A 57,671-nucleotide genomic window follows, 5' to 3' on the forward strand; every position below is an offset into this window, starting at 1 on the left:
GCCATGCCGATTGCGATTGGTATATAAGGATAAATCGGGGTGATTGCATTGGTACAGGAATCACCAATCCTGTAGATTACCTGGGCGAATGCAGGGCTATACCCAAGCATCATCATCATCGGCACCAGGATAGGGGCAAATATGTACCACTTGGCTGAACCGCTTGTCATGAACAGATTGACAACGCAGCACAACAGGATGAAGAACAGCATCAGTGGGATACCGGTGAAGCCCGCCGCCCGAAGGGCATCCGCGCTTTTAACAGCAATGATCATTCCCAGATTCGTATAGCTGAACATATTGATGAACTGGGCAATGACAAATACCAGCACAATGTATCCTGTCATCCCCTCCAGGGCCTGGGCCATGAATAAAGGCACATCGGAACTGCTTTTCAGGGTTCCGGCCACAACACCGTAAACAACGCCAACCAGGATAAAATAGATAATCAGGATAGGGACCAGTCCCGCGATTAAAGGCCCATTTAGAATAGAACCATCCTCCGCCCGCAGGATTCCTCCCTGCGGTATGACCATCAGGGCAAAGGCAAGAATGAAAAGGATGCTGAATATCCCCGCTGCCCGCAGCGCCTTCCCCTGTCTATCCGTCACCTTATCCTCGCCCGCACTGTTTCCTGAACCGCGATAGGTTCCCAGACGGGGGACGATGAACTTTTTGTTGACAAATACTCCCACAGCAGTCAGTGTAAACACGGATACAATCATAAAATACCAGTTACAGGCAGCATTCACCGTCATGGACGGGTCAATGAGCCTGGCAGCTGTCTCGGTAACACCGCAGAGCAGCACATCCGTGCCGGCTACAATGATACAGGCCGTAAAACCTGCGTTAGTAGCAGCATAACCAGCCAAAAGCCCTGCCACAGGATGCATCCCCACTGATTCAAACGCAGCCGCAGCCAGAGCCGGGACAACAATGATGGAGGCTTCTGAGGCAATGCTCCCGTTGATGCCCAGGAAAAGCACGGTTGCCGTAAGGCACCAGAGAGGCACCCCTAATATGGCCCGGCGCATGGCAGTGGTCAGAAGCCCCACCTTTTCAGCAAAGCCAATGGCAATCTGCATGGCAAGTACAAGGCCCAGCGGTGAGAAACCCTGGAAATTGGACAGCAGGTTCTCTAAGAGCCAGATAAACCCGTTCTTGCTGATCAGGCTGTTGGACACCACCACATCCCCTGTCGTAGGGTTGATTACACTCACTCCGGCCAGGCTGCATGCCCAGCTGACCATGGCCAGGATCAGGCACAGCCATAAAAAGAGTATATAAGGATGGGGAAGCTGATTTCCCACCCTCTCAATGCAATCCAGCACCTTTCCCCCTTTTTTCTTTCCCAACGCTTTTTCACTCATATGCGCTTTCCTCCTTCGGTATCTTCATTTTCTTTTTTAGACCGTGGTCTTATTATAGTAAAAAAATAAGAATGGCGCAATTGAATTCTTGCCATTCTTAATTTTTCTACAGAATTTCCCTGTTTTTTTAATATTTTTGCCTGCTTTACTTTCTTTATTTAACATAACCCAGGTAAAAACGCTCCAATTTCGGCATGCTGACTTCCGTCAGGCCATAACTTCCCTTTGACAGGCACCAGGAAATCAGCAGGCTCCTCTCCTCCTCAATGATGTGCGTCACAATCTGTTCATGATCCAGGGCATCGGTCAGCTCCCCCTTTTCCTGCCCCCGGATCACGATAGCGGAAAAAATCCTTCTTACCGCTCGCTCCTCCCCCCAGAAGGAGATTCCCGTTGTTCCGGAAAGCTGGCTTATATACAGGCTGGTCAAAAGCTCCGCGCCAATCTCATCAGACAGGAATCCGAACATATACCGGTTGATCTGTAATAGCTGCTCCATGGTACTGGCTTCCCTGTCAATCCTGTCGTATAATTCGATGTATTTCTGGTCAAAGATCTCATAGAGGGAGTCCAGAAGCTCTGCCTTTGCATGGAAATAATAATAAAAACGTCCTTTGGAACACCTGGCCTCCTTCAATATATCCCCCATGGTGGTGTTCTGGTAACCCTTTTTATAAAAAAGCCGCCAGGCCGTGTTCAGAATCAGCTGGCGCTGTCTGTGTTCATTTTCCTCATCCTTCGTCCTCATGGAAAGCCCTCCCAATCTGCCAGAACATAACCGCGCTTGCCGCTGCAACATTTAAGGAATCCACGCCGTGGGACATGGGGATACGGACCGTGTAATCGCAGTCCGCAATGGTTTCTTTTGACAGCCCGTCCCCTTCTGTCCCCAGGATGACTGCCAGTTTATCTTCCGCCATCAGCCCCGCATCGTCAATGCAGATGGAATCATCGCCAAGAGCCATTGCCGCCGTCTTGAAACCCATCCCGCGCAGCCGGCTGATTCCCGGCTGGGGCCAGGAACACCGGCTGTCCAGGATGGTCCACGGAATCTGGAAGACAGTCCCCATGCTCACCCGGATGGCACGCCGGTACAGCGGGTTGCTGCAGGCGGCCGTCAGCAGGACGGCGTCCATGCCCAGGGCAGCTGCAGAGCGGAAAACAGCCCCTATATTGGTGGGATTCATCACATTTTCCAGCACTGCAATCCGGCGGGCGCCCCCGCAGATATCCTCTAAACCCGGCAGCGGCGGGCGGTACATGGCGCACAGCATCCCCCGGGTCAGGTGGAATCCAGTCAGCTGCGTAAGCACGTGAAATTCAGCGGTATAAACAGGTATCTCCCCGCAGCGCTGTATGATATCCCTGGCCTGTGTCCCCACGTGCCTGGTTTCCATCAGCAGGGATATGGGGACACATCCCGCGTCCAGGGCGCGCTCTATGACCTTGGGACTTTCCGCGATGAAAATCCCTTTTTCCGGCTCATGGCGGTTTAAAAGCTGTCCTTCCGTGAGCCGGGCGTAGATATCCAGTTCCGGGGCGGAAAAATCCGTTATTTCAATGATATTCGGCATAAACCTCCTCCTAATCCATAATCTGTCAGATATCCGGGCATATCTGCGCTAATCCGGCCGTCTATCCCAGAAGTCTACGCACCATCCCCGCGTCAAAGGTAACAGACGGGACATGGTTGACCTCTATCTGGTAAAGCGCATTGGCAGCCATGTGTTCCGCCGCCTGCTCCAAATCACGGATTCCCGTGGTGTTGGAATACTTTTCAATCACCGCGTCAACGGCATCCGGGGGCACCACACATTCCTGTTCAGCCAGCCCCATGCGCCTGAGGACCTTGGGCAGTGAATAGTTTGAGAATATGATTTTCTTTTCCTCCGGCGTATAATCAGGGATGTCTATCACTGCAAAGCGGGACATCAGGGGCGCGCTGATCTGGCTCTTATCATTGGCAGTGGCAATGGGGTAGACGCCTCCGGTGGGTATCATGCACTCAATATAGTTGTCGGTAAACCCAAGATTGTCCAGAAGGGTCAGCAGGACATCCGCCGGATTGCTGCTGCCCTTGCCCGAGGACGCCTTATCCAGCTCATTGATGATAAAAACAAGGTTGGATTCCCCTGCCATGGAAAATGCCTCCATGATGATGCCCGGCTTTGCATTCGTATAGATACGGGAACTGCCGGTGAGCTGTTCCGAATCATTGATGGAACTCATATCAAGGGTCGTCCACGGAAGCTTCAGGATACGGGCCACCGCATAGGCAATCTGCGACTTGCCGGTTCCGGCAGGCCCCACCAGCAGCATACCGTACGCGGGAAGGGTGTGGGTACGGTTAATCTGTATGATGGTTTCAATGATCCGCTGTTTCACCCGCTCCATGCCGTAAAGCTCCTCATCCAGGATACGGCGGGCCTCCTGGGGATCAATGGACTCAAAATAATTATTTTTCCACTGGATGTTCATCATGATGGAGAGGGCACGCTGGGCATGGCGCCTCTCTTCCGGGGTGACTTCATGGGAACGTGCAACGGCAAGGTTCCTCCTGGCCCAGAGCCGGATATTGTCAGGAAGGGTCCTGCCGGCACAGTTCATGAAATCCGATATGCTCTGCAGGCTGGTCAGCTTCATATTGTCGCCGCCCACCTCCTGCTCTTCCTCTTCCAGCTCATCCGCCGGGGCGCTGCTTGCCAGCAGCCTGTCTATCATGAACTGGAGGAAACCATCCTCGGCAGAAAGTTTGGTCCCGCCCCCAAAGGCCACTTCGCGTATCTTATAAACCGCATACCCATCTTCCCGGTTCTGGCCGGACAGACGCACGCTGATGTGGTTTTCCCCCAGCCACTTGAGAAGGCTGATGAAACGGGCGTCAACCTGCAGGATATCCGCCGGAAATGTCCCGTCCTTCTCATTGAATTCAAAGGCCGTCTGCCTGGCCTGGTTGGCAAACACACCGCAGGAATGATGCTTCCATGCCCGCCTGCTGTTATCCAGGACCACCATGGGCCTTTCCGGGGTTGCGGTTGTTTCATTGGAACGTAGCACCGTGTAGGTGCATACGCACTCCTGTTTCTTATCTGGTGTATGATTGAAATCAAATACCGGCATTGTATGAATCCTCCCTTGCTTATTACCCATATATTTTAAAGCTTATCCGGCTTCAGACGGAACTGCCCTGTCAGTGATTTCAGGAACTGTGCCTGGGCCGACAGCTCCTCACTGGCAGCCGCGCTTTCTTCCGCTGTTGCGGAATTGGTCTGCACCACATCGGATATCTGGTCAATCCCCTTCTCAATCTGGCGGATGGACAGCGCCTGCTGCCTGGAGGCGGCGGCAATCCGTCCCACGCTCTCCGTCACAAGCCGTACGCTATCAAGTACCGTTTCGAGGGAACGGGCAGTCTCATCCGCTATATCCGTACCGGCCCGTATGCTGTCCAGGGAAGCCATGATCAGTGATGCTGTATTCTTAGATGCCTCTGACGATCTGATTGCCAGGTTGCGTATTTCCTCCGCGACCACGGAAAATCCTTTTCCGGCCTCGCCCGCCCTTGCAGCTTCCACAGCCGCATTCAGCGCCAGGATATTGGTCTGGAACGCTATGTCATCAATTGTCTTGATGATTTTACCGATTTCACGGGAACTGCTGCTTATGTCCGCCATGGCTGCCATCATGTCCTGCATCCTGCGGTTACTTTCTTCCGTCTCATCCCCGGCTGCACCGGCCCTCTGGCTTGCCTCCCCGGCATGATCCGCATTCTCTTTCACCTGGCCGGAAATACTCATGATGTTTGCTGCCAGTTCTTCAATGGATGCCGCCTGTTCCGCCGCCCCCTGCGAAAGGAGCTGGGCGCCGGATGACACCTGGCTGGCTTCAGATGCCACCTGGTCGGAAGACAGGTTAATCTGTGACAGCGTATTGCTCAAAGAGTCTTCTATCTGCCTTATGGAGTCAAGCACCTTGATAAAATCACCCTCATACTGCTCCGGTACCCTGCTCTGTACGGCAAAATCCCCTTCTGCCATCCTGCCCAAAAGATACCCTTCGTCGTGCAAAATTGACTTAAGGGTGCCGGATGCCCTGCGCATGCTTTCGGCCAGGGAACCCAGTTCATCCCTGGAGGTATACTGGATAGCGGCGGCATTCAGGTTGCCGTGGGCCAGATTCTCTGCCGCCTGCTCCAGCTCGGCAACCGGCACAGTGATGGATCTGGTAATATAGGTGCTGAACATAAGGCTGGCCAGGACACTGCCAATGCCCAGGACACCCAACATGAATATGGCCTTTATCTGGCTTTGGCGCAAACCGGATATCAGCTCTTCGCCTTTTAAATTGCTGTTTTCTATCAGCAGGTCCAGCTCTGCCTGGGCGGCTTTTATGGTGGGGATGTTATTGGCCTCCATATATGCAACGGCTTCCTTATTCCTGTTCTGGCTGGCCAGGGACATTACTGTCTCCCTCATGGGCGCCAGCCGGTCAAGCTGGTCCTCAAGCCGGTCAACAATCTGCTGGTCACTCTTAAAATGCTCCCGCACAAAGGGAATCTGATTCTCTATTTCCTGGGCAGAGGCCTTGGCATTTTCCATTGCCTCAGATATGAGGGCTTCATCCTCATTGACGATGGTCCGGTATACTGCCTTCTGCATCCGTTCAAAATTGGAATTGATGATATTGGCGCTGCCCTTCACAAGGAACGGGCCATCGTAAAACACCTCAATCTGGCGGCTTAAACTTACCAGGTTGATGATGCTCACAGCGGTTCCTGCAACAAGTAAGATAAGCAATACCGCATATGATATAACCAGTTTTTTTCCAAGCTTCATATTCTTCATCCGTGACATCTCCTGCTGCCTTATAAAGGCCATACTAATCAGTCTGTTTTCCTTAAACCATATTAACACCGCCCTAAGTATAGCAAAGCATTGGAGAAATATCAACCGCAGGAGGAAATGACACATAAAATCATAAAAAATAAGCAGGGCACCCTATCCTGATGCCCTGCACAGATGCTTATTAAATCCTGTGAAGCCGGTAAAATCTTGTAAAGCTGGTAAAATCACAGAAGTAAAAACCAAGCCTGTCCGCCGCTTTTCCGGTGTGATTCACGGTGCGATGATATACTTTCCCTTCGCCCTCAGTTCCTGTTCGGACAGGATGTCTTTAAGCTTATCAAGGCCGCATACTTCTGCCACCATGCTGCTGACGTCTATCCTTCCTGAGTCAATCAGGTCCAGCGCCCTTTGCTGTGTGTATGGATTGATATAGGAGGATTTCAGTTCCAGTTCTTTACGGAATATCTCAAAGGGTTTTACCGCAATCTGCTCATCCGGCCCGGTAAGGCCGAACATCATCACGGTTCCTTTTGGTCCTGCTATCTCTATGGCCTGGCTGATGGTAGACGGCCGTCCCACACACTCGATGACGGCCTGGACCCAGCAAAGGCCATTGGCCTTCAGGGCGGCCTTTACATCCTCATGGACCGGATCAATGCACACATCCGCCCCCAGGGCCTTTCCCGTCATCCGCTTGGATTCCACCGGTTCCACCAGGGCAATCCTGGCTGCGCCGGCCAGCCTGGCCAGCTGCACCATCAAAAGCCCTATCATGCCGCCCCCGATCACGACCACCTGGTGTCCCGGCTGAATCCCACACATATCAATCCCGTGCAGGCAGCATGCCACAGGTTCCGCCATGGCTCCCTGCTGGAAGGTGGTGCGCTCCCCCAGAAGATAGACCTGGCCCTCATCCACCGCGCAGAACTCCGCAAAGCCCCCATTTACAGTTGTCCCATATCCTGTCATGTGTTCACAGAAATGGGCATAGCCGTTCCTGCATGGCCCGCAGCTTTTGCAATAGCGGTTCGGGTCAATGCACACCCGGTCCCCAGGCTTATAACGCCGGGCCAGTTCCCCGGCCCTCACCACAATCCCCGAAAACTCATGGCCCAGTATGGTTGGCGGCGTTACCTCTGCCGCGCCTTTATCCCCTTCATATATGTGGACGTCCGTGCCGCAGACACCGCATGCCTTTACCTGGATCATCACATCCCCCGGACCTGCTTCCGGCATTTTGGAATCCTCAATCCTCAAATCATGTTTCCCGTAAAATACCGCACTTTTCATATAATCAGCCTTTCGTCCTTTCTCATGGTTTCCCCATGATTTTCCATTATTTTCCATCATTCCCCATGATTTTCCCCTAATGAAGCTCCGGCCAGTATTCCCGGTTTGCCTCAATCAGGTCATCCAGTATCTTCTTTGCCACGGCCGCGCTGGGCACGGTCCTTGACAGGGTCAGAGCCTGCCACAGCTTCTGATAGTTTCCTTCCATCCACGCCTCCACCACCAGCTTCTCCACACTGACCTGCTGTTCCATCATGCCCTTCTGAAACTGCGGTATCCTTCCCTGGCTGATTTTCTCATAGCCATCCTTGCCCACGATGCAGGGAATCTCAACCATTGCTTCCGGGTCAAAGTTCTCAATCGCCCCTTCATTGGGTACAATCAGCAGCATTTTTTCCTTTGTGTTAAAAGCCAGCGCCCTTGCCAGGTCCACGATATAAGAGGCATGGTCATCCGCCATGAACCCGCATCCCTTGGCGCTGCCTGTCTCAATGATATCCCTGGCAGCTGAGAAAACCTCCTTCTCCCTTCCCTCCATCACCTGGTTGGCCCTGGTATGGTGCGGATCCGTATGCGCCACCACGTAATCCGGGTACAGGTAGTATTTCAGATATGTGTTGGGCAGTGTATCCGGATCAACCGCGTACACATCCCGTACCTTTAGAAATGTCTCATGCCAGCTCTGGTCCGCATGCTGGTCGGTTTCAATATTGATGTCATATCCATTTTCCCTTACATACTCCTTAAGCCGGGGCATCAGGTCATTGCCGTCCTTATCCTTCACCTGGGTCCACCATCCGAAATGGTTCAGTCCAAAATAGCTGATATCCAGGTCCTTTTCACTGATTCCAAGGATTTTTGCCATCCTTACCATGATCCCAAGGGGCATGTCGCAGATATTGATGATCCTGGAACCCGGCCTGAGCCTTCTGGTTGCTTCCGCCACAATCGCCGCCGGATTGGAGTAATTAAGCATCCATGCATTGGGGCTGTATTGTTCCATATAATCCAGGATTTCAAGGATCCCGCCAATGGAGCGCATCCCGTAGGCGATGCCTCCCGGTCCGCAGGTTTCCTGTCCCACCACCCCGTACTTTAACGGGATCTTCTCATCCTTTTCCCGCATGGCATACTTGCCCACACGGATATGGGCCATCACGAAATCCGTACCTGTAAATGCTTCCTCCGGGTCCACGGTATAAGAGAACTCCATCTGCGGCGCCCGCTCCTTAAGCAGGATTCCGCAGGCCTGCCCAATGACTGCCTGGCGTTCCCTGTCATTGTCATAGAGGCACAGCCTCCGGATGGGAAATTCCTCCTGATGGTCCAGCAGCATCATGATGATGCCTGGTGTGAATGTACTTCCTCCGCCTGCAATGGTAATCGAAAACTGTCTCATTTCATCCTTCCTTTCTGTTGTCTGGCTGGCCCGGATTTTCCTGCTCCGGACAAAGCCGCTTTAACTCTTCCTCACTCTTTCCCAGACATTCCTCAAATTCTTCCCTTACCTTCGGCACCTTAAGCCCCACAATCACCTGTACCGCCGTGCCGTTTATGCTCAGTCCATGGGCGCCTATTCTTTTAAAATCATCCGAGGGATGCACCAGCTTCCCGTCCTTTACATTGACCCGCAGTCTTGTGGCGCAGTTGGTCACATCGATGATATTGTCCTTTCCCCCAAGGTAGGAAAGGATATGCGCCGCATAGGATAAGGAGCCGCTGTCTGCCAGTTTTTCCTTATAATCCTTCTTGGTATAGAGCCTGGCCTGTGCATCCTCCTGTTCACGTCCGGGTGTCAGGAAATTAAACCTTTTAATCAGGAAACTGAATACCAGGAACCATATCAGCGAAAACACAAGACCTACCACAATCTGTATCACATATGTATGCCAGTGGTTCCTGCCAAGCGGAATCCAGTTCAGGGAAAGCCAGGCAATCAGGCCGTTTCCAAATGCCCCTGACACCCCCGCCATATACATGGCCGCATTGATACAGGCACATAAAAGTGCATGGACCACAAAGAGCACCGGAGCAATGAAGAGGAATGTAAATTCAATGGGCTCCGTGATTCCGGTCAGCATGGCGGTCAGGGCAGCCGGTACCATCAGGGCCAGGACCTGTTTCCTCTTTTCCTTCTTAGCCGTTGTATAAAAGGCAAGTGTGATGCCAATCGGCGCAAACACCTTGGCATTGCCGAACAGCTCAAACCCTCCTGCCGGGAACAACTCCTTAAGGGGAAGGGTGCTGGCTGCAAATTCATTCAGGTGAAGGGCCCAGTACGCCTCGATTCCTCCAGGCACCACAGCTGAATCCAGGGTAAACGGGGCATAGATGAAATGATGCAGGCCCGTGGGCAGAAGGATTTTCTCGCAGAACGCGTAAAGTCCCACCCCGATGGTGCCGCTGGCCTTGAAGAATCCCTGAAGCATCAGCATGGCTGCCTGTACCTTGGGCCACAGCCCTGCAAACAGGAACGCCATGGGAAGCATGATAAAAAAACCGATAATCACAACAAAGCTGGAACCGGAAAATATGCCAAGCCACTCTGGCAGCTCCGTATCAAAATATTTATTATGGATAAACACCACAATACCTGATATGATTAACGCCCCAAGCATCCCGGTGTCCAGGGTCTTTATGCCGCAGATCATGGTCAGGCCGCTGGTGCCTCCGATTTCCGCCCCAAAGTCCACACCGAACCCGGTTCCCCAGAAGTCCAGCACCGCGGAAAGGAAATACTGGAATGTGACATAGATGACAAATGCCTCCAGGACACATCTGGCATTCTGTTTCTTAGCAAGGCCGATGGGAAGCCCGATGACAAACAATAAGGGCATCTGCCTGAATACCATCCAGGCCCCTTCCTGTATCATGTACCAGAGTTTATACCACATCCCCTCCTGTGCGGACAGGCTTCCGAAGATTGACTGATTCATGAACAACGTGGACAGGCCCACCATGATTCCTGCAAATGAGAACAGCAGCACAGGTGTGTACATGGCGCCTCCAAAACGTTGTATTTTCTGCATTACCCCTTTCAATGTACATCCTCCTTATCTGAAATTGATGTTTTCCTGCAAGACGTCTTTGCTTTTGTGACTTCATTTTAGCGCGTCCCTGGCGCCAGTTCAATAGCCCGGGGCCATTTAAGGAACAGGTACAGCTTTAAATCTTCTGCACATTTTTTGTACTTACGCACACAAAAGGTAACAAAAAATGCTCAAAACCAGCTGTTTCCAGCATATCTTTTTGAGCATTCTGCCATTCATATGAACATACAGGTTCACAGTTCTTCCTGTTTCCGTTTCAGGTACATCATGTATTTCACACACATAAGCTCCACCACGTTAAAGTAAGAGCTGCATGTCTCAAAGGCAACGCCTCCCTTGTTCAGGAGGAGGTTGGGGTTGATATAAAGGTTCCTGTCACACAGCCTGGATACCTGGTTGTCGCTCAGCCGTGTGATGGATATGGTGTAGGTCCCCTTTGACTTCAGCTTCTTGGCCGCGGACACAGCCATCTCAGTCTCCCCTGACAGGGAAATGATTACCACCAGGTCATGTTCATCCATATCCTCCAGCGCCATGGTCAGCTCACTCCTGCCGTATAGGGTCACAAAAAACCGTTTGACATTCATGAACATCCGCTTCATCATCTGTACCGCCGCATACTGTGTCTCTCCTGTGCCAAATGCAAAGAGACGCCTGGCAAGGAAAATATGCTCACAGATTTCTTCCATATCCGTATCCCTGATGCTGCTGATGCACTTCATATAATTGCCGCACACCTCATCCAGCAGTACGTCCTTTTGCACCTGGTCCGCGTCATATTCCAGTTTTAAATGGATTTTAAATTCCCGGAATCCCTTAAACCCCAGCTTTTGTGTAAACCTGGATATGGTGGTCCTGGATATGCAGCAGATATCGGCCAGTTCCTCAATGGAGATGTCGCAGCATTGTTTTTTGTGGGACTGTATGTATTGCCAGATTAACAGGTCATTATCATTCAGTTTATTGTAGTTGCTGTTTACCAGTTCTTCCAGGCGCATGGGGACCTCCCTTTGGTGTGCTGTGTATCATGTGTTGGTATTATTTTAGCAGATGGAAGGGGAAACTGCAAATGGATGCAAAAAAACAATATTCTCCTTGACAATACCCTAAAACCAGGGTATACTTAAGAAGTATTTTTTATAAGATTCTGATTTCACATGTTTTTGTAAGTCATTATTCCTATGATGGTTTACAAAAATATGTGATTTTTTTATTTTATTGAAAATCAAAAATAATATTAGGAGGTATCTTTCATGAACAAAGGTACAGTAAAATGGTTTAACTCACAAAAGGGATTTGGATTTATCACGAACGCAGAAAACGGCGAGGACATTTTTGTCCACTTCTCCGGAATTGCTACCGATGGTTTTAAGTCATTGGATGACGGACAGTCCGTAACATTCGATATAACCAATGGCAACCGCGGCTTACAGGCTGTGAATGTCTGTGCAGCATAATTCTTGATATTAGTCAGGCAAAGTTTCTGACGGTCCTGCATGGTAGGAAATACGCATGATTGAACAATACCCGTTAACTGTATGGGCATCATATGTCCAGAAAGGTGGTAACTTGTTTGAAAAGGGAGATTTTATATTTTATGGAGCCGTTGGCGTTTGCCAGGTAGATGGTATATCAAAACCTGATTTTTCAGATAATGACAAACTATACTACCGCTTAATACCAAAGTTTGAACCCAACCGGTCCATCTGCATCCCCGTAGACACGACGAAAGTCCTGATGCGGTGTATCATGACCAGGAGGGAGGCGCAGAATTTCATACTGTCCTGGCCCAATGTCCAATGCAAAGGGTATCGGAATGATAAGGAACGCCCCCTGATATACAAGCAGATCTTCCAGTCTGGAAGCTGTACGGAACTGGCTGCCATGATTAAGGAAATACTGCAGATGGAACAATCCCGCAAAAGTAAAGGGAATGCTTTGAACATCCGCGAACGGGACGGTGTCAAAACCGCCCGCAAATTACTGTTTGGTGAGCTGGCTGCCGCGCTGGATATCGGTCCTGACATGGTACCGGCCTATATACACAATGTAACCGGATGTTCCTGTTAAGCAGGTTCCATGGATTTAGGATATTACAACCAGATACTATATCATAAGAGGCGGGGAGTTTTCCCGCCTCTTAATGATTTCTCTGCTTTCTTTCTATTGAATATAGGTTATCTTTCGTCTATACTAAGGGTAGACACGGTGTTGTATCTGCCGGCCCCGCGGCAGACCATGAATCCTACCAGGTCAGGAGGTACCGGCATGATGGATAAAATTAAATCTGTTTTTAATTCTGAAAAAGGGATGACTGTCGTAAACCTGCTTTTCCTCTTATCTTTGTTAATCCGCAACAGCGGGATAATCTTCATTGCCTGTACGGCATGGATTGTGTACCTGGTTTATTCCATCAGGAATACCTCATCCATCGCGGTTAAGATTGCCAATGGAATCTTCATTGCCCTTGCTATTTTCATGATTGCGGTTAACCTGTATTTCATGTTGGACCATTATGGGGCATTTTCCCGTTAATCGGATTCCTTATACCTGAAGTCCATCATAAACCCCGCGTATACGCATAGCCAGCTGCTCCATATGCTCATGGTCCGTCCCGCAGCAGCCACCCAGTAATTTCAGACCGTAATTCCTGTGCAGCTCCATCATTTCCTCCGCCCACTCATCTGCCGGGCTGCTGTAAATGACGGGGCTGTTATCCAGTTCTTCCGGGCTCATATCCGAGCCATTGGCCTCCAGACCTAAAAAGCGTTCCCGGACTAATTTCGTGCGGTTCGGCTGTTTGTCCAGGGCGGACATGACATTCCTCGGATGGACACAGTTCACCTGATAAAACATGGGCGGATGGTCCACGGTCCTGGAATCTATATAGTCAATGGCATCGTTAAGCCATGTGCCGTCCATCAGCTTTCCGTCCTTCCGGATTAAAAAGGTAATGAAGTACGGAACCGAGGTTTCGCTCAGCGCCCTGGCGCATCCGGCCGCATCCGGCAGACACGGGGTCAGGCCGTTGCGCACATGGTCCACAATGGATGCTTCAAGCATTTTGGCATGGTCCGTATAGAATACATACGCCTTCTCTTCCTCTAATCCGGTCAGCGGATCATAAGAATCGCCGGAAAATCCCATGGTTGTACCGATAAATATCCGGTCACGGATGGAAGGATAGCCATCAACGATTGAACGGCAGTGATTCAGATTATCTGCCGATACATCCCGGTCTTCCCAGTACGTTCCCTTTCCCATGGAAGGGGAAGTCAGTCTGGTATAAGGATGAAGGATCATTGGCAGATCATATCTCTGGGCAATCTGCACGTAATCATGAAACACGGTATCTAAACCGCGGTGTCCATCCTCTGTGTAGTACAGTCCGGCCAGTTTCAGTGGCGGCGCCGGGTCCTGGTGCGTAAAATTACGTTTAATCCGCTCCCCTATGGATCCCTGCAGCATCATGACCGGGACCTGTGCAAAGGTATTACGGAATTTTTCTCTCCGCTGTATTGTCGTCATGGGCAATCTCTCCTATGTGTATGTCTTGCCTGGGAATCGTGCAATAATCGTTTCGATATATTTATCCTCGGGTTTTGTAGTTCCATATCATCCTGTACAGCAGACCGGCATCAATGGGTTTGGACAGATGTTCATCCATTCCTGCTTCCCGGCTCATTTTCCTGTCTTCATCATAGGCATTGGCTGTCATTGCAAAGATTGGAACAGAGGATGCATCCGGGCGGTCCAGGACGCGGATGCTCCTGGCAGCTTCAAGACCGTCCATGACCGGCATCCGGATGTCCATCAGCACCACGTCATAACTTCCTGGCCCTGAAGCACGGAATAGTTCCACTGCCTCGCTGCCGTTCCTTGCACAATCCACCACGGCTCCCCCGGCTTCCAGCAGATAAACCGCAATCTCCATATTCAGCTCATTGTCTTCGCAGAGCAGGACGCGGACCCCTTCTATGGAAATATCCTTCTCCTCCGCCAAAACCGGTGCGCAGGCAGCCTCCTGCACCACGTCCATCCAGAAATCCAGGGTGAACTGCGTTCCCTTATCCGGCTCGCTCTTAACCTGGATGGTGCCGCCCATCAATCCCACCATGGATTTGACAATCGCCAGGCCCAGCCCGGAGCTGCGGCCGTCAAAATCAGCTGCGTCCCGGCCTTCGCGCGTAAATGGCTCATACATGTGTTCCTGGAATTCCCTGCCCATACCGATGCCGTTATCACGGATTACCAGCTGTATATGCTGCTTGCCGTCCGCCTGTTCCAGATCCCGTACCGTCAGTTCAATGCGGCCTCCTTTGGGCGTATACCGGACCGCGTTATTAAGGAGGTTGAAGATAATCTGGTTAAAACGCAGCTTGTCCAGCCTGATTCTTTCATACCTCATGTTTTCCTTTTTGAAAAGAAACTCAATATCCTTCTGTCTGCACTGAGGGACGACCAGGGCTTCCACCTGCTGCCTGAATTCCTCAACACCATAAGGCTCAAGGTGCAATTCGATGGCGTTCCTCTCAATCCTTGATATATCCAGGATGTCATTGAGCAGGCCCATCAGGAACTGGCCGGAGGATTCAAGCTTGTCCAGATAGCTTTTTGCAGCCTCTGTCTGTTCCAGGTTATCTTTGGCCATGGCTGCCAGCCCGAGGATTGCATTCATGGGCGTCCGGATATCATGGCTCATCCTGGACAGGAAATCCGTCTTTGCCTTACTGGCCTTTTCAAGCTCTGACGAAATCAGCTTCTGCCGTTCCAATGCCTCCGTTAACTGCATCTGCAGTTCATGCTCTTCCGAAACATCGGTATAGGTTGCATAGAACAGCTTATATTCCGGCGTGCACTCCTTAAGGCATAAATCCGCGTTCACCCAGACATAGGTGCCGTCCCCCCGAAGGAGCCGGTATCTTTTGACCGTGAAATGGTCTGTCTCGTATCCTGCCCTATAGGCGCTGCGCACCCGCTCCATGTCATCCGGGTGGACGCCGGCAAATGCATCGCCAAAATACTGGCTTTCCAGCTCCGCCTCCTCGGCATTGGGCACGCTGGCATTGACCGCAGTCCGCTCAATACGCAGCATGCGGTATTGGCCCAGATTCCCGTAAACGGGAAGCAGTCTGTCATACGACGGCATTTTTAATACAACCACACCTGTGGAAATACGGTCCAGGATCCCGTTCGCCGTTTCCGCATTGAGACCGTTTACATGTCCTTCATTCATAACATCCAATCCATCACTCATGGACCAATCCCCTTTCTGGCTCATATTGACTTCCCCACCTCCGTGTCTATAGGAAGGCGGATTGTCATATCCTGCGGCATGCCCTTCATGCCTCCTGTCCCATCCACTTTTGCAGGACTTCCAACAGACGTTCAATTTCTATGGGCTTTGCAAGATGGTCGTTCATCCCTGCGCTGTGGGCCTTTGATACGTCTGATGTAAATGCATTGGCTGTCAGGGCAATGATGGGGATGGTCCGTGCGTCTTCCCTGGCCAGCTGGCCGTTCTCCACGGAATCCACAAGCATGTGATGCATCCGGAGCAGTTCCTCCACTATCTCACGGTTAATATCATTGTCCTCTGCCAACAGCACCTTCATAAAACCCGTCCCTTCTCAGCTTGCTGTTGTTACAGAACGGACATGGAGAGGTCCTGTTCTGCACCACCTCGTAACACTTACGGCCAATCACCTTCCCGGGCTGTAGCTGCAAGGTTTCACTGGAAGTCCTGTTAATGTAAAGAAGCTCATAGGTCTCAATATCCGCTATATAAGCATTTCCGGAAAACTCATCCAATACCCACTTAAAGTATCCTGAAGTCTCCCTCAGACGCCGGTTTTCCTCTTCCAGCTTCTGGTATCCGCTGTCAGCTGCTTTGTAAAATGCCCGGCACTCCATATACCCATCCTGATCCAACCCTGCAAATGTAACCATCATCCGCCCCCATGCGGCATCGCCTTCCCTGACCGGGACCGGGACTGTAAGTTCCGCCTCGGGAAGCTTCTGTAACGCCGCCTCATTGAGATGGCTCTTTATGTACTCAAATCCATCCGGGCAGGACGTGTAATACGCCCTAAAATCCGGGAACTGACTGTGAAACCCTTCCTTGGTGTATCCTGCATTCCGGCAAAACGGACCGCTCGCCCAAAGGATGGTCAGGTTCTCATCAAGACAAAAACCCACTGCCTCTATTCCCATGGCATCACAGACCGTGACGTATCCGTCCCGGGGTATGGCTGTATCATTCTTTGTAACCAGCGGCTCCGGTTTCCTCTGCTCCATAATCGTTCTCCTTATTCATCCATAACCTCACACAGCATCAGCAGGCCTGGGATAAAACATACCTACACATAATTGTTTTAAGTATAACAAAATGAACAGGGAATAGCAACAATTTGAATTATCCGGGCTAAATTAAAGCACCCCCTGGCCGATACCCAAACCAGGGGATGTCATTTAAACTGACAGGTTTTTGCCGGGCCTTACAGGTTCCCGGCATATATCTTCATGGCCGCCTCTTCTTCAAACTGCCTGGAATACAGTTCATGATAATATCCCTTTTTATCCAGCAGTTCCATATGGCTGCCCCGCTCAATGATCTTCCCGTCCTTTACAACCAATATAAGGTCCGCCTGGCGGATTGTGGATAAGCGGTGTGCAATCACAAATGACGTATGTCCCTTCAGCAGATGGTCCGTTGCATCCTGAATCAGCTTTTCCGTCTGTGTATCAATGGAGGAAGTGGCTTCATCCAGGACAAAGATGGCGGGATTAGCTAAAACCGCCCGAGCAAAGGAAATCAGCTGCTTCTCCCCAGTGGACAGCAGGCCTCCGCTTTCACCCACATCGCTGTCATATCCCTTTTCCATCTTCTGGACAACCTTGTCCGCGGACACATTCCGGGCGGCCTCTTCAATCTCTTCGTCCGTTGCATCCAGACGGCCGTATCTTATGTTCTCCCTCACGGTTCCTGAAAACAGATGGGGATTCTGCAGTACATAGCCAATCTGGCTGTGAAGCCACAGCTGCGACCGTTCCCGGTAATCCACACCGTCAATCAATATCCTTCCTTTGGTCGGTTCAAAGAACCTGCCCACCAGGTTCACAAGGGTAGACTTCCCAGCCCCTGTCTCGCCCACAATGGCAATGTTCATGCCCGCAGGCACATGAAGGTTAAAATGCTCCAATACATATTCCTTGCCGTCCGGATACATGAAGGAGACATCCTCAAACACAATATCCCCCTTGATTTTCTCCCAATTTTCCCTGTTGGGTGAAAAGGCATCCCCATACTTTTCAAGCACATCGGGCCGGTCCACCACATTGGGCTTCTGCTCCAGCAGGTCCATCACCCTCTCAATATTCGCCTGGCAGGAAATCAGGTCCGCCAGCAGCCTTGCAAGCTGCTGGATGGGTTCAAATATAACCACCGCGTAAGAGATGAAGACAGACAGGGTTCCCAGTTTTATGAGATTCTCCTGCACCATATAGCCGCCCTTTGCCAGCACCACCGCCGAGGCCACGGAGCTGAAAAACAGGATTGCCGGGATATATACCGCGTTCAGTTTCGCCGAACGGATTGCCGCCTGATGCATATCCGAGGTCTTTTCAAAGAAACGTTTCTCATTGTCCCTTTCAATGACCATGCTCTTTGATGTCTTGACCCCGGTAATCCCCTCGTTGTAGGCGCTTGTGATCTGGGAATTAATCCTCCTTACCTTCCGGTTCCACTTAAGGATCCGGTTCTGGAAATACACGGTCAGCAGGGCAATGCATGGAACAATCATGGTAATGATAAGGGCCAGCCGCGCATTCAGTATGAACATGATGATGAACACGCTGATGACATATATAAAGGCCCAGAACATATCCACCAGTCCCCACGCTATCATTCCGGCAATCCTCAAGGTGTCGCTCATCACCCTGGCATGGATATACCCCACAGGGGTCGTATTATAATAGGAAAATGATAAGGTCTGCAGATGCTGGAACTGGGCCCTTTTTAAATCTTTCCCCACATTCATCTCAATGGATGTTGCCGCATGGACCGACAGATAGACGCAGACGGTCTGGGATGCGATGACCAGGATGTACACCAGCGCGAATGCCCAAAGCCCGTCTAAACGGTCCGGTATGATGAACGTGTCAATGGCGTAGCTTTGGAACAGAGGCACAAGGATATCCACGCCTGCAAGCAGGATATTAAGTCCCAGGGTAACCGCAAAAAACTTTTTATATGGTTTAAAAAATGGAAACAGCTTCATCCATATCCTAAAGCTGAAGGGATTATTATATTCCTGTTCTTCGTATGCTGCCATCTGTCATCCCTCCATCTTCGCCCTGTCATCACGGCTCATCTGTATATCATAAATCTTGCGGTAGATTCCGTTTCGTTGTATCAGTTCTTCGTGGGTCCCGCATTCTTCTATCCCGCCCTGATTGAGCACCATAATCTCATCTGCACCCATGAGTGATGTGACCCTGTGGGATATGAGGATGACCGTTGCCTCCCTCATATGTTCCTTCAGCGCGCGGCGGATGTCATAATCCGTCTGGGAATCCACTGCTGACAGGGAATCATCAAATATCATGATAGGCGTCCTCCGAAGCAGCATCCTTGCAATGGCAATCCTCTGCTTCTGCCCCCCGGACAAGGTGACCCCCCGCTCCCCAACAAGCGTCTCATATCCGTCCGGAAATCCCATAATGGCATCATCGATGCAGGCAATCCTTGCCGCATGGCGGATTTCCTCCATGGATGCATCCGGTACCGAAGCCGCTATGTTTTCCCGGATGGACCTGGAATACAGGAATGGCTCCTGCAGTACCATCCCAATGCTTCTCCTAAGCTCCTCGATTGGGATATCCTGGATATTCCTGCTGCCGATATGGATACTGCCTCCGTCATCCCCCAGCTCATACAGCCTTGAAAGGAGCTGGATTATGGTAGACTTCCCGCTGCCCGTTCCCCCTAATACCCCGAAGGTCCTGCCCTGGGGCACTGTAAATGAAATGTCCCGGAGTACCTCCTTTCCTTCCTCGTAACCAAACGTCACATGTTGAAAGGAGATATCATACCTGTTGCCGGATGTATCAGCTTCTTTCCCATAGGCTTCTTCCTGGGAACGGATGATATAATCCACACGTTCAAAGGAGACGCCTGCCTTACTCATATCCGACAGGATACGCCCAAGTCCGCGGATCGGCCACACAAGGGTTGAGTTATACGCTGCAAATGCAATGAATTCGCCAACTGATATGACGCCGTTCACGGCTTCCGCCACTCCGAAAATAATGACCGCAACCACCTGCAGTCCCGTTATCAGGTCGCCAATCCCCCAATACAGCCCTGACAGGGTGCCCAAGCGGATCCACAGCCTGGCAAATGCAATATTCTTCTCATCGAACCGTTCCATCTCAAATTGTTCCCTGCCGAATGCCCGCACCACCCGCACCCCTGTTGCATTTTCCTGCACCACAGTGGACAGTTCCCCCTCCGCTTCATCCGCAGTGGTGAACCGTTTTGCTATCAATTTGTAAAACACGGTGGAATACACGATGACCACCGGCACGAACAGCAGGACGATGCAGGATAACTTCACGTTCATGGAAAACATCATGACAAAGGACGTCAGCACAAGAAATGCCGTGCGAAACACCTCCAAAAGCTGTGTCACCACAAAGCTGCGGATTACCTCCACATCTGAGGTGCACCGCTGGATGATATCCCCTGTCTGGTTCCTGTCATGCCACTTCATCGGCAGCTTCTGTACGTGGATAAATAGCGTATCCCTTAAGTTCTTCGCAAAATTCTCACCTGCTTTGGCCGTGTTGGTACGGCTTACGTAGGTGAATATCCCTGAAGCCACCGCTACAGCCACAATCAGCGATGCCAGTTCCCAGAGGTTGCCTGACAGACGTCCTCCCCCGTTCCCGCCCAGCACCTCATCAATGCTGAACCGGAAAATCTGAGGTGTCAGTGCATTTAACACAGTGGATATCAGCGATGCAGCCACCGCTGCCCCGAAATAAACCTTGGAACCCTGAAGGAACCTGAATATTAATTGGATTTTCCTATATCTGGACTTCGTATTTTTCTTCATATTGTTTCCATACCCTTTTCCCATACGAAAAAAGAGACGATTGCTCGCCCCTTTTTTAGGCTTTTCCTTAATGGCGATGACTCACCAATCCGTTACATGTAGTATACATGATGCGCCATTCAAAATCAATAGCTTTTGAAGCCTTAATGCCTGCCCTTGATGCCTACATGACAGGATATAAAACAAATCCTAATAAATCCGCCACAATCAGACACAGCAGGGAACATATGACGGTAGAAACAAAAATAAACTTATAGCTATCCTTTGCAGTAAACCCGCAGGTATCCATTATGGTAATAAGCATTCCGTTGTGGGGGAGGCAGCTGAATCCCGCAGTGGCAATGGCTGCAATACGGTGCATGATTTCAGGCTGGATTCCCATGGCCAGGTAAGGGCCGGATAATAAACTCATGGCAACATCGGCCCCGCCTCCCCCATTACCTGTCAGGCTTCCTGCAAATGCCGATGCCACGCTTAAGGAAACCATGGGGTTTAAGGGAAGGGCTGCGATGGCGTCCAATATGACCTTGGCCCCTGAACAGGCAAGGACCGCGCCGCCGAAGCCCACTGATACGGCCGTGGTGACCATGGCGGACCCAACCTTTTTAATCCCTTCATTCACTGTTCCTAATTTATCCGGAAGGTTTTTGCGGCCGATTACCATGGCCAGGACAGTCCCTGCAAGCACTGCATAGGAAAGGTCCATTCCGAATCCATTGATCAGGACAATAATGAGTATCATTGGAAGGGCGGATAACCACGGCCTGACACCTGCATCCGCCTGGAAGCGTTCAATCCGCTCCTGAATGTTTTTATCCGCATTAAAATGTCCGCCTTTTGCCCTTACCCTTGCGAATACGGACCGGAAGTACAGGAACAGGAAACCCATTGCCACAATGGAACAGGCCATTCCCACAACCGGGGCCGCCATTGGCGATGTGCCCAGATACGTGACCGGGATGATATTATTGAGCTGGGCCCCGCCCGGCAGCATGGAAAGCGGGAATGTACAGGAACTGCTCATGATACATGCAGGAATCAGTTTTCTGGGCAGGTCCGCCTTTTGGAAGGTTGCCAGAAAAATAGGGTATACGGTAAAGACGATGACGAATACGCTGACCCCTCCATAGGAAAGCAGCGCCGTTGCCAGCATGGCTCCATAAACAGCATTGCGTTCCCCAAACGCCTTTCCCACCATTTTGGAAAATGACGCTGCCAAAAGCGTTTCCTCCATCACCCTGCCAAACAATGCATTTGTGACAAATACCATAAAATACTTGGCAATGAAGCCCGACATGGAAACCGCATAATGGTCCATCATCAGATCCGTAAACGATATCCCATTGGTAAATGCCAGTACCAGAACGCAGACCATGGTAGCAGGTATCAGGCTGACCCGCCTGTATATCAAAATAATCAATAATAAAATCGCTATAATCACTCCGGCTAAATTCACTGTAACAACTCCTTCTGGGTGAACGGCAGCATCATGGCGTTTCACCTAATCCTATCAGATTTCCATGACAGTCAAATTCCATATCCCGCGGCTCTGATTCAATTATCAGGCCCTTATTTTCCTTTGCCTCCTCATAGAATGCCTCGGATAACCATATCCGCCTTATATTCAGGGAGTTAGGTATCCTTACCAGCCTCCAGTCATGGGAATCTGCATTGGTCACGGTCTTCAGGCATACCTGGATTGCCTCCCTGTCGTTTTCCATGACAACAGGGATTCTTGCGTTTTCTATCATCTTGGTAGTAATAAGGTTCGGATATGTCTGGTCAAAACTCATTTTTTCAAAAAAGCGGCGTGTGGTTGCATGGGCCATTCCAATCCCGACCCCGCTATGGCAGCTTTCATCGCTCAGGTCCAGGACCGCTACGCGCTGGCTCCTGATTCCGCCTGATGCGTACGGGGTAAGGAAGGTGCCTGTTATGTTAGGGTCCATACCGCTTCCGCTGAAATTCTTGCCAATCTGGTCAACAATCAGGACATCGCACTCCGGCACCTGTATCCTCGGTATCAGCGCCTTGGCCCTGTTAAGCAGTTCAGGCTCTCTATCAGCAATCTCACTGCTGTCCAGCACTGCGATTTCCGCTGTCTCATCATATGCATTCTCGATAACGGCAACTGCAAAAAGGATATTTGAATTCCGGATGACAGCCTTGCCAAAGGCAGGAACATTCTCCGCCATACGTCCATAACCCTCATCATGGCACACGCTTGCCCCAATCTGTTTTCCCAGTCCAATGGCCATCATTTTCATGATACCGCTCTCATAAGGCCCCCTGAAATTGGTATGCGGCTTAACCCGGCAGCATACAATGATACCGTCTGCCCCAGCCGCATTCTTATCAATCAGTACGTCCCTTCCATCCTCAGTACATCCTATTTTCACAACATCCATGCCGGATTGGATGGGGCAGCCAACTGTCTCCTCGGTAATCCCAAGGGCACGCAGTATGGCGCGCTGCCCCTCACCCGTGGCGCCTCCGTGACTGCCCATAGCCACCACAATAAACGGATTGGCGCCTTTGCTTCTTACAAATGCAACAATGGATTTCGTTAAGATTACAATATTTTTTATCTGCCGACTGCCACATGTGATTGCAATATTCATACCCGGCTGTATACGGGACGCAAATCTGTCCTGTTCAAGCATGCCTTCTATTAATTCTGGTATCTCCTGCGGTTCAATATGCTGATTATCAAATACCTGCTGTACCTTAAACATTTTAGGGATTTTGACATCTTGAACCAGATTTGATATTACATTTCCCATAACCCACCTCCCGGCTGCGTTTTAGCCGGCTTTCCTTGTCCGCTGTCCGCGTATATGCCTGTAACGTCTTTTCAAAACACGGCCACAACGTAAATGGATGCTTAAACCGTCATATTCACGCTGTGGCGTTCTTCCAACTATTATTTCATATATTTCATACCAGCTGCCACTGTAACAATATCTGCCTTGGCAATACAATCTTCGGTCGGTTCCTGTCCCAGTCCCGGCAGTTCCGGAACCTTATATGTTCCATTTTCCGGCTGATAGTCATATTTGCAGGTGGACCGGTTCACGGGATTCAGCGCCCTCTGATGATGCTCATGAATCAGGAAGTTAGGGATTGCAGCTTCAATCTGCAAGGCAGCAGCCTTGGAAATCGGGCTTCCGCATACATGGATCTGAACATTGGAATCATACAGCCACGCCATATCGCATATCTTTTTTGCTTCTGACAGACCGCCGCACAGGCACAGATCCGGCTGCGCCACATCCAATAACCGTTTCTCAAAGAACTGCCTGAATCCCTGTCTTGTATAAATCCGTTCGCCGGAAGCAATGGGGATGCTGGTCTTTTTCTTGATTTCCGTAAAGTTCTCCACATTCAGCGGGTGGGCCGGCTCTTCATAGTAGAATATCCGAAGAGGCTCCAATACCTGTGCAATCTGGATGGCTGCCATGGTATCCGTATTAGAATGCATTTCTATGATGATATCCAGGTCTTCCCCGCCAGCTTCGCGCATTGCCGCAACACGGTCATAGACTGTCTTTATGACATGATTCTGGAGCGGTCCGCGTATGTTCCATGATTTTCCGGATGAGTCAGGTACAATGATGGGGTCTACTTTAACGCAGTCATATCCCTCTTCCATTGCCCGCAGGGTCACATCCGCATACTCCTCAGGTTCCACCAGTTCCTGCTTGGTGATATCAGAACCCCAGTTAAACTGCACCTGGCTGGCATATGTACGCAGGTTGTCATTGGTCTTACCTCCCAGAAGCTGATAGATGGGAACCCCCAATGCCTTGCCCTTGATATCAAGAAGGGCTATGTCAATGGCGCTCATGGCCGCGGAAACAACGGTTCCTCCGCCCATTCCCCAGAATGTCTTGCGGAATATGGTCTCCCAGACCTCTTCTGTATTCATGGGATTCATCCCAATGATCTGCTCTGCAAAATCCTGAATCATTCCGCGGCCGGCCCTCCAGCCTTTTCCATACGCAAGGCCTGCCTCACCCCATCCGCATATGCCCTCATCCGTGTTCACACGGACCAGCACTGGACTCCATGCGCCCCGTGTCGTGGCTCCTTTATTACCGCTAGGCAACTGTAATGCATCAATACTCGTAATCTTCATAATCAATTCTCCTTTTAAGATTCATCCTGTTTATCCAGGTTTCAATGTTTAGCGCTTTCCAGGTTCACTTTGCCGCTGTTGTATCTGGCCACGGCATAGATTGCACAAAAAACAATAAATACAACATTAATAAGAAGTATCTTGGTGGTCAGCCCCCTGGCCGACAGATACACCATGTAAAAATTAGCTGCAAATGTAAGTATCATGATTGTATAAAATACACTGTCTGGTACATGGAGGAAGGATTTCTTCCATTGTTCAGGCATTAATTTTGGCAGGCGTATGATTGATACCGCCGTGACCATACGCAGGGTATAGCCTACTAATACCAGATTATTGGTAATGGTCTTTATGCTCAGCCCCGCAAGCAGGGGGATGATTCCCACAAGGAAAATCAATGTCATGATGATGTATGGGACATTTCTTTTATTCATCTTTGCAATGGATGCAGGAAACCAGCCATCCCTTGCCGCCCTCAAAAGCGGATTGGCCCGGGAACCGTATGTGGAATTCATTGTTGTCATAAGAGCCATCACCGGCCCTCCAATGATAAATACAGGGTACAGATTGCCGAATATCTCCTTTGCCGCCAGGGTCAATGGTTTCCCTGCCACCTCCTCTATGGGAAGGACACCGCAGTTAGCAATTGCCACCGTCACATATAAAATCAATATGACGCCCGTTGAAATCAGGATTGCCAGCGGAATATCCCTGGTGGGGTTTTTCGCATCCTTGCTGAAGTTCATTACCATATACTGGCCGTATGTGGAAAATGCGTAAATCGCAATCGCATTCACAAAACCGCCGTAACCTTCTGTAAAAAATCCCGGACTGCTGATATCGTACACAGCAGGGTTCACCATTGTCATTCCATATATCCCAAACATCAGAAGGGCAATGACCAATATGGCTGAAAGGATCTTCTGGGCATTTGCCATCATATTGACACCCAGCAGATTCAGGGCAAAAAAGAAACAGACAGCGATTAAACCAATGAGCCTCCCATTCATCTCAGGAAATATCGAATTGACATAACTCCCCAGCGATGTTCCCAGCAAAGACAGGCTTAGGCATTGTGATATGAATGCCGTGGCGTAAAAACCAGCCATCTTCTCATTGAGCATATCGGCTACAATACTGTATTCCCCGCCCTGAAGCATGGTCGTACTGCTTATGAAGATAAAAGGTATGATACTGATGAATCCAACCACTACCGCTGCTCCGTAAGCCAGCCATGCAGATGTCCCAGTGGCCACGATGGCTGTTCCGATTAATGTGACCACGCCTGCTCCGATTACCTGACCGCAGGATATGGCAACCAAATCAACCAGCCCCAATTTTTTTGTTTCTGTCAAAATAGCACCCCCTCAAACTTACACTTTTAAAATAGTTTCCTTCCTCCGTCATGTACTTTCAGATTTTGTACGATATCGACTGTGCGCACTGGAATCATACAGATATTCTGTACAATTGACTAATATTATGTTACAATATCTCCATACTTTAGTGAATTACTTTCTTTTTTAAGAGTTGTTAGACTTAAGACTAACGTACAGGTGCCGCCTGGCTGCACATATGCCACTTCACTCCTTCTCATAAGATTTTCAGAGGTCCTATCATGGAATTATTACAGTTACGTTATTTCGCAGAGCTGGCTAATATGGAGCATTTATCTAAGACTGCAGAGAAGTTGATGATATCACCGCCCTCCCTGAGCAGCACAATCAAAAAACTAGAAAATGAACTGGGTACCCAGCTTTTTGACAGAAGCAGGCAGCAGATGCGCCTTAACGAAAATGGAAGGATTTTTTACCGCTATGTACAGACTGCACTAAATACCCTGGATTGCGGTGTACTTACCCTGACACAGACCAACTGTCCCATACTCAAAGTGGCCCTGACCAGTTTTCCTGTGTGGATTGATATGATTTATGCCTATGAGCAGTCACATCCCGAGGTGGTTCTTGAGTACACGGTCATCACGTTAGACGAGCTGAACAACGCCCCATCGCCGTTTCCCTGGAACTTCTTCCTGGGAATCATTGAAGATGTGGACACGGGGCGTTTCCAGTCCCATAAGGTCTTTCCACCTGAAAGGCCTGTTGTTTTAATGTCCGTCCTTAATCCCCTGGCTGGCCGCTCTGAAATCCGGCTGGAGGAACTGAAGGATGAGAATTTCATATCCGTAAGAAGGGAAAATTCCTCTGCCCATAATTTCATGATGGCACTGTGCCGCCAGGCTGGTTTCGAGCCGAGAAAAGTCTATTATGGGGACTACCTGATGCGTGTAAAGCTGGTTCAGCAAAACCGTGGTGTCAACATCACCACAATGGTAGGGGCCACCGTGAATGCAATTCCCCTGGATACCATTACCGCCATCCCTTTGTCATCCCCCATCATGACCCGCACGCAGGCCATAAGCTGGGAGCAGGATAAACTGTTATCAGATACGGAACAGACGTTCCTGGATTTTGCGGTTAGATACTTTAAGGAACATCCCCTTATGGATCCAAAGAAACTTTGATGATACTGCCGGATACATAAATAAACAGCCCTTATGGAATACATGGCCAATAAGGGCTGTTTTTTAATAATATCAAATAAAATATCTGGTATGGCATAACTATCATGAATCATAAAATCAGCAAAATATTATAATAAATCGTCATCAAAGCACAAAATACCAATGATAACGGTAATGTCTTACGGATTAAATCCCCCAATGTCACATGAAAATAATCGGATGCGACCACCAGACACACATGGGTGGGTGACAGCTGGCTGGCCGCATGGGTAATGCACATGAGATAAACCATCAGGGGCATTCCTCCCGGAATAGCAGCAAATGCCAACGGTGTACCTAAGGCTATGGCGCCTGTAGAACCGCTGATTACCGTGGCAACAAAAAACAGTAGCGCGAAAATTAAATATGTAGGAAGTGGCAGGATTGCCATGGTTTCCGGCAGCAGGTTAAGAACACCTGTGTAAGATATGAACTCCTTCAGCACAAGTACCAGAAACGTATTGACCAACATGGTCTTTTCAAAGGCAGATTGAAGCATGAGCTTCAGTTCTGCTGTCTTTATACCATATACCAATATGGAAACCATAATGGATATCAGAACAGATGACACCACATCTAGCCCAAATGCCAAAATCAGCACCAAAATCAACAATAATGACCACAAATGCTGCAACAGATGCTGCAAATCCCTGATACGTGACTTACTTGGCATTGTTCCTGTCGCTTTTGGTATCCGCCTCAGATACATTACGTATCCTAAAAGCGCCAGTGTGATAACCGGTACAATCATTCCCACCATGAATTGTGATATTCCCACCCCTGACAGACTCAGCATTACCAGCACTGCGGTATAGGTCGGAAGCACACTTTCCGGAATATGGCGGAACCAGCTTGCCACCAAAGCCTGTTCTTTTGGTTCCAGATATCCGTCCGTGGCATCTTTTACAATCTCACTGCACAGAATCATGGATGCAGCTGACGGGAGCAGTCCGATAAACAGCGATGCTCCTGCTGTATTCACACGATGGTTATGGAAAATCCCATTCAAATCCTCCTGCGCCAGCTTAATCTGACTGCGTGATTCCAAAATCCGCTGTAAAAATGTTATCAGGTACAGGGACAATAATACAGACAGGGACGACCATTTTGTAATGACCATGGAGAAACATCCTGCCATTATCATGGGCGGAATCCGGTACAGCAAAGCCGTTGCGCAGAGTCCGCCGAGAATTGCCTGATGCAATGGACGCCGGACGGCCAACAAGCCTATGATGATGAGAAATACTGCTACCAGATACATAATCTGCATTTTATCGAACCCCCTGAGTATATAAAACTATTTTATCAATAATACTTTATTTTAAATGATTCTATTTCAGCAGACAACTTATCTGCAAATTTATGAGTAACTATTATTTTTAATAGGAGTACAGATATTTCATGGTTTCTTCCCACAATCGGCGAAAACTACGACAGTCCCATCAACTGCCGTAGTTTTATATCCCTCAATTAAGATAGATTACCCGCCTCTGCCACAATACGTTCAACCGCCTGCTTTATATAAACCGGATCGGTGGCAAGGTTCAGGCGGATGAATCCTTTATATGCCTGGCCGAACCATTCACCGTAATCCACAGCCAGCCTGCAATGCTTCTGGACGAAATCCAAGGTCTGTTCCGAATCCACATAACTTCGTAAATCAATCATTACCAGATATGTTCCTTCCAGCGCGCACACCGTCATCCTGGGAAGCCGTTTATTCAGTTCCTCCTTAAGATACCGGTAGTTGTCCCGTATGACATCCAGTACCTGTCCAAGCCATTCCCCGCCATATGTGTAACCGGCTTTTGTCGCAACCATACCCATGATGCTGACCTCCGTACGGTTCAGGGCCGACGCAAACTGATCGTATTTTCCCCGTAGTCCGTCATCGGTAATGATAATATGGGAGTGAAGGAGCGTGGCCAGGTTAAATGTCTTGGAAGCGGAATTGAGGGTAATCACAATATCCCTGTACCTGCCTCCTGATACGACCGCAGCCGGGACAAAAGGCTTGTCCCCTAATATAATATCCTGATGGATTTCATCACTGATAACAAGGACATCATGCTTTTGGCAGACAGCCAAAACCCTGTCAAGCTCATCCTCTGTCCATACCCTGCCCGCCGGATTATGGGGAGAACACTGGATGAACATTTTTACCTGGTTCTCCACGATGGCTTTTTCTATTGCTTCGTAATTCATGGTGAAATACCCATCGTTATAATCAAGTTCCACCTTGACCAGCTTTCTGCCCCCGTTTGTAACCACATTGTGGAAAGGATAGTATACCGGCGTCAGAATCAGGCAGGAATCCCCCGGCTTGGTAAACGCATGAATCATCCATGCAATTGCCGTCACGCATCCCGTTGAGAAACGTACCCACTCCTTTTTGACAGGAAAATGATACCGGCGCTCCATCCATCCTGAAAATACCTCATAGTAATCATCCGGAACACAGCTATATCCAAACACCCCATGCCGCGTCCGTTTTGTCATCGCATCCACAATACCGTCACAGGTCTTAAATTCCATATCCGCCACCCACATGGCAAGTAAATCCGTTTCCCCGAATTTCTGCTGCAGTCCATCCCATTTTAAACTGTCCGTTTTGTGGCGGTCCACCAGATATGACTGCAAAAACTCCTGTTTGTCCAAATTGTCTTTCCTCCTCCTGATTTAAAATCCACTTTCTTTCTCTTCCTTTGTCCTCAGCAAACCGAATTGTATTGTAATACAGGTAAATAAAATCAATAAAACAGGATAAAAAGCGTATCTCACGATTTCAAGATAGGTTGCACCTCCGTATTGCTGTACCAGAAGGACACTGCTGTCATGAGGAACCAGCATCAGGATTGCGCAGGAGAAGATATCCAAAAGACTAGCCAGCCGTTTCGGCGCAATCTTATACTTAGAGCCCACCTCTTTTGCAACCGGGGCCGTAATGATGATGGCTACCGGATTATTAAGCGTGGTCCCGGATATGGCCATACTTACCAAGGATATCAGATATTCACAGCCTTTCCTGCCCTTGATTTTCTCTGTCATCGTCTTAACCAGCCAGGAGATACCCCCATAGTATTTAATCAATTCAATCAGGCCGGATACCAGCATGGAAAATACTGCAAGGAAAAACATTTCTTCCATGCCGGAACCGATGGCCATTGTCCACTCAAAAAAGGTAATGGTCCCCATGGCCATTCCTATGATTCCCGACATAAGGATTCCTATAAGAAGGACAAGAAGTACATCCAAACCGGCAATTGCAGTGACAAGGACCGTTATGTAAGGCAATACTTCAAGCACGCTGTAATGAAGCCCTTCCGTATCAATCGGACCGCTTCCATTGGAACCCAGGACTGCGTAAAGGATAATTGTAATCACCGCTGCCGGCAATGCAATCAGGAAGTTCATCTTAAACTTATCCTTCATCTCTGCCCCTACCCCTTTGGTGGCGCAGATCGTGGTATCTGAAATCATGGACAGGTTATCACCGAAATATGCGCCTGCAATCACTGATGCACCTGCCATTGCCACATTCAGACCGGCTCCCTGGGCAACAGCAACCGCCACCGGTATCATGGCAACCTGTGTTCCCATGGATGTGCCGATACAGGTGGAAATAAAACAGGTCACGATGAATATACCCGGTATCAGGAAATGGGACGGGATTAAGGTAAGGCCCATATTCACAATGGACTCCTTTCCTCCCATAGCGGCTGCGGCGGAGGAAAATCCTCCTGCCATCAGCACGATGATCCCAAGCAGCATAACCCCGGAATTTCCAGCTCCTTGACAATAAATATCTATTTTTTTACTTATAGGCGTTTTCCTGTCATAAAATATCATTGCGATTATGATTGCAGCCATGACAGCCACATAACGCGGCATTTTTCCAAAGGGATTTTCCACCCCCATGATGGTAAATACCACCCCGCATCCAACATATAGTCCTAAAAATATCAGCATTGGCAAAAATGCCAGCGCCTTGTAATTCTTACCGCACCTCTCATCCATGTATGTGTACCCCCTATTTTATTAACCCCGGCCAATATGTGCCGGTTGGAATCAATCACAGCGTATGTTTTGTATTCACAGCCTCGCAGATACGTCTCAGTCCCTCTGCCAGCGTGGCCTTTGGGCATGCCAGGTTCAAGCGGATGAAACCATCTGAATTCTGCACAAACATGTTCCCGCCCTCTAACAGGACCCCTGCCTTGTAGGCAAAGAACATTGGAAGGTCCTCATCCGGAGCAAAATAGTCATTTAAATCCACCCAGGCCAGATAGGTTGCCTCCGAAACACGGTATTTTGCCCTTGGAAGATGTTCTGCCAGATACTCCCCGACCAAGCGGAAGTTGTCATCCAGATAAGCCCTTAGTTCCTCCAGCCATGGCTCTCCCTTCTCATATGCAGCCTGTGCCGCGGCAACACTCAGCGGATTATCAAAATTATAGTGGCGGCCAAGCCAGGTATTCCTTAAGTCCCCGTCACGGATCATGACATTAGAAATCATCATTCCGGCCAGGTTAAACGTCTTGCTGGGTGCCATGCATGTAATCAGACGCCCGTAATCAGGCATTACCTTGCCCATGGGGATATGTTCCTGATTCCTGCGGAGCAGATCGCAATGTATCTCGTCGGAAATCACCCACATCTGGTTCTTCTCAATGATGTCCGCCATCTTCCTTAACTCTTCCTCCGTCCAGACACGGCCGCTGGGATTATGAGGATTGCAGAGAATGAACAGCGTGGTTTTCCCATCCGCGGCCTTTTTGGCAAAATCCTCAAAATCAATGCTGTAACGCCCCTCATCATTCTTCAAATCAGAACACACGTATTCACGCTTGTTAAAATCTGCCGCATATTTGAAATATGCATAAGACGGGGTCATGAACAGCACCTTCTCGTCCGGCTGGCAGATATACTCCACCAGTTCATACAGCGCCGGTATGATTCCATTTGACATCACCAGTTCCTTCCGGTCAAAGGTCCAGCCATAACGCCGCATGCACCAGTCCGCCAGAGCGTCATAATAACTTTTTTCAAACACCCTGGTGTACCCGAAAATACGTTTATCCAGACGTTCCCTCATCCCGTCAATGACTACATCCGGAGTGGCAAACTCCATATCGGCCACCCACATACGGATAAATTCCTCATCCTTATATGGAAACGTCATGGTCTCATCCGCATGAAAAATATAGTCCCGGAATCCATCCGTATTCATGGCATTTGTATGCCTTCTGTCAATAATTTCATTAAAATTATACATAATTTACATTCCTTTCCATTGCAGCTGCTTTTTGATAAGTTAATTTTAACAACTAAATGCTTTCAGGTCAAAGCAACCATTTTTTCTTTACAGTGGAATTTTTATACATTTTTTCTACTCAGGATGGAATTTTATAGTTCTATATGATAGAATTATGGATAACATCGAAAAAAAAGAAAAAATTCGAAATAATGTTGATTTGTACGATACTTTCAGGAGGTAAATGAGTATGTCAGAAGTCAGCGCACAGATTGGGAACCAGATACGCCTGATACGCAAAAAAAGGAAAATGACTTTGGATGATTTGTCAAATGCAATCCATAAAAGCAAGTCCACTATTTCAAAATATGAAAAAGGTGAGATTGCCGTGGATATCGAAACCCTCTATGAAATCGCGGATGCCATTCAGGTCCATGTGGAACAGCTGCTGTATTGTTCCCCAAAACGCACTGCCATATCTTCAAAGAACAGCAGTCCTGCATTTTTTAATGGGGTATCACAAATCTACTCCTATCTATACGATGGCAGAAGCAACCATATTGTCGGCTGTGTATTTGATGTCCTGTCAGAAACAGAGGAAGGGCAATACAAGATCATGATGTATATGAACTTCAAAGATTTCAAGAATTATCAGAACTGTGAAAATACATATTGGGGCTATATTGAGCACTACGATGCCATGACGTATATTTCACTGACCAACCAGGATACGCCGATGGAAAAAGCCAGCGTCCAGATACTGGCATCCTATCTGGATTCAGACACTAAATGGGGCTTATTCAATGGCTTTTCTTCCCGCCCCATGATGCCGATTGCCATCAAGATGCTGTTCTCAAAAAACCGGTTGAAGGAGGATGCTGATTTAGTCCGGCTGTTGAAGGTCTCCAAAGACGATATCCGGCTGCTGAAGCTTTATAACATGCTTTCCGTCACTTGATTTTACCAGTCACTTCATCCCTGCATGGTAGTCACATTTCTGGCATTGGGATAGTGTATTTTCACTGCCCTCCCGATGATAGGCCCCGGACCAGAGGCAGATGCTCTTCAATATGGGGACGACTGAACTCCCCTTCTCTGTCAGGCAGTATTCAACACGCGGCGGAATTTCGTCATACTGCCTGCGCAGTACAATACCATCTTCTATCATTTCCTTTAAAGCAGCTGCAAGGACCGCATCCGTAATATCCGTCATCTCCCTGCGAAGTTCCGTGTACCGCAGCACATTCTTCTCTGCCAGCACACAGATGATACGTGATTTCCATTTTCCTCCGAAAATATCAAGCCCATATTCTAAAGGGCACCGGATATCTTTTTTTAACTTTGGTTTATACATTTTCCAACCCCCACTCTCAATTCTATTTATAATATGAATATCTTTTTCCATTATAGAAGAAGCACTGTACATCTGCAAGTTACTATGTAATTTATTAGTCACTTATTAATTTACCGATATATTCACATTTTCATTTTCGCCTTCTATAATCATATTACAACTTAAAACAATTGATATCTGAATAACAGGAGGTCAACAAAATGAAGATCAATGCTTATCTTGAAATCACCATGAAAATCGATGACACGAACCGCCCCGCAGCCGCTAAAGTGTACACAGATTACCGTACACCGTTTCTCAATACAATCCCGGGCGCCCTCAGCAAAGATTTGTTAATCCGCCACGATGATGTACAGGTACTGCACGGATTCGACAGCGTGGAACATGCGCAGGCTTATCTGACCAGTGAAATGTTCCAGAACGATGTGTTTGTCGGTCTGAAACCGCTTTGGAGCGCTGAACCCGAGGTAAGGATTTACACTGTTGCATAATATAGCAATAAAAGAACCCAGCGAAAAGCAATTCCGGCTTTACCTGGGTTCTTTAATATATACGTACTTTTTCTATTTTTCCAAATCTATCTTATAATCAATCACATCTGTATATGCCCTTTTACAGGCGTCAAAATCATGGTTCCTGATTGCCATACAAATGACACGGTGTAAATCGCTCCATGGTTCGCCCTTCTTTTTCCGCTTCTTCCAATATTCAAGACGCTCCTGCAGGACAATATGGATATATTGGTTCAGTAACTCCTGGAACATCAGGAATGCATAGACAAATAGGTCATTATGGGAAGCCTCGCAGATCTTCTTGTGGAAATCCGTATCTGCTTTTACTATCTCCTTAAATGTATCTTCCGATGGCTGCTCTAAGTAATCCCGTTTTAAATTTTCAAATTTTTCGCAGGCATCCTCCAATATCCTTATATCCTGCTCCGTGGCATGAATGACCGCCAGTCTGGAAGCCTCAATCTCAATGGCATACCGGAATTCGCAGACCTTATCAAGCAGCTCCGGCCCCAGATAGAATTCGCTGGCCCTTTCAAGATAACTTCCAAATGAAAATTCTTTTACGTACGTACCATCCCCGACCCGTGTCTCTAATAGCCCCATCCCAATCAGCCTCTGCATGGCAGTCCGTACCGTCAGACGGTTTACATCAAACATGGAGGAAAGTTCAATTTCAGACGGAATTTTTTCTCCGGCCTTCCACCTGCCGTTCTTGATGGCCTCCTTCATGTTCTCAAAAACCTGTTCATTTACAGGCATCCTCTTTACTTTCATACCCTCTTCAAAAGCACTCATATCATCACTTCCCAATTTTCTCTATTTTAAATGGATTAATCCAGCTATAAGGATTATACCGTTTTTTCCTATAACTGGCAAGGCATTCCACGGCTTTTACAAAAAGCGCGGAAAGCACTAAGGCTTTCTGCGCTTTCATGTCATTATTTTACTTCTACCTTATCACAATGGGTCAGGGCGTATTCTGATAATTCATTTCCAAGTCCGGGCAGGGAGGGAATCCCATATTCTCCATTAACCGGCTGGTAATCATAAATACACAAGTCCTTATTAAATTTCTGCAGATTATATACATGATGCTCATGAATCACAAAGTTGGGGATACATGCTTCCACATGGAGGGCTGCTGCCGTACATAAGGGGCTGGCGCAGGTATGTACCTGGACTCCAATATCATACGTATGGGCCATGTCACAAATCTTCTTGATTTCCGTGATACCTCCGCAGGTACCGATATCCGGCTGGATCATCTGGATTGTCTGGTCCTCAAAATATGGCGCATACTGCCATCTCGTGTAAATCCTTTCGCCGCTGGCAACCGGTATATTGATTCTGTCCGCAATGAACCGGGCTGTCTTGGGTGTCGGTGTATTCGGCTCTTCGTAGCAGAATATGTTATACTGCTCCACCCTTCTGGCAATCTGCACCGCTGACTGCGCATCCAGGAAGGAATGGTTTTCCATGATGATGTCAACATTCGGACCAATTGCCTCACGCACTGCCTTCACACGTTCTTCAACCAAATCCATATATTCCGGTTTTAATAAACCTGTACGCTGTTCCTCTGAAAAGGTCTTTCCTGCCCTGTCGAATGTGAAGAAGTCTATTTTTACCGCGTCATATCCTTCCTCTACTGCTTTTAAGGCATTATCAGCGTAATCCTGCGCACTTAAAGCCGGATTCAGGGAATCCCCCCAGCCGAATTGCAGCTGGCTTGCATAGGTACGCAGTTTATCGCGGAACTTGCCGCCAAGCAGGACATGGAGGGGAACATTAAGCGCCTTTCCTTTAATATCCCACAAGGCCATGTCCAATGCGGATAACCCTGCAAAGAATACCGGTCCGCCGTTCTGTCCCCAGAATGTCTGCTTGTAGATTTTCTCCCAGATGGGTTCTGTTTTCATGGGGTCGGCCCCTATGATCATACCGGCCAGTTCCTTTACCATACCAAAAGCGCCCGGAGCAGCAGAGCCGTATGCCATAGCCGCTTCGCCATCCCCATAGATTCCCTCATCTGTGTAAATCCGGCAGACAACCGGTCTCCACGCAATATTATTCCAATCTGCCGGTGCTCCTGGTTCTACCTCCTTCATCTCCTTACTGGAATGTAACAGCATTACGTCAATCTTTGTAATCTTCATTTTAATTTCCTCCTTATCATCCACCAAATAACCTGAGCGGCAGGTAAATCACCGCCGGTACAAACGCTACAACAAATAAAACAATGGCCAGTCCAATCACGAATGGGATCATCGGCTTGACTATCCGTTCCATGGGTATCCCCGTCATGGAAGAGGACACAAACAGGTTGGTGGCCAAGGGCGGTGTACAAAAGGCAATGGATAAAGCCAACACCATGATGATACCGAACTGTATGGGGTCAATTCCATAGGGCTGAAGCACATTTAATAAAATGGGTCCTAAGATAACAATCATAGGCGTGGTCTGGACAAACATTCCCGCTATGAACAGAATCAGGAATACCAATAGGATGACAACCACCTTGCTGTCTACCGTGTTGGTAAAAAATCTCGTAATGGAGCGGGTTACACCCATATAGGCAAATATCTGCCCCAGGGCGGCGGCAGGCGCCAGGGTAAGCAAGGTCCCGCCAACAAAGGTGCTGGTCGATTTCAGCTGGTTGAAAATCTCCTTCAGTTTCAGTTCCTTATAATAAAAGCAGCCAACCACCACACCGAACACACAGGCAACGACGGATGCCTCCGTTACTGTAAAAATCCCGCCATAGATACCGCCCAGTATAATAACCGGCATGAAAAGCGCAGGCCAGCCGTCCTTCATGGAAAACAGCAGTTCTTTTACAGTGAATTTCCTCTTTCCTACAATATGGTGCTTCTTACAATAGAAGTAGTTGATTAACATAAGAATAAGCCCAACCAACAGGGACGGTCCTAATCCTGCCATGAATAAATCGCCAATGGAAACCCCCATTGTCACCCCGTACACCACCATGGGAAAGCTGGGCGGCACAATAACGCCCAATGAGCCGGCAACTGTAATAAGCGCAACTGCATAGTACTTGTTATATCCATGGCGGACCATCTCCGGAAGCATGATCCCGCCGATAGCCGCCACTGTCGCAGGAGCAGAACCGGATACCGCCCCAAAGAACATACATGCAAGAATCGCTACCATGCCCAGGCTTCCTGTAATCCTGCCAATCAGACTGTTGGCAATGGCCACCAGACGTTTTGACAGGCCGCCGGCATTCATCAGGTTTCCAGCCAGTATGAAGAAAGGAAGCGCTATCATGGTATAGCTGGCGACTCCTGTATACATAATGGACGCTATGAATTCCTGTGTCGTAATTCCGTTCATCGCAATCAGCAGGAAGATGGGAAGCAACAGGCAGACGCCGATTGGTACACCGATGAAAAACATTGCAAACATCACAATGAACATAGTTGTCAATTCCATACTATAATTCCCCCCTTTCTTTGGCTTCCAGCGCCTCTTTCTCACAGGAATCCAGGTCAATTGCAGGCTTGGAATATCCCAGATTGGTTTCATTTTCATTCCATAAACGTATGATATCCTGTATGATGCGGATACCGGTAAGGATTAAAAGGATTGGTATCCACAAATATATGATTTTCTTAGGTATCCTGAGCAATGAAGTCTCACTGTCCCCCAGGGCCTCAATTACCTTATACAAAGGTCTTTGTATGTAAATACAGAAAAACAGGAATATGATCTGGCTGGTTATCATTAATGCCTTTTTTATCTTGTATGGCACGAACTGCTGGACAATTTCAATTGATACATGTTTCCTGTTGGTGACAGCTGCCGCTATACCGCAGTAAATCATAGGAACAAATAATAATGTGGCAAGTTCTTCCGTCCATGCAAATGAATGATTCAAAACATACCGGCTGAACACCTGGATTGCCAAAAGTATCCCGGTGAACCCAAACAGGATTGCCGCTATATATTCCTCAAAATGGGACAGATAGTATTTTATATCTTTCTGTGTCTTCAATCCCCCCGCTCCTTTCATATGTCCGTATTAGTTATCCTTCCCTTGGCTTACTTAGCTGCCTGGTCCGACAGATACTGATTCAGCTTATCCCAGCGGTCCTGTCCCATGATGGCAACCGCCTTTTCATGGACGCTTTCTTCCATCATCGTATTAAAAGCAGCCAATTCCTCATCCGTTAGGATCCTTACCTGCATTCCCGTCTTTTCACATTCATCCTTATAGAACTGGTTTAATTCATTTACCCGCTCATATCCCTTTTCTTCTGCTTCTGCAATCAGTGTCCCAAATATTTCCTGGTCCTCCGGTGTCAGCCCGTCCCAGAAGTTCTTGCTGATTACCTGTACTGACATCTGGAACAGATGGTTTGTTTCAGTACAATATTTCTGTACTTCGCATAACTTATCCACATACAGGTTCTGGTACGGATTTTCTTCACCATCTACGACTCCCTGCTGCAGGGCCGTGTACAGTTCACTGTAAGTAACGTTAGTAACAGAGGCTCCCATGGTCTCAAACGCAGCAACCTGAAGCGGGTCGGTCAGTATACGCATCTTTAAACCCTTTAAATCAGAGGGCGCAACAATTTCTTTCTTATTATTTGTCATCTGCCGGAATCCAAAGGGTGCTATTCCCTTAAATATCACTCCCTCTATGTCGCTTTCTGCACGGCTGCACATATCCTGTTTCAGGCCTGCCTCAAGGATACCCCTGACCTGTTCCTCATTGCTGAAAAAGAATGGTATATTCATTTCGGAAAATGCATTGGTGTAATCGCCAAAATTTCCAATTGACAGGCAGTTCATCTCAAAAGCCCCGCTCTTTAACCCGGATACAATATCATCAACCGTTTTGGCCAGCGTACCGTCTGCATATAATTCCAATCGGTATCTCCCATCGGTCCTTAAGGGCAGTTCTTTTGCCAGGTGGAGGACCATTGCAGGAATCGCCCCGCCGTTTGTGTCAAATGTATTGCTGGATGTGTTATTGGTATAACGGATCACCTTTGCGTCCGGATACTTGTCAGCTGCCCATTCACAGGCTTCTATTGCGCTGATTCCAGTATATTCATCACCATTGTCCCCGCTGGCTGTTTTGCTGCTGCCTTTGTTATCCTGGACCGGCTGTCCGCTGTCCGCTCCTGCCTTGTCCTGTCCCCCACAGCCTGCTAACAATGAAAGAACCATCCCCATCGCCAATAATGTCTTTATTCCTCTTTTCATGCTCTTCTCCTTTTCCAATCCATTTTACTTGACAGTAACCATCTGCGCTGTTTTGATGACTTCAGGTTTTAATTCCTGACCAATCCCCGGACGTTCCGGGATATCATAATATCCGTCCACTGGCTGATAGTCATATAAACAGGTGCTTCTGCAATCCGGATGCAGTGCCCACCCATGATGCTCGTGAATGATGAAGTTAGGCAGGACCGCCTCAATCTGAAGGGCTGCCGCCTTGGAAATAGGACTGCCGCACACATGGATCTGTGCAGCACAGTCATAGGTGTTTGCCATATCACAGATTTTCTTTGCTTCCGTAATACCCCCGCACAGGCAGATATCCGGCTGTACAATCTGCAGCGAGCGGTCCTCAAGGAACTCCCTGAAGCCTGTCCGTCCGTAAATCCGCTCCCCGCTGGCAATGGGGATATTCAATTTCTTATGTACTTCCAGCATGTTCTGGGGATTCATGGGGTGGACGGGTTCCTCGTAATAAAAAATGTTCAGCTTTTCCAGCCGCTGCCCTAACTGGATGGAGGTAGTCGTATCTGTATAGGAATGCAGTTCGATGATGATGTCCATATCCGGCCCGCCGGCCTCCCTTATGGCCGCAACCCTGTCGTACGCAGTGCTAAGTTCCCGCTCAGACAGTACTCCCCTGGTCCTCCATTCGCCTTTTCCATCCGGTTCCTGCCTGCTTAGGGCAATGGGATCCACCTTCACACAGGTATAACCCTCTTCCATGACTTTTCTTGTAACAGCCGCGTAATCCTCGGGACGGATCATTAAATCCCGGTCCGGTACAACCCGGTCCGTTCCCCATCCAAATTGTATCTGGCTCGCATAGACCCTTAATCTGTCATTGGTCTTTCCGCCAAGCAGTTTATATACAGGCACACCGAAGGCCTTTCCCTTAATATCCCATAAGGCAATGTCAATTGCACTCATACCAGCGCTGACAATGGTTCCTCCCCCAAGCCCCCAGAATGTGGTCCGGTAAATTTTCTCCCATATCTTCTCACTGTTCATGGGATCTTCGCCCAGTATGACCTCTGCAAAATCCTGTATCATGCCAAATCCGGCACGGAATCCTTTTCCGTAAGCCACACCGACCTCGCCAAAGCCGGAGATTCCTTCATCCGTATTGATTCTGATGATGACCGGATTCCAGGTGTTCCTTCCCTTGCATGGGTTGCCGCTGTCTATTATCATACAGTCAACACTGACAATTTTCATATGTACCCTCCTTATTTTAATTAAATGATTGGTTGTTTAGTTGTTCGCCCGATTCCATTATAGCAAATTGTATAGTTTTGTCAACTGTTTTTATATTTTTTTATTCGTAATTATTAAAATACGATTCTGGCATACAAAAACAGGCTGGAAGTAATATAAATACTTCCAGCCTGCTGCAGGATCATTATTCAAATCTCTTCCACTGCCCTTCCGATGGTTTTGGCAGCCTTCCTCTCCTCAAATTCTGCGGCACTGCCCCATTTTTTTACTGCCCAGTTGGTCATGAGCGGTATCAATATCAAAGTCACAATAACCGCACATGCGCACTGTGCCGTTGCGCTTTCCACATAAGGCGCCATCTCCGGAACAGCTGCCGCAAACATGGCAGGCGTTGCAGCTGCATTGCCCGCCGTACTTGCAATAGCTGCGCCAGCATAGCCTGGTCTCCGGTTAATGAATTTATCACCCAGGATACAGAACAGCCCAGAAACACCGGCGCTTAAAACCCCCAGCATGATTCCCGGAAGCCCTCCTGTAGCCAATGTCTTAATGGAAATTCCCGCCCCCAGGCAGAATGAGAAAAACGGAATCATGAAGGTGGGGCCATTTTGAAGGAATTTTGCTATATCCCTATCCAAATTGCCCAAAATCATCCCCACCAGGACCGGTCCGATTGCGGCCAGCAGTGCCATAACCGGTACATCAGCCAGACCGGTCGCCCCAAATACCAGCATGGTCAGAAAAGGCCCGTCATTAATGGACAGCACGGACTGAGCGCCTAAATCCTTCTCATCGCCGTAGATACTGGTCAGTGACATGTACAGTCCGGCATTGGAGTTTGTTACTGCTGCAACAATAGCAATGGCTGAGATTCCCATAATACCGCTCATGCCGCACAGATGTGCAATTCCTACACCCAGGACAGCTCCGGCCAGGAATTTGGATAACATCAATACGGTTCCCCGTTTCAGTACCTCGCCCGCCTGCCTGAAGTCAATCTGGGCTCCCACACAGAATAATGTTATCGCAATCGTAGTGTTGGTTCCTGCCGAAGAAAACATAGCCGTCGTCAGGCCGCCCACCTGTAATATCTGTGGAATGAAGGTGTTCATCAGCACTCCCAGAAAGAGCGGGACAATCATAAGCCCGCCTGGTATCTTTTGGATATTCTTAAATATTTTCATATATAGTTCCCTCCACAGTCCATAATGATAGTTTTAAACCTTTCATGTATTAAAATAATAGCCCGATAATTTCTTTGGCCGAAACACCGTGTATATAATCTTCCATATCTATACTATTTAATGCTTCCATAAGACTGTTTTCCTGATGGCGCTTTCCCCTGAGCAGCAGTTCTAACTCCCGGATATCCCTGTTACCAAAAAAATCCCCGGAAAACTTTAAACATTCCATATAACCATGTTTTGTGGAAAATGTAACATGGACCAGCCCTGATGCAAATTTTGCCTGATTCGCAAAATCATATCTTGGAAAATCACCATAATTCCACTTCCATGTGGAGTATTTTTCATGTTGCAGGCGCCCTATCTCCTTAAGTTCTTCTTCAGAGAAAGTATCCGCCGGATTTATGTCCATTGACCGGAACAACCTGTCTTTCATCTGGGCTGCGGTTACCTTTACTCTGAGATGGTCATTTACATTGCAGACACGGCTGGCAACTGAACGTATGGCCCTTCCCGTATATTTTTCAGCAGATGGCCTCAGTACCCTGCTCAGTGCGGTAAGATCCGAGGATATCAATAATGTTCCATGATGCAGCAAACGGCCGTTATGTAATAATTGGGAACAGCCTGAAATCTTGCATCCGTCCAGCAGCAGGTCGTTCCTTCCTGAATATTCTGCCTTTAGCCCCATCCGCCCTAAGCAGTCAGCCACGATTCTGCTGAATTGGGAAAAATCATAGTTCCTGTCAGTGTGATGTAAAAAGAGGGAGTAGTTTAAATTGCCCAGATCATGATAAACAGCTCCCCCTCCGGTTAACCTGCGGACCAGTCCCACATTTTCCTGTCTGAGAACATCTGAATCAATTTCAGACAATGCATTTTGGTTTTTTCCGATGACTACGCAGGGAGCATTCTGCCATAACATGAACACATCATCCTTGCTGGTATTGAGAAGGTACTCTTCTGCTGCCATATTAAAATATGGATTTACGGATGTATTGTCAATCAACCGCATGGATTATATGCTCCTCTTTTTTGTTGACGGAATGCAGCGCCCCTATCCCTAGGCCAAGGATGCTTTCGGATATGGCTTCTCCTGTTGTGGGATGAGGGAAAATCACTTCAGACGCATCCCTTTGCCTGATGTGGAACTGTACAAGTTCTGTTATGGAATTTATAAGGGTAGAAGCATCGGGTCCTATGATGGAGCCGCCGATTATTTCGTCTGTAACACGGTCTTTAACCAGCTTGACAAACCCATCTGTATCTCCCATAATCAGAGCCTTTCCATTTCCGGAGAATGGGAACTTATAGACCTCATAGGATATTCCATCCTTCTGGCAATCCATTTCCGTTTTTCCTACAGAAGCAATCTCAGGCATGGTAAAAATAACATTAGGTACAATATCCTGTTTCTCCCCGCCATCCATTTTCAGTATATGACGTACGGCCGCCATCCCCTGATGTGAAGCCGCGTGGGCTAACTGGAGGATATTGTTCACGTCACCGATAGCATATATACCAGGCCTGTTGGTCTGCATGTGCCCATCCACCTGGATACCCCGTCTGTCCCTTCTGGTTTCTATGTTGGCGGCTTCAATATTAAGGGTTTCATAATCCGGCACGCGTCCAACAGCCATTAAAACCTTCTCGCTTACTGCAAATGCTTCTTTTCCGTCTTTTTCGTAAATGACAACCGCTTCCTGATTTAATCCGTTCTCAATCCGGCTGACCCTGGCACCTGTCTGGATTAGGATACCTTTACGTTCTGCAATTAACCGCAGCCTGTCTGAGATGTCTTTATCAACCATTGGGAGTATGCCCTCCAGATACTCGATAACCTGTACGCTGACGCCAAGGCTGTGATATATGAACGCAAACTCCATACCAATGACGCCTCCTCCGATAATCGTGATAGATGACGGCAGTTTTTTTAAAGACAATGCCTCCCTGCTGTCCATTACCTGTGGCAGCTGTACTCCAGGTATTCTGAGTCCTGCGGATTTAGAGCCTGTCGCAATGATGATGTTGCCGGCACTTACATGCACCTGACCTTCTTCCTGTTCCACAACTACCTCATTCCCTGACAGGAATCTGGCCGTACCTGCAAGAAGCTTGACACTATGGTTCTTAAGCAGGCCGAGGATTCCTGAAACAAGCGTTTCCTTTACCTCATCCTTCCATTCAATCAGGCGCGGCATATTAATCTGCGGGTGCGGTACTTCAATTCCCATCTTAGCCGCCTTTAATATATCCTGATACGTCCTGGCTCCTTTATTGAGGGCCTTTGTCGGGATACATCCTTCATTCAGGCAGGTCCCTCCTACTGTCCTGGCCTCTGCAAGGATTACTTTAAGCCCATTCTGCGCCGCATATATGGCCGCCTCATATCCTCCCGGACCAGCTCCAATAATAAGTAAATCAGCCTTTTCCTCCCTGCATTTCTTAACCGGCGTGCTCCTATTTCCTGCCGCAGTCTCCTTGCATCCGGTATCTGTGTCCATCCTCACAAGCACATCATTCAGGACGATGCGGTCTCCCTGGTCAACAAGCACCTCTTCCACAATACCATCTGCAGGAGCAAGGATAGGCAGGATTCCCTTTGAAGCCTCATATTGCAAAAGTTCATCTCCCGCCTTCACCTGGTCACCTGCCTTAACAGATAGGGAACTGACAATTGCATCCGCCCCCATAAGAAATTCTAATTTTATATCCATGACTTCCTCCCCGTATACCAATCCTTCATTTCAGTTTCAGGAGCCTTTACTCCACCATGGTTAATGCCGGTTCGTCAAATGGTACGCCATGATTGATTGAGTCGCCTACCGGGCATTTCCTTTCTGCAATGCTTAACAGCTGACGGATCCTTTCTTCCGGCATGTTGCTCTTCACGTAATAGTGGAACCGGATGTTCTGAAAACCGGGGCGTACATTCGGATTGGCACCTGATATCCCGTCTGAATCCTTGTCGCCTTCCACTTCAACCCTTATTCCATCAATTTTTATCCCATACATTTTTGCAAAAATAGCGGTCGTAATGGCCTGGCAGGCTCCAAGGCTTCCCAGCATTATCTCCACTGGATTCATACCTTCATCCGTACCCCCTGCAGTAAGCGGCTCATCCACTATAATCTTATGTGACCGCGCTTCTATTTCCATTTTGACTCCATTAACCTGATTTACTGAAACCTGATATGTCTTTATCGCCATTATTAATTCCTTTCTCACTTTAAATTACAAACCTGTCATTACATCGTATATTGCAATACCCCCTCCAAAGGAAGGGGTATATATGGTAAATGACTTATTAGCAGAATCCGCCCTGCCCATTTAATGGGTTTACATCTCCTTCTTTTGGTACAATGCAAAGGATATGTAATTTCTCAGTCTTGGAAGTATTCCAGAATGTATGCTCTAAACCACCAGGAACATGCATCCATGAACCGCTTTCAATGTCATACTCCGTCCCATCGATTACAAATTTCCCCTCTCCGCCAATGCACAGCGCCCAATGTGCCCATGGGTGGCTGTTTGGCGGGGCTACTGAAAACGGGTCCAGAAGGAAGCTTCTCATGACATGGCTGTCCCAGAACCGGCCATCCGGTCCAAAAACAATGCGCTTTTCTGCTCCCAGGATAAAATTAGATGCATCCACAGTGGGTAACTCCTCGATTTTTCCTACCAGTTTTACATTCTCTTCCATCATTTAATTTCTCCTTATTCACTTCATATTTTTGCATACAACCGGTTTGAATGCCTTGAATTGTTTGTTGTAATTTGATAATATATCATTATGCAATTTCAGTCAATTACGCACTTTAATGTAACCATTCACCAAAATGTAAGCAATTACCTAAAAGTAATCGGAATATTCAATCAACGGAGGGGGACTTATCATGAATACGGAAGAGGCACAATGCCCTATTGAAACCACACTAAGAATGATTAACGGGAAATGGAAATTAAGGATCATAAAAGAATTGCTGCATTCCAATATAAGATTCGGACAGATATTAAAAAATATCCCTGATATTTCCCCTAAAGTATTGTCGCAGCAGCTGAAAGAAATGGAGGAGGACGGCATTATCGAACGGATTGTCATCAGTGAAATGCCCCCTAATGTTGAGTATGTCCTGACTGATATGGGCGAAAGCCTTTTAAATGTCTTTAAAGAAATTAAACGATGGGGGATGTTCAATCTTCTGAATTATGAAAAGAAATCAGTAAAATGTCTGCAATGCAGACAATGCCAGGATACAAAATATAACTGTTAATCTTTAAATCGAATAGTGTCCGTGTTATCTGCTTATGGAAAACACCTTGGTTCCTGAATGACAGTTTCAGAAGCCAAGGTGTTTTTTCCATCTCATTCACATCAGCACCCTAATGTAAATGAGTCGGATTCTGTTTTAGGACGGGCATTTGAATAGATATTGTTATCTCCATATATCCATACTTGCCGGTATTTCCCTAGAGGGTCAGTTCTTTTGCAATGGTTCCTTCATAACTGCCCCGATATCTTCAAACACAACGCCCTTACAATACCGCATCACTATCCCCTCTTTGCCGCCCTCCTCATTACCCAACGTAATTTCCCGGAACACAATCTGTTTCAACTCATATCCAGGTTCATCAAACCCGCACAGTTCCATTGCATTACAGTTCCTCCATCCCTCTCCCCCATCCATATAACGTCCCTGGATATGGATTCTTTCAAAACTATAATTTTCAAAAACAGGAGGGACTTCGGAACCTGCTCCATCATCATTATAATCTACGGAATGAATCATCAGTCTGGGAATCACGCAATCCCGCACATGAACTTCCCGCACATAGCCGCCCCGTTTTTTCGTTGCCTTAATCTCAATCCCATACCTGGAACCAGACAGGTCGCAGTCCCAGATACAGACGTCTTCAATTCCGCCTGAAATCTCACTTCCAATGGCAATACCGTGTCCGCAGGCGCTTCGGCAGTCAAAAATATGGATATGTCTGCTTGGCCGGTTGATTCTATTCCCTTCGGGATTTTTGCCGGATTTAATTGCAACAGAATCATCTCCCGTATAAAAATTACAATCAAACACCGTACAGTTCGTGGAGGAATCCGGGTCCCAGCCATCTCCATTCCAGACGCCCTCTGAATGGAACTGACAGGCATTTGTCACAACTGCGTCCGAATAAATCATTTGTACATTCCAGCTTGCGCCATTTTTAAGCGTAAGCCCGGATAACACCACATTCCGGCAATTGCTCATATGAATCAGGCGCGGGCGCACCCGTCCGGGTATTGTGTCAGAATTCTCATACGCCCGTACCCCGTCGCCCAGCTCCGTAAGATAGTCCTTCAGCCGTTCACGTTCCGACTCAATCACACGCCGCGCCAGTTCCCTGCCGCCGCTGGCAATGGTCCCGCCTCCGCAGATTACCACGTTACGGCAATTATAACCGCCATCCCGGTCAAGTTCCCCCAGGTTCAGAAGACTGCTGTAGCACTCCATCTCCGTACCCTCAAACCGGCTCCTGATTCTGGGAAGATAGTCCTTTGGAATATCTGTTCCCTGTAGTGTGGCATCCTTTTCTATGTATAGCATCATGTTGCTATGAAGCCGGAGCGCTCCGGTCATGAATACACCTGGGGGTATATAGACCATGTCCTTCGGGCCGCATTCATCGATTGCTTTTTGGATTGCCCTGGTATTCAGGGTCTTCCCATCTCCCTTGGCCAGGTATGGCTCTCTGGTAATATCCACGCGCCGTCTTCCCGCTTCAAGTTGTATGTCTTTCCCCGGCAGTTCCCATAGAACTGCCGGGTCTGCTTCCGCCAGGTTTACTTCCGCCGGGTTTACTCCTGCCGGGTCCGCCGCTTCCATCCCAACCATCTTTACCTTTACATGGCACTGCCGCTGTGTCTCCGGCACAGTAAAGCCTGCATGGGTTTTTACCACGGTCTGCTGTAATACGCCGTCTACATAGACCTGGAAACGGCAGCCCGGTATCCATTCTTCCGGTTTACCCCAGAATACGGTCACCCTATTCCCCACGATGACCGTCTGTATCTCAGTCCACACATCCGCTGTCCGGTCTTTCATTTTATCCATGGTTTCCCCGCTTATTGCGATACAATGAACTGCTTGATATCCTGATACATATCTTCATAATCTTCTGCATAGACCTTAAGTCTTATAATCCGGTTCAATCCCATATTCAGGACACCCAGAAAGGACTTAGCGTCCACGACAATACTTCCCCTGAACAGGTCCATATGAAACGGATATTTTTCTACCCGGCCGACAAAATCCCCAACTTCCTTTGTATTATGAAAAATCAGATCCATCTTTTTTCTCCTCTCCTGTATACTATCCCTTGATTCCGTCCATTGCAATCCCATCCACCAGATACCGCTGGAAAATAATAAAGAACAGGATTACCGGAAGCAGCGAGATTACCGACATGGCGAACAGGCCGCCGTAGTTGTTATATGAGTTTGGGTCCAGATACATGTTGAGCGCCAGCGGAATTGTGAACCGCTTTGCACTGTTCATAAATATGAGCGGCTGGAAAAAGTCCTGCCAAATCCAGTAAAAAGCAAAGATTGACGAGGTGATGATTGCCGGTTTCACAACAGGAATCAGTATACGGAACAGGATGGCAAACCGGCCGCAGCCGTCAATCTGTGCCGCTTCATCCAGATCCCGGGGGATTCCCCGGAAGAACTGCACCATCAGGAATATGAAGAAAGCGCCTCCGAAAAACCATGGCAGGACCAGCGCTGTCCTGGTGTCAATAAGCCCCAGCTTTTTCAGGATGATATACTGCGGGACAACCATGACCTGGGGCGGGATCATCATGGTCAGCATCACACAGCCAAACCAGAAACCGGAAAACCGGAACTTAATGCGGGACAGGGCATATGCCGCAAACAGTGAAGTCACCACGCAGCCCGCTGTTCCAATGAGGGTCACAATCAGCGAGTTGAAAAAGAAGCTGGAAAATGGCACCCCGCCGACCCCGTCAAACCCGCTCCCGTAGTTCTTCGCCGCATCCCAAGCCTTAGGTATCAGGGAGTAGGTATCTAAGAACATGGTTTCGTTGCTCTTAAAGGAACTGGCCAGCAGCCACAGAAGCGGATAAATCATAAAAAATCCCAAAACACATGCACAAACGTGGAATTTCACAGAATTAACCTTACTTTTCATATGCATTCCCATCATCATCCCTCCTCTGATTCATAATAGACCCAGTTCTTCTGTGTCTTAAAAATAATTACCGTAAATACCGCGATGATTGCTACCAGGATCCACGCCAGGGCACAGCTGTAACCCATGTCAAAGAAGGTAAATGCCCTGCGGTACAGATACAGCACATAGGACAGTGTGCTGTCTAACGGACCTCCGTCCGTAATGACGTAGCTTTCCGTAAATACCCGGAAACCATTGATGATCTGCAGGATCAGGTTGAAGAAGATGGTCGGTGTCAGCATTGGCAGGGTAATCTTCCAGAATATATATCCCTGTTTCGCGCCATCCACCTTCGCGGATTCATAAAGCGCTCCCGGAATCTGTTTTAATGCCGACAGGAAAATCAACATAGATGAACCAAACTGCCAGACGCCCATCAGGATGATAATGCTGAGCGCTGTCTTGGGATTGCCCAGAAAGGAGGTGGCCTGATGGATGCCAAATACGGATAACAAGGTCATGACCACGCCTTTATTTCCGAAAATCTGTTTCCACACAACCGATACAGCAATACTTCCGCCAATAATGGACGGGACGTAGTAGATCGTCCGGTAAAGGCCAAGGCACTTGTGGTCCTTATTCAGCAGCATGGCTACAAACAGGGCAAATGCCAGGCGCAGCGGCACCAGGACCAGCACATAGAGGAACGTAACCTTCAAAGCCTGCACGAATGTATCGTCCTGTGTAAATGCCCGCGCATAATTGGCAAAGCCGATTATCTTAGGCGTATTCAGCAGGTTAAAATCCGTGAAGGAATAGTACATGGAAATAATTGCCGGAATCAGCCACATCCCGATGAACCCCAGAAGCCAGGGTGCCAGCAGAACATAGCCCGCCAGATTGTCCGCCCGCTTATAGACTGCTTTCGTCTTTTTCATATTCATAACTGCTCTCCTTTAATATCAGAGGGGCCCGCATCCGGCGGCCCCCTCATCATCATTCTGTCCGTTATTCCCCGACTAGTTATTCCTCGACAGGATTGCATCGGCATCCGAGCGGAATTTGGCTGCTGCCTCCTGTGGCGTGATCTGGCCATAGAATGCCGCGTAAGCTGCGTTCTTGAATGCTTCATTGACTTCAGACATCCCTACCGGATCCGGGTCCGGAGTCTCCCCGCACAGTTCCTGCGCCTTCTTTACGTTTTCAAACATAGCCACCTGCTGTGGGGAAAGCTTGCCGGAATTCACCATATAGTCGCGTATCCCTGAGGAAACCGGGGTCCCGCGTTCCGCCATGATGATATCATTGGCCTCTTCTGAATTGACGAACCAGTTGATAAATTCGGCTGCTTCTTTTTTTACCTTGGAGGTCTCTGCCACGGAAAAGAACATTCCTGGCTTCAGCCATAATCCCTTGTTATCTGAACCTTCCAGCATGGGAGGGGTAATCATCTGGATTTTATCGTTTACGCCGCTTACCTTGGATGCATAGTTATTCCACTCAATCAGGGACGCGCCGTCTCCAGTCACAACCGGGCCCGCCTCCTGTCCAAGGGCCTGGATAGCCGCATATTCGTCGGGATTGGGCACAGCGCCCTTTGCCATCAGGTCTGCCCACATCTGGATGAAGTCAGCGCAGACCGCATCATCGGAATAGCCAATAGCTTTCTTATCATCGGAGAACAGGTCCTCCCCATGCTGTCTTACCCAGTAGTTAAAGATATTGGTATCATCTACCGGTCCATTGGCCATGCCGTACTTTCCTGTTTTTTCTTTTACAGTCTCCGCCATGGAAATCATGTCCCCCCAGGTCCAGCTGCTGTCCGGCACTTTAAGTCCTGCCTCTGCCAGCACGTCCGGATTGAATCCAAAGGACTGGTAGGAACTTGCCAGGACCAATCCAACCATCTTGTCGTTGATTTTACCGGAATTCAGCAGGTTCTCATCAATGTCCGCAACATCAATGGTGCCGTCTGTTATGTATGGGGTCAGATCTGCCAGGGAATCATTTTTCGCATAGGTAGTAATATAAAGATAATCCATCTGGACGATATCCGGCATGGAGCCTGAGGCTGCCTGGGTGGCCAGCTTATCAAAATAGCCGTCCCAGCCCGAAGGCATGGTCTCAAAAGTTACATTGGGATGGGATGCTGTATAGGTATCTAAAAGCTTCTGGGTATAATCATGTCTTCCCTGACCGCCCCACCAGGTAATCTTAATCGTAACCGGCCCTGAGGCCTCACCGCCAGCCGCCGTACCTGCGGCCTCAGCACTGTCTGCCGCGGTATTTCCCTCTGCCTTGCTTCCGGAATCAGGACTCCCGCATCCTGTAACGGACATTGCCATTACTGCCGCAAGCCCCAACGCTGCAAAACGTTTCAAAGATTTTTTCATTATGCTCTTCTCCTTTTTCTTATGGGATTCTGTTGTTTCTCTGATGGTTTTATTATAGCGTTTTGTTCCTTCCGGTTGAATGGAATTATCAGATTCCGTTGCTGTAAAAATCCGACTTTTCCATTATCGTCCTGCGGTATTCGGATGGAGTCATCCCCGTCCGTTTCTTAAAGACTTTGGAAAAATACTGCCCGTCCACAGGGTATCCCGTCTGTTCAGCCAGTTCCGCCACTTTAAGTTCAGGATTGAATACAATCAGGCGTTCTGCCAGCGAAATGCGGATACGCAAAAGATATGCGGAATACTTCTCATTGGTATAGCGTGAAAAAAGACGGCCAAAATAATCCTCATTGACATAAAGGACTTCCCTGGCCAGGTACTGGGCGCTTAGTTCCGGATTTTTGATATTCTTATAGACGGCATACAGAAGCTGCCGCATCCGTTCTTCTTCCTTACCCTTTGAAAACGCCAGATGCATATGTCCTGCGCATGATTCCACCACGTTTTCCAAAAGCAGCCATGGATCAGCTTCCGTAAGGTGCATCTCACATCGTATCCCACAGTTTTTCCCAAACAGGAACTCCAGCGCTGCCTGGAATACCTTATACATCTGTTCCCCAGAAAATCCCCTCAGCCCCATCTTCACATATGCGGCATAGATTTCAAACAGCAAGGTATCATAAGCCTGGGCGCTGCGGATCTGGGTATAATCCACTATCATCCAGGAACTCCCGTCGGCATCCGGCCGCATGTCGTATGTCAGTATTTCCTGCTGCTGCGGAATATCATTAAGTCGGAGCAGTTCCTGGGTCTGTCCATATAAAAGGGCAGTACCATTTATTCCTCCATCCCTGCTTATTGCTGAACAGAGTATGGTTTTCTTATATTTCCGGTACTCCATATGGGCCTTTTTTAACAGTCCGGGCAGACGTTCCCTTTCGGTTGCCGGAAACAGGCAGATGATTTCATTCCCCCTGGCCGCGCTTAAATATACATTCTGATTGCCAGCCAGTTCTTCCAGAATATTAATCAGTACGAACCCATCCAGTTGGTCAAAATTCTTCTGGCTGCGGGTTGTCACAATCAGGAAGGATTTAGGTACATTTTCCAGAAATTTTTCCAAAAGTACTTCATCCGTCTTGGCAAGCTTCTCCTGTTCAATCAGGTTTTCCAGGATCCGCTCTTTTACGTGCGGAAGCATCAGGCGGTATACATTGCGGTATTCCTGCTCTGTCTTCTTCTGCTCCTGCCTTCCTGCCAGTTCCTGTTTCACCTTGCTTAACACCTCTGCAATCCGGATTTCATCGCATGGCTTTAAAATATAATGCCGGATTCCCAGTTCCATGGCCCTGCTGGTATACTCATATTCCCCGTATCCGGACAATACAATGAACATGATATGGGGATACTCCTCCCTGACCCGGCGGATCAGCTGAATCCCATCCATCACAGGCATCTTGATGTCGGTGATGACAATGTCCGGCTCCTTCTCCTTGATTTTCTCCAGGCCCTCAAAGCCATTCCATGCCATATCTACCAGGGTAAGTCCCAGGGATTCCCATGGAATGATTGCAGCCATCCCCTCCCTCTCAATGTCCTCGTCATCCACTAAGATTACTTTATACATGCGTCTTCCTGCGCCTCCCTTTTCGGAATGGTGATGATTACCGTGGTCCCCTGGTCCGGGGTACTGTCTATCCAGAAACCTGCTTCCTGGTCAAAGGCCATCTTCAGCCGCTCTGCAATATTCTTAAGACCTATGCCATGGCCTTTGGGCCTGGCTGTGAATTTGCGCACGGCCCGTAGCTCCTCAGGCGTCATTCCAGGACCATCATCCGTGACAGTAATGCGGATAAGGTCCTCCTCCTCCCGCACCGTCACCGTAATCGTACATGGAGTCAGCATCTTCTCCACGCCATGATATATGGCATTTTCCACCAGCGGCTGCAATGTCATATGCGGGATCAGATATTGCCCGCCCACCTTTGCATCGATGGAAAAAACCGCACGTTTCTGATAGCGGTATTCCTGGATTGTAATATACTGCTCCAGCATATGAAGCTCTTCTTCCATGGTAAAATACTGCTCCCGGCTCAATGCCGCCCTGAGGATCGTCCCCAGCGCCACGGTCATCCTGGCCGCCTCCTCATTCTTCTTGGCACGGATCATCCAGTTAATGCTGTTAAGGGTATTATAGAGGAAATGGGGATTGATCTGCGCCTGCAGCATCCGGTATTCCGTATCTTTTAAGAGGATCTGTTTCTCATAATTTTCATGGATAAGGTTGTCAATCTTATCCAGGGTCATCTGGAACTCCTGGGTCAGAAGTCCGATTTCGTCATTTCCGTAACCTGTCCCCAGGAATTCCCTGGCCCCCAGGAAATCACCTGTCTCCACAATTGCCATACTTTCCGTCAGCCGTTCCAGCGGTTTTACCAGCCGGTAGGCCAGACGCCTTAAAACCCATGCGGTCAGAAGGAAGAGCAGCAGAAATGCAGCAATCACCAGATACCGCAGTTTCTGGTTCTGCCCATAGATTTCCGAATAGGAAAAACGGTTCACATACATCCATCCGGTCTTGGAGGATTTTACGTAGCAGAGAAAATACCTCTGTCCCCCCTCCCGGATGATCCGGTAGCCCTTATCACCGGTAAGCTGGGGCAGCTGCCCAGCCATATGCTCCTGTTCCTCGTAAATCACGCCTTCCGGGGAATAGATGCAGAGAGTCGCGCTTTCCGCCTCCAGTTCGCTGATATTCTTTTCTATCAATCCCTGGACATCGCTGGATATCAGGATGGTGCCCAGATATTCCAGGCTGGCGTCAATATGCTTGCGAATATCCCGGCCGGTCAGGAGATAAGGGTATTCCTTGGTCGGCTGCTGTACGACATATCCGCCCTTTGCCTCATGTATCCGCGCCATGACATCCGCGTAAAGCCCCTCTTCAATCTCACCCGTGGCAGTCCCTACAACAAACCGGGTGTCTTTTCCATTGGTATAGAGGATATTGGAAATCATATCCGAAATCATCAGTTCCTTGTCCAAAAGCATCCGCAGCTGGTAAGTCTCGTAAGAATAGTCAGCCGTAAAATGTTTCAACTCCTTGATTTTGGAAAGCTGCTCCTGAATCTTGGTGTCAATTGCAATATAGTAGGACAGATTCTCAATCCCATCCAGGTTCCGGTTCACCTGCTGGATAAAAAAATCCAGTTCCTGGAGGGATTTCTCATACAGCTTGTTGTCATAGATGCGGAAGCTGATGTGAAGCGCTGCCACACTTAGCATGAAGCAGACCCCAAGCATGATAAAATAAAGCCCGACCATTTTCTGGACCAGCTTCAGATTCCGTAACCGCTCATGAAGCTTCAGATCCCGGAACCGTTTATCCATATCCTGATACCAGCGCATCCCATCCTTTTTCATCTTACCGCCCCGTTTTCCCCATTTTCTTTTATTCTATCACAGAATCCACACCATGAAGGATTCTTTTTTCCCTTAATCCATGGTACAGATCCTCATCCGTCATATGGTTTTCTTCATTGGTCAGCAGGAATATCCCCTGGTCTTCCTTCCTGTCCAGTACCAGACGCTGCCAGTGGTAGAAATACGGTCCCTCTCCCAGATTCCTCACATAACCCATCAGCTGATGCAGCAGATAAACGGTCTGTTTCACATCGGTCTGGCAGTCATTTCCATAAAACCCCTTCCATTTCCCGTGGCAGCTCCCTTCCATGGCCTTCTGCGCCAGTGCAAAGCAGTCTGCCGCCTGTCCTAAAAGGAAAAATGCCTTCAGGTATTCCCTGGCTGCAAAGGAATCATACGCCTCCCCAAAAAGGACGGCCCCTTCGGCGCTGTACCCATGGATCCTGGCCTGAAGCAGAAATGAATCCTGCCATAACCGGCTTTGCCTGCCCGCTGCCTCACAACATGCAATCAGCCGGCCAAACGCCGGCAGTCCATTCCGGCACAGGTCTGCAAACCACCGTATCTGTCCGGCAAAATCCCGGTCCGGCGCGCACCACTGTAATTCCCCGCATCCCTTCTGCCCGCCGTCCATCCGCCAATGGCAGATCAGGATTCTTGTGACATAATGATAGAACTGTTCACCTGCATGTTCATCCTCATTTGTCCCGTAAGGAATCATGGCATTAAAATAAGCCTTCACACATTCTTCCATGCCTTCCTGTGCATCCGCCTCATAATATTGTTCCAAATAATGTTTCAGATGTGTCTCCGGCCCATACTGCCGGCCGTTCCACAGAGATGCAAGAAAGTCCAGCGGATAGACGTGGGGTTTTACATTGGAGCAGTTTACCAGCCACATATGGCGGATTCCCCTGTGGTAAGCCGTTCTCAGCTCACGCTCCACAAATTCCATGGAATTAGGGATCATTGTCAGCACATTTGCTGCCTGCAGGTCATAAAAAGATACATGGTAATAGACCCCATGACGGTTCCCGGATGTGTCCTCTGATATCTGTGCATCCGGAAGGGCCGGTATCCGCGGATTATGGTTTCCCTGCCTTCTGGATACCATTTTCCCATATCCATTGTCCGCCCAGATTGTAATTACATCATCCGGTATTTCCAGGTATCCCTGCCTGTACAGTTCCATGGTTTCCCCGTATAGATTCGTGCAGAAACAGGGATTCCCTACGTATTTCTTTACCAGATGGTACTGCTCCTGCATAATGCTGCTGATTAACTTCCCCCGCTTTTCAGGGGTGTCATATTGCGGGTCATGTTCCCAGAAAGGAATATCCCCCTGTCCCCTGAATCCCAGATTCCAGATTACGTTCCAGTCCTTCTGCCGCAGGATTCCTTCCCTCCACAGCTGCCGGAACAAATCCGGATATAGCTGAAATGACGGTTCCAGGTCCGGATAGGCCCGCAGGAACATCTCCGCGCCCAAGGGTTCTGCATGGTGCTGGGTAATCCAAAGCCCCATCCCGGCGGCCAGATCCGCATATATTTTGGAATTCTTATCCGTACCAGGAATCACCAGGTTTCCTCCGCACCGCAGCAAAGCTTCCATAGCCATTTCCCAGGGATATTCACTGTTTTTCCCGCCGTCCCAGTGGCTGATCAGCACCTCGTCGTTGATGAACCATCCGCGGAACCTTACTTTGCGCGGTTTTGAACAATATTCCCCCTCCGGTATGGTTACTTCCCGCTTCCTGGTAAACTTCTGGTCGTTCCAGAACCAGAACGGAAGCACCCCCAGATATGTTTCACTCAGGTAAATCAGGCCGTATATAAAGCCCAGTTCATCCGCCGCCTCAAGTAGGCACTGTCCATCCCCTGCCCATATCCGGTAGGATTCCGGTTCCATAGAGCCGTTTTCCGGCTCACGAAGGTATATTTTCCCACGCCCCTCCATTGGTTCAAGCGTCATATCCATATCCCGGTAAAACCTGGCCGCAGCCCGGCGTATGGGTTCTGTTTCTTTCCTGATCTGCATGATGATTTCTGTATTCCCTGTCAGCCTAAACCCTTCCATCTCCATCCTCCTCAAATCTGTATTTTTTCAGTATAATCTTAACCAAGGAAAAAGAGAACGGAATTTTCCTTTATAAAATCTGAAAAATTCCGCTGTTTCCGGCTTCCTCCCCTTTGGAATAGTATTCTTTCCTTTAGGAAAAAAGCGCTGCTCATGTCTGGTTATCCACACATGAACAACGCTCCGGAAAATATAAGACTTTATAAGACTTACCTTTCCACCGCATCTTTAATCCGTTCCAGCGCCTGTGCAAGCACCTTCCTTGTCACTGCAATATTAAACCGTTCAAAGCCTTCGCCGCAAACGCCATATCCCTCGCCAAAGGTCAGTCCCACTTTTGCTTTTTTTAAAAATAAATCATGTAATTCCTCCGCGGACATCCCCATCTCCCTGCAGTCAACCCATACAAGATAACCGCTCTCCGGCCGGATGACCTTCATCCGGGGAAGATTCCT

The 57,671-nt window shown here is 48.5% G+C and carries 50 protein-coding genes and 1 pseudogene (2 of these 51 cut by a window edge); 7 read left to right on the forward strand and 44 right to left on the reverse strand.

Annotated features, from left to right (window positions below; translation table 11 throughout):
* The 9 genes from MCJ35_RS13275 to MCJ35_RS13315 all read right to left on the reverse strand — a co-directional run.
* Positions 1-1,370: the 5' portion of an AbgT family transporter gene (locus tag MCJ35_RS13275; protein WP_240299521.1), read on the reverse strand. The gene continues 151 nt to the left of window position 1, outside the view; the window shows 1,370 of its 1,521 coding nt (coding positions 1-1,370); it begins with the start codon at positions 1,368-1,370; the stop codon falls past the left edge of the window.
* Positions 1,371-1,524: 154 nt separating this feature from the next.
* Entirely contained in the window at positions 1,525-2,118 is a 594-nt protein-coding gene (locus tag MCJ35_RS13280; protein WP_025486802.1) for a TetR/AcrR family transcriptional regulator, read from the reverse strand.
* The gene (locus tag MCJ35_RS13285) at positions 2,102-2,944 is read right to left on the reverse strand and encodes a TrmH family RNA methyltransferase (RefSeq protein ID WP_025486801.1); all 843 of its coding nucleotides are present in this window, start codon (positions 2,942-2,944) and stop codon (positions 2,102-2,104) included. Before MCJ35_RS13285 ends, MCJ35_RS13280 begins: the two co-directional genes overlap by 17 nt.
* 61 nt (positions 2,945-3,005) lie before the next feature.
* Complete coding sequence (locus MCJ35_RS13290) at positions 3,006-4,490, reverse strand: AAA family ATPase (RefSeq protein WP_240299522.1); 1,485 nt, start codon at positions 4,488-4,490, stop codon at positions 3,006-3,008.
* Positions 4,491-4,525: 35 nt separating this feature from the next.
* A complete protein-coding gene (locus MCJ35_RS13295; RefSeq protein WP_025486800.1) occupies positions 4,526-6,214 on the reverse strand; it encodes a methyl-accepting chemotaxis protein in 1,689 nt (562 codons plus the stop codon).
* 270 nt (positions 6,215-6,484) lie between these two features.
* Positions 6,485-7,564 carry a zinc-dependent alcohol dehydrogenase family protein gene (locus MCJ35_RS13300; protein ID WP_353656071.1) on the reverse strand — a complete coding sequence of 360 codons (1,080 nt, stop codon included), beginning with the start codon at positions 7,562-7,564 and terminating at the stop codon, positions 6,485-6,487.
* 16 nt (positions 7,565-7,580) lie between these two features.
* Entirely contained in the window at positions 7,581-8,903 is a 1,323-nt protein-coding gene (locus tag MCJ35_RS13305; RefSeq protein WP_025486798.1) for a 6-phospho-alpha-glucosidase, read from the reverse strand.
* 1 nt (position 8,904) lies between these two features.
* On the reverse strand, positions 8,905-10,545 hold the full coding sequence (locus tag MCJ35_RS13310; protein ID WP_025486797.1) for an alpha-glucoside-specific PTS transporter subunit IIBC: 1,641 nt from the start codon (positions 10,543-10,545) through the stop codon (positions 8,905-8,907).
* Positions 10,546-10,787: 242 nt separating this feature from the next.
* Positions 10,788-11,552, reverse strand: a complete 765-nt coding sequence (locus MCJ35_RS13315) for a MurR/RpiR family transcriptional regulator (RefSeq protein WP_025486796.1) — start codon at positions 11,550-11,552, stop codon at positions 10,788-10,790.
* 255 nt (positions 11,553-11,807) lie between these two features.
* Between MCJ35_RS13315 and MCJ35_RS13320 the strand changes: the two genes are divergently transcribed.
* From MCJ35_RS13320 to MCJ35_RS13330, 3 genes are all read left to right on the forward strand, one after another.
* Positions 11,808-12,011, forward strand: coding sequence for a cold-shock protein (locus MCJ35_RS13320; RefSeq protein ID WP_008717240.1), 204 nt, complete (start codon positions 11,808-11,810; stop codon positions 12,009-12,011).
* Positions 12,012-12,123: 112 nt separating this feature from the next.
* Entirely contained in the window at positions 12,124-12,624 is a 501-nt protein-coding gene (locus MCJ35_RS13325) for a CarD family transcriptional regulator (RefSeq protein ID WP_025486795.1), read from the forward strand.
* Between the two features lie 198 nt (positions 12,625-12,822).
* A complete protein-coding gene (locus MCJ35_RS13330) occupies positions 12,823-13,089 on the forward strand; it encodes a hypothetical protein (protein ID WP_025486794.1) in 267 nt (88 codons plus the stop codon).
* A 9-nt stretch (positions 13,090-13,098) separates the two neighbouring features.
* Here the strand turns inward: MCJ35_RS13330 and MCJ35_RS13335 are convergent, their stop codons facing one another.
* The 10 genes and pseudogenes from MCJ35_RS13335 to MCJ35_RS13380 form a co-directional block, all read right to left on the reverse strand.
* Positions 13,099-14,082, reverse strand: a complete 984-nt coding sequence (locus tag MCJ35_RS13335; RefSeq protein ID WP_025486793.1) for a homocysteine S-methyltransferase family protein — start codon at positions 14,080-14,082, stop codon at positions 13,099-13,101.
* A gap of 61 nt (positions 14,083-14,143) precedes the next feature.
* Positions 14,144-15,811 carry an ATP-binding protein gene (locus MCJ35_RS13340; protein WP_240299523.1) on the reverse strand — a complete coding sequence of 556 codons (1,668 nt, stop codon included), beginning with the start codon at positions 15,809-15,811 and terminating at the stop codon, positions 14,144-14,146.
* Between the two features lie 85 nt (positions 15,812-15,896).
* A pseudogene (locus MCJ35_RS13345) lies at positions 15,897-16,166 on the reverse strand (response regulator); the annotation flags it as partial.
* Positions 16,141-16,851: a PAS domain-containing protein gene (locus MCJ35_RS13350; RefSeq protein WP_025486790.1), complete on the reverse strand. Its 711-nt coding sequence runs from the start codon at positions 16,849-16,851 to the stop codon at positions 16,141-16,143. The gene MCJ35_RS13350 and the pseudogene MCJ35_RS13345, both read right to left, overlap by 26 nt.
* Before the next feature lie 200 nt (positions 16,852-17,051).
* Entirely contained in the window at positions 17,052-18,887 is a 1,836-nt protein-coding gene (locus MCJ35_RS13355) for an ABC transporter ATP-binding protein (protein ID WP_025486789.1), read from the reverse strand.
* A gap of 3 nt (positions 18,888-18,890) precedes the next feature.
* Positions 18,891-20,672 carry an ABC transporter ATP-binding protein gene (locus MCJ35_RS13360; RefSeq protein WP_025486788.1) on the reverse strand — a complete coding sequence of 594 codons (1,782 nt, stop codon included), beginning with the start codon at positions 20,670-20,672 and terminating at the stop codon, positions 18,891-18,893.
* A gap of 163 nt (positions 20,673-20,835) precedes the next feature.
* Entirely contained in the window at positions 20,836-22,128 is a 1,293-nt protein-coding gene (locus MCJ35_RS13365) for a GntP family permease (RefSeq protein ID WP_025486787.1), read from the reverse strand.
* Positions 22,129-22,159: 31 nt separating this feature from the next.
* On the reverse strand, positions 22,160-23,455 hold the full coding sequence (locus tag MCJ35_RS13370) for a nickel pincer cofactor-dependent isomerase, group 22 (protein WP_025486786.1): 1,296 nt from the start codon (positions 23,453-23,455) through the stop codon (positions 22,160-22,162).
* A 140-nt stretch (positions 23,456-23,595) separates the two neighbouring features.
* Positions 23,596-24,810, reverse strand: a complete 1,215-nt coding sequence (locus tag MCJ35_RS13375; protein ID WP_034578089.1) for a mandelate racemase/muconate lactonizing enzyme family protein — start codon at positions 24,808-24,810, stop codon at positions 23,596-23,598.
* A 41-nt stretch (positions 24,811-24,851) separates the two neighbouring features.
* Complete coding sequence (locus tag MCJ35_RS13380; protein ID WP_025486784.1) at positions 24,852-26,165, reverse strand: APC family permease; 1,314 nt, start codon at positions 26,163-26,165, stop codon at positions 24,852-24,854.
* A 263-nt stretch (positions 26,166-26,428) separates the two neighbouring features.
* Here MCJ35_RS13380 and MCJ35_RS13385 point away from each other — a divergent pair, with 263 nt between their 5' ends.
* Positions 26,429-27,334 carry a LysR family transcriptional regulator gene (locus MCJ35_RS13385; RefSeq protein ID WP_025486783.1) on the forward strand — a complete coding sequence of 302 codons (906 nt, stop codon included), beginning with the start codon at positions 26,429-26,431 and terminating at the stop codon, positions 27,332-27,334.
* A gap of 109 nt (positions 27,335-27,443) precedes the next feature.
* Here the strand turns inward: MCJ35_RS13385 and MCJ35_RS13390 are convergent, their stop codons facing one another.
* The 4 genes from MCJ35_RS13390 to MCJ35_RS13405 form a co-directional block, all read right to left on the reverse strand.
* A complete protein-coding gene (locus MCJ35_RS13390) occupies positions 27,444-28,643 on the reverse strand; it encodes a DUF401 family protein (RefSeq protein WP_025486782.1) in 1,200 nt (399 codons plus the stop codon).
* A 200-nt stretch (positions 28,644-28,843) separates the two neighbouring features.
* Positions 28,844-30,031, reverse strand: coding sequence for a MalY/PatB family protein (locus MCJ35_RS13395; RefSeq protein ID WP_025486781.1), 1,188 nt, complete (start codon positions 30,029-30,031; stop codon positions 28,844-28,846).
* Between the two features lie 21 nt (positions 30,032-30,052).
* Complete coding sequence (locus MCJ35_RS13400) at positions 30,053-31,390, reverse strand: Na+/H+ antiporter NhaC family protein (protein WP_025486780.1); 1,338 nt, start codon at positions 31,388-31,390, stop codon at positions 30,053-30,055.
* Between the two features lie 55 nt (positions 31,391-31,445).
* Positions 31,446-32,648: a MalY/PatB family protein gene (locus MCJ35_RS13405; protein WP_025486779.1), complete on the reverse strand. Its 1,203-nt coding sequence runs from the start codon at positions 32,646-32,648 to the stop codon at positions 31,446-31,448.
* Positions 32,649-32,877: 229 nt separating this feature from the next.
* Between MCJ35_RS13405 and MCJ35_RS13410 the strand changes: the two genes are divergently transcribed.
* The gene (locus MCJ35_RS13410) at positions 32,878-33,585 is read left to right on the forward strand and encodes a helix-turn-helix domain-containing protein (protein WP_025486778.1); all 708 of its coding nucleotides are present in this window, start codon (positions 32,878-32,880) and stop codon (positions 33,583-33,585) included.
* Positions 33,586-33,594: 9 nt separating this feature from the next.
* Here MCJ35_RS13410 and MCJ35_RS13415 read toward each other — a convergent pair whose 3' ends face one another.
* Complete coding sequence (locus MCJ35_RS13415; protein WP_025486777.1) at positions 33,595-33,981, reverse strand: winged helix-turn-helix transcriptional regulator; 387 nt, start codon at positions 33,979-33,981, stop codon at positions 33,595-33,597.
* A gap of 200 nt (positions 33,982-34,181) precedes the next feature.
* Here MCJ35_RS13415 and MCJ35_RS13420 point away from each other — a divergent pair, with 200 nt between their 5' ends.
* On the forward strand, positions 34,182-34,472 hold the full coding sequence (locus MCJ35_RS13420) for a hypothetical protein (protein WP_025486776.1): 291 nt from the start codon (positions 34,182-34,184) through the stop codon (positions 34,470-34,472).
* Between the two features lie 72 nt (positions 34,473-34,544).
* Here MCJ35_RS13420 and MCJ35_RS13425 read toward each other — a convergent pair whose 3' ends face one another.
* The 11 genes from MCJ35_RS13425 to MCJ35_RS13475 form a co-directional block, all read right to left on the reverse strand.
* Complete coding sequence (locus tag MCJ35_RS13425; RefSeq protein WP_025486775.1) at positions 34,545-35,288, reverse strand: FadR/GntR family transcriptional regulator; 744 nt, start codon at positions 35,286-35,288, stop codon at positions 34,545-34,547.
* A 143-nt stretch (positions 35,289-35,431) separates the two neighbouring features.
* Positions 35,432-36,649 carry a mandelate racemase/muconate lactonizing enzyme family protein gene (locus MCJ35_RS13430; protein WP_025486774.1) on the reverse strand — a complete coding sequence of 406 codons (1,218 nt, stop codon included), beginning with the start codon at positions 36,647-36,649 and terminating at the stop codon, positions 35,432-35,434.
* A 16-nt stretch (positions 36,650-36,665) separates the two neighbouring features.
* Positions 36,666-37,946 carry a TRAP transporter large permease gene (locus tag MCJ35_RS13435; RefSeq protein WP_025486773.1) on the reverse strand — a complete coding sequence of 427 codons (1,281 nt, stop codon included), beginning with the start codon at positions 37,944-37,946 and terminating at the stop codon, positions 36,666-36,668.
* A gap of 1 nt (position 37,947) precedes the next feature.
* Positions 37,948-38,508 (reverse strand): TRAP transporter small permease, encoded by a 561-nt coding sequence (locus MCJ35_RS13440; protein WP_025486772.1) that lies wholly within the window; start codon positions 38,506-38,508, stop codon positions 37,948-37,950.
* 47 nt (positions 38,509-38,555) lie between these two features.
* Positions 38,556-39,728 (reverse strand): TRAP transporter substrate-binding protein, encoded by a 1,173-nt coding sequence (locus MCJ35_RS13445; RefSeq protein ID WP_227807930.1) that lies wholly within the window; start codon positions 39,726-39,728, stop codon positions 38,556-38,558.
* 24 nt (positions 39,729-39,752) lie between these two features.
* Entirely contained in the window at positions 39,753-40,961 is a 1,209-nt protein-coding gene (locus MCJ35_RS13450) for a mandelate racemase/muconate lactonizing enzyme family protein (protein ID WP_227807929.1), read from the reverse strand.
* Positions 40,962-41,149: 188 nt separating this feature from the next.
* Entirely contained in the window at positions 41,150-42,145 is a 996-nt protein-coding gene (locus tag MCJ35_RS13455) for a 2-keto-3-deoxygluconate permease (protein ID WP_025486769.1), read from the reverse strand.
* 49 nt (positions 42,146-42,194) lie between these two features.
* On the reverse strand, positions 42,195-43,160 hold the full coding sequence (gene lplA, locus MCJ35_RS13460) for a lipoate--protein ligase (RefSeq protein WP_025486768.1): 966 nt from the start codon (positions 43,158-43,160) through the stop codon (positions 42,195-42,197).
* On the reverse strand, positions 43,147-44,862 hold the full coding sequence (gene lpdA / locus MCJ35_RS13465) for a dihydrolipoyl dehydrogenase (RefSeq protein ID WP_025486767.1): 1,716 nt from the start codon (positions 44,860-44,862) through the stop codon (positions 43,147-43,149). The genes lplA and lpdA overlap by 14 nt, the downstream gene beginning before the upstream one ends.
* A 46-nt stretch (positions 44,863-44,908) precedes the next feature.
* Entirely contained in the window at positions 44,909-45,304 is a 396-nt protein-coding gene (locus MCJ35_RS13470; RefSeq protein WP_162158554.1) for an OsmC family protein, read from the reverse strand.
* Between the two features lie 148 nt (positions 45,305-45,452).
* Positions 45,453-45,851: a cupin domain-containing protein gene (locus MCJ35_RS13475; RefSeq protein ID WP_025486765.1), complete on the reverse strand. Its 399-nt coding sequence runs from the start codon at positions 45,849-45,851 to the stop codon at positions 45,453-45,455.
* A gap of 190 nt (positions 45,852-46,041) precedes the next feature.
* Here MCJ35_RS13475 and MCJ35_RS13480 point away from each other — a divergent pair, with 190 nt between their 5' ends.
* A complete protein-coding gene (locus tag MCJ35_RS13480) occupies positions 46,042-46,419 on the forward strand; it encodes a winged helix-turn-helix transcriptional regulator (protein ID WP_025486764.1) in 378 nt (125 codons plus the stop codon).
* A gap of 204 nt (positions 46,420-46,623) precedes the next feature.
* Here MCJ35_RS13480 and MCJ35_RS13485 read toward each other — a convergent pair whose 3' ends face one another.
* From MCJ35_RS13485 to MCJ35_RS13525, 9 genes are all read right to left on the reverse strand, one after another.
* Complete coding sequence (locus tag MCJ35_RS13485) at positions 46,624-48,243, reverse strand: glycoside hydrolase family 28 protein (RefSeq protein WP_240299524.1); 1,620 nt, start codon at positions 48,241-48,243, stop codon at positions 46,624-46,626.
* Between the two features lie 11 nt (positions 48,244-48,254).
* Positions 48,255-48,479: a hypothetical protein gene (locus MCJ35_RS13490; protein ID WP_025486763.1), complete on the reverse strand. Its 225-nt coding sequence runs from the start codon at positions 48,477-48,479 to the stop codon at positions 48,255-48,257.
* 22 nt (positions 48,480-48,501) lie between these two features.
* Positions 48,502-49,281, reverse strand: a complete 780-nt coding sequence (locus MCJ35_RS13495; RefSeq protein ID WP_227807925.1) for a carbohydrate ABC transporter permease — start codon at positions 49,279-49,281, stop codon at positions 48,502-48,504.
* A 74-nt stretch (positions 49,282-49,355) separates the two neighbouring features.
* Complete coding sequence (locus MCJ35_RS13500) at positions 49,356-50,267, reverse strand: carbohydrate ABC transporter permease (RefSeq protein WP_081739259.1); 912 nt, start codon at positions 50,265-50,267, stop codon at positions 49,356-49,358.
* Between the two features lie 75 nt (positions 50,268-50,342).
* The gene (locus MCJ35_RS13505; protein ID WP_025486760.1) at positions 50,343-51,716 is read right to left on the reverse strand and encodes an ABC transporter substrate-binding protein; all 1,374 of its coding nucleotides are present in this window, start codon (positions 51,714-51,716) and stop codon (positions 50,343-50,345) included.
* Positions 51,717-51,804: 88 nt separating this feature from the next.
* Positions 51,805-53,343, reverse strand: coding sequence for a response regulator transcription factor (locus MCJ35_RS13510; protein WP_025486759.1), 1,539 nt, complete (start codon positions 53,341-53,343; stop codon positions 51,805-51,807).
* A complete protein-coding gene (locus MCJ35_RS13515) occupies positions 53,331-55,139 on the reverse strand; it encodes a sensor histidine kinase (RefSeq protein WP_025486758.1) in 1,809 nt (602 codons plus the stop codon). Before MCJ35_RS13515 ends, MCJ35_RS13510 begins: the two co-directional genes overlap by 13 nt.
* Positions 55,140-55,167: 28 nt before the next feature.
* Entirely contained in the window at positions 55,168-57,216 is a 2,049-nt protein-coding gene (locus MCJ35_RS13520) for a glycosyl hydrolase 115 family protein (RefSeq protein ID WP_240299525.1), read from the reverse strand.
* Between the two features lie 209 nt (positions 57,217-57,425).
* Positions 57,426-57,671, reverse strand: partial view of a MalY/PatB family protein gene (locus tag MCJ35_RS13525; RefSeq protein WP_025486757.1) — the 3' portion only. Its footprint extends 918 nt past the window's final position; 246 of the gene's 1,164 nt are visible here — the last part of the coding sequence; its start codon lies off the right edge, out of view; the stop codon is at positions 57,426-57,428.

Source organism: Enterocloster sp. OA13 (assembly GCF_022440595.1).
Classification (GTDB): Bacteria; Bacillota; Clostridia; order Lachnospirales; family Lachnospiraceae; genus Enterocloster; species Enterocloster hominis.

Coding starts and splice junctions, on each gene's coding strand:
- MCJ35_RS13280 (WP_025486802.1), bottom strand. CDS start 2,118: ATGAGGACGAAGGATGAGGAAAATGAACACAGACAGCGCCAGCTGATT.
- MCJ35_RS13285 (WP_025486801.1), bottom strand. CDS start 2,944: ATGCCGAATATCATTGAAATAACGGATTTTTCCGCCCCGGAACTGGAT.
- MCJ35_RS13290 (WP_240299522.1), bottom strand. CDS start 4,490: ATGCCGGTATTTGATTTCAATCATACACCAGATAAGAAACAGGAGTGC.
- MCJ35_RS13295 (WP_025486800.1), bottom strand. CDS start 6,214: ATGAAGAATATGAAGCTTGGAAAAAAACTGGTTATATCATATGCGGTA.
- MCJ35_RS13300 (WP_353656071.1), bottom strand. CDS start 7,564: ATGATGGAAAATAATGGAAAATCATGGGGAAACCATGAGAAAGGACGA.
- MCJ35_RS13305 (WP_025486798.1), bottom strand. CDS start 8,903: ATGAGACAGTTTTCGATTACCATTGCAGGCGGAGGAAGTACATTCACA.
- MCJ35_RS13315 (WP_025486796.1), bottom strand. CDS start 11,552: ATGCGCCTGGAAGAACTGGTAAACAGCAACTACAATAAACTGAATGAT.
- MCJ35_RS13320 (WP_008717240.1), top strand. CDS start 11,808: ATGAACAAAGGTACAGTAAAATGGTTTAACTCACAAAAGGGATTTGGA.
- MCJ35_RS13330 (WP_025486794.1), top strand. CDS start 12,823: ATGATGGATAAAATTAAATCTGTTTTTAATTCTGAAAAAGGGATGACT.
- MCJ35_RS13335 (WP_025486793.1), bottom strand. CDS start 14,082: ATGACGACAATACAGCGGAGAGAAAAATTCCGTAATACCTTTGCACAG.
- MCJ35_RS13340 (WP_240299523.1), bottom strand. CDS start 15,811: ATGAGTGATGGATTGGATGTTATGAATGAAGGACATGTAAACGGTCTC.
- MCJ35_RS13350 (WP_025486790.1), bottom strand. CDS start 16,851: ATGGAGCAGAGGAAACCGGAGCCGCTGGTTACAAAGAATGATACAGCC.
- MCJ35_RS13355 (WP_025486789.1), bottom strand. CDS start 18,887: ATGGCAGCATACGAAGAACAGGAATATAATAATCCCTTCAGCTTTAGG.
- MCJ35_RS13360 (WP_025486788.1), bottom strand. CDS start 20,672: ATGAAGAAAAATACGAAGTCCAGATATAGGAAAATCCAATTAATATTC.
- MCJ35_RS13370 (WP_025486786.1), bottom strand. CDS start 23,455: ATGGGAAATGTAATATCAAATCTGGTTCAAGATGTCAAAATCCCTAAA.
- MCJ35_RS13375 (WP_034578089.1), bottom strand. CDS start 24,810: ATGAAGATTACGAGTATTGATGCATTACAGTTGCCTAGCGGTAATAAA.
- MCJ35_RS13385 (WP_025486783.1), top strand. CDS start 26,429: ATGGAATTATTACAGTTACGTTATTTCGCAGAGCTGGCTAATATGGAG.
- MCJ35_RS13390 (WP_025486782.1), bottom strand. CDS start 28,643: ATGCAGATTATGTATCTGGTAGCAGTATTTCTCATCATCATAGGCTTG.
- MCJ35_RS13400 (WP_025486780.1), bottom strand. CDS start 31,390: ATGGATGAGAGGTGCGGTAAGAATTACAAGGCGCTGGCATTTTTGCCA.
- MCJ35_RS13405 (WP_025486779.1), bottom strand. CDS start 32,648: ATGTATAATTTTAATGAAATTATTGACAGAAGGCATACAAATGCCATG.
- MCJ35_RS13410 (WP_025486778.1), top strand. CDS start 32,878: ATGTCAGAAGTCAGCGCACAGATTGGGAACCAGATACGCCTGATACGC.
- MCJ35_RS13415 (WP_025486777.1), bottom strand. CDS start 33,981: ATGTATAAACCAAAGTTAAAAAAAGATATCCGGTGCCCTTTAGAATAT.
- MCJ35_RS13420 (WP_025486776.1), top strand. CDS start 34,182: ATGAAGATCAATGCTTATCTTGAAATCACCATGAAAATCGATGACACG.
- MCJ35_RS13425 (WP_025486775.1), bottom strand. CDS start 35,288: ATGAGTGCTTTTGAAGAGGGTATGAAAGTAAAGAGGATGCCTGTAAAT.
- MCJ35_RS13430 (WP_025486774.1), bottom strand. CDS start 36,649: ATGAAGATTACAAAGATTGACGTAATGCTGTTACATTCCAGTAAGGAG.
- MCJ35_RS13435 (WP_025486773.1), bottom strand. CDS start 37,946: ATGGAATTGACAACTATGTTCATTGTGATGTTTGCAATGTTTTTCATC.
- MCJ35_RS13445 (WP_227807930.1), bottom strand. CDS start 39,728: ATGAAAAGAGGAATAAAGACATTATTGGCGATGGGGATGGTTCTTTCA.
- MCJ35_RS13450 (WP_227807929.1), bottom strand. CDS start 40,961: ATGAAAATTGTCAGTGTTGACTGTATGATAATAGACAGCGGCAACCCA.
- MCJ35_RS13455 (WP_025486769.1), bottom strand. CDS start 42,145: ATGAAAATATTTAAGAATATCCAAAAGATACCAGGCGGGCTTATGATT.
- lplA (WP_025486768.1), bottom strand. CDS start 43,160: ATGCGGTTGATTGACAATACATCCGTAAATCCATATTTTAATATGGCA.
- lpdA (WP_025486767.1), bottom strand. CDS start 44,862: ATGGATATAAAATTAGAATTTCTTATGGGGGCGGATGCAATTGTCAGT.
- MCJ35_RS13470 (WP_162158554.1), bottom strand. CDS start 45,304: ATGGAAATAGAAGCGCGGTCACATAAGATTATAGTGGATGAGCCGCTT.
- MCJ35_RS13475 (WP_025486765.1), bottom strand. CDS start 45,851: ATGATGGAAGAGAATGTAAAACTGGTAGGAAAAATCGAGGAGTTACCC.
- MCJ35_RS13480 (WP_025486764.1), top strand. CDS start 46,042: ATGAATACGGAAGAGGCACAATGCCCTATTGAAACCACACTAAGAATG.
- MCJ35_RS13485 (WP_240299524.1), bottom strand. CDS start 48,243: ATGGATAAAATGAAAGACCGGACAGCGGATGTGTGGACTGAGATACAG.
- MCJ35_RS13490 (WP_025486763.1), bottom strand. CDS start 48,479: ATGGATCTGATTTTTCATAATACAAAGGAAGTTGGGGATTTTGTCGGC.
- MCJ35_RS13495 (WP_227807925.1), bottom strand. CDS start 49,281: ATGATTTATCCGCTTCTGTGGCTGCTGGCCAGTTCCTTTAAGAGCAAC.
- MCJ35_RS13500 (WP_081739259.1), bottom strand. CDS start 50,267: ATGAATATGAAAAAGACGAAAGCAGTCTATAAGCGGGCGGACAATCTG.
- MCJ35_RS13505 (WP_025486760.1), bottom strand. CDS start 51,716: ATGAAAAAATCTTTGAAACGTTTTGCAGCGTTGGGGCTTGCGGCAGTA.
- MCJ35_RS13510 (WP_025486759.1), bottom strand. CDS start 53,343: ATGTATAAAGTAATCTTAGTGGATGACGAGGACATTGAGAGGGAGGGG.
- MCJ35_RS13515 (WP_025486758.1), bottom strand. CDS start 55,139: ATGAAAAAGGATGGGATGCGCTGGTATCAGGATATGGATAAACGGTTC.
- MCJ35_RS13520 (WP_240299525.1), bottom strand. CDS start 57,216: ATGGAAGGGTTTAGGCTGACAGGGAATACAGAAATCATCATGCAGATC.